Below are 56829 nucleotides of genomic sequence, written 5' to 3' on the forward strand. Positions count from 1 at the left end.
CCTGGTCCACCGCGCTCGCCGACCGCGCCGCCGACCCGCCCCTCGACCCGTCGGCCGACGAGGCCCGCCGGCTGCTCCAGACCGAGCTCGCCAAGCCCGACTACTACGACGACGACCTGCTCCAGCGGCTGCTCGACTGGATCGACCGCCGCATCAGCGGGGCCATCGACGGCGCCAGCAGCGTGCCGCCGCTGACCTGGTTCGCGATCACCGTGCTCGTCGTCGGCCTCGTCGGCGGGGTCGCGCTGCTGCTCTCGCGGGCCCGCACCACCGCCCGGCGCCGCCCCGACCGCGCGGGCGGCGTCCTCACCGACGAGGTCGCGACCGCCACCGAGCTGCGGGCGCGCGCCGAGCGGGCGCTCGCCGAGGGCCGCCACGCCGAGGCGGTCGTCGACGGCTTCCGCGCGCTCGCTCGGCGCCAGGTCGAGCGCGGGCGCCTCGACGACTCCCCCGGCATCACCGCCCACGAGGTCGCCGCCGCGCTGGCGCTCGCCTTCCCCGACCGCCGCGACCGCACCACCGCGGGCGCCGACCTGTTCGACGCCGTGAGGTACGGCGAGCGCCCGGCCACGCGCGAGCATGCCGTCGCCGTCCTCGACCTCGACCGCGAGCTGGCGGGCACGCGGTGAGCGCCACCGTCGCCGCGGCGCGCCCCGGGCTCGCCCGCCGGCACCGCAGCACCCTGGTCGTCGCGGCCGCGCTGGTCGTGGCGGTGGCCGTGGTGCTGGTGCTGGGCACCGGCGACGACGGGCGCACCGCCCGCCTCGACCCCGACGGCTCCGGCGGCGAGGGTGCCCAGGCCGTCGCCCGGGTGCTCGACGACGAGGGCGTCGAGGTCGACGTCGTCCGCTCCGCCGACGCCCTCGACGAGGCCGACGTCGACGCCGGCACGACGGTCGTCGTCACCTCGGCCGAGCAGCTCGGCGCCAGCACGGTGGAGCGCCTCCTCGACCGGGCGCGCGACGCCCGGGTCGTCGTCCTCGAGCCGGGACCCGAGCTGCTCGACCTGCTGGGCACCGACGGGTCCACCACCCCCTTCGACGCCGGCGGCGCCGTCCCGGCCGGCTGCGACGACCCCCGCTACGCCGGGCTCGAGATCGAGGTCGACCGGGGCCTCGGCGTGCCCGGGGCGACGTCCTGCTTCGGCGGCGCCCTCGCCACGACCGACGACCTCGTGCTCCTCGGCGCCGGTGACCTGGTCACCAACGACCAGGTCACCCGGGCCGACAACGCCGCCGTCGCCCTGCGGCTGCTCGGCCAGAACGACCGCCTCGTCTGGTACGTCGCGTCCTACGACGACCTCGGCGGCGAGGACGGCGTCGACGTCTGGTCGCTGGTGCCCGACTGGATCCGTCCCGGCCTCGCCGTCGTCGTCCTCGCCGTGGTCGCCCTGATCCTCTGGCGCGGACGTCGTCTCGGGGCGCTGGCCACCGAGCCGGTGCCCGTGACGGTCCGCGCCATCGAGACCACCCGCAGCCGCGGCCGGCTCTACCGCCGCGCCGGCGACCGGGCGCACGCCGCCGGGGCGCTGCGCGCCGCCACCCGCTCCCGGGCGCGCGACCGGCTCGGGCTCGGCGCCGGCACCGACGAGGCCGCCCTGGTGCGCGACCTCGCCCGTCACGTCGGGCGGCCCGAGGCCGACCTCGCCGCCCTGGTCGGCTCCCAGGGCCCCGCGCCCGGCACCGACCGGGACCTGATCACCCTCGCCCACGCCCTGACCGCCCTCGAGGAAGAGGTACGCCGTTCATGACCGAGATGTCGCTCGACAAGCCCGACGGTCGCCCGGACCGCCCGGACGCCGACGCCCGCGCCCGCCTGGTCGCGGTGCGCCAGGAGGTCGCCAAGGCCGTCGTCGGCCAGGACGCCGCCGTCTCGGGCCTGCTGGTGGCGATGCTCTGCGGGGGGCACGTGCTGATGGAGGGCGTGCCCGGCACCGCGAAGACGCTGCTCGTGCGCACCCTCGCGGCGTCGCTGTCGGTGGAGACCCGGCGGGTGCAGTTCACCCCCGACCTGATGCCCGGCGACATCACCGGCTCGATGGTCATCGACTCGCACGCCGGTGAGCTGTCGTTCCGCGGCGGCCCGGTCTTCACCAACCTGCTGCTGGCCGACGAGATCAACCGGACGCCGCCCAAGACGCAGTCTGCGCTGCTCGAGGCGATGGAGGAGGGCCAGGTCTCCGTCGACGGCGTGACCCACCCGCTGCCGAAGCCGTTCCTCGTGGCCGCCACCCAGAACCCCGTGGAGTACGAGGGCACCTACCCCCTCCCCGAGGCGCAGCTCGACCGGTTCCTGCTCAAGGTCGTGCTGCCGGTGCCGGCCCGCGAGGCCGAGATCGAGATCCTCAACCGGCACGCCGCCGGGTTCGACCCGCGCGACGTCGCCGCGGCCGGCGTCCGTGCCGTCGCGGGGGCCGCCGACATCGAGGCCGGCCAGCGCGCCGTCCGCACGGTGCAGGCCAGCCCCGAGATGGCCGCCTACATCGTCGACATCGCGCGGGCCACGCGCGAGTCGCCGTCGCTGTCGCTGGGCGTCAGCCCGCGCGGGGCCACCGCCCTGCTGCGCGCCGCCCGCGCCTGGGCGTGGCTGTCGGGGCGCGACTTCGTCACCCCCGACGACGTCAAGGCCCTCGCCCACGCCACGCTCGTGCACCGGCTCGGGCTGCGTCCCGAGGCCGAGCTCGAGGGTGTCGACGTGGCCCAGGTGCTGGCCTCCGCGCTGGCCTCCGTCCCGGTCCCGCGGTAGCCCGTGGCGATCACCGGCCGCGTGCCGCTGCTCCTGCTGCTGGGCGTCGTGCCCGTCGTGCTGCGCCCGGCCGGCAGCACGGTGTGGCTGTGGCTGCTGCTCGTGGCCCTCCTCGGGCTGGCCGACTGGCTGCTCGCGCCGCGGCCGGCCGTGCTGGGGTTCGCGCGGCGCCCGACGCCCGCGGTCCGGATGAACCACCCCGCCGAGACGCTGCTGCTCGTCACCAACACCTCGGCCCGCCCGGTGCGCGGCGTCGTCCGCGACGCCTGGCAGCCGACGGCGGGGGCGAGCGGCAACCGCCACCGCGTCCGGCTCCCCCCCGGCGACCGCGCCGCACTGGTGACGCCGCTGCTGCCGCGACGCCGTGGCGACCTCCGCGCGTTCGGGGTGACGGTGCGGCTGCCCGGCCCGCTGGGCCTGGTCGCCCGGCAGCGCACCCTCGACGTGCCCGGCACGGTGCGCTCGCTGCCGCCGTTCGACTCCCGCAAGCACCTGCCGTCGCGGCTGGCCCGGCTGCGCGACCTCGACGGCCGCAGCGCGGTGCGCGTGCGCGGGCAGGGCACGGAGTTCGACTCGCTGCGCGAGTACGTGCGCGGCGACGACGTCCGCTCGATCGACTGGCGTGCCTCGGCCCGCAGCTCGAACGTCGTCGTGCGCACCTGGCAGCCCGAGCGCGACCGCCGGGTGGTGCTGGTGCTCGACACCTCGCGCACCTCGGCCGGCCGCGTCGACGACGTCCCCCGCCTCGACTCGGCGATGGACGCCGCCCTGCTGCTGGCCGCGCTCGCGGCCCGCGCCGGTGACCGGGTCGACCTCGTCGCCGGCGACCGGCGGGTCCGGGCCCGGCTGCGCTCGGCCGGCGGGCGCGAGGTCGCGGCCCGCCTGCAGGACGTGATGGCCGACCTCGAGCCGGTGATCGCCGAGGCCGACTGGGACGCGCTCGCGGGCGCCGTCCAGGGGCTCGGCCGGCAGCGGGCGCTGGTCGTGCTGCTGACGCCGCTGGAGCCCTCGGCGGTCGAGGAGGGCCTGCTCACCGTGCTGCCGACGCTGACCCGCCACCACCGCGTCGTCCTGGCCTCGGTGCGCGACCCCGAGCTCGACCGGCTCACCGCGGCGCGCGACACCCTCGAGGAGGTCTACGCCGCCGCCGCGGCCGAGCAGGCGCAGGAGCGGCGACGGCGCACGGCCGCGCTGCTGACCCGGCTCGGCGTCGACGTCGTGGACGCCGACGCCGAGCGGCTGCCGCCGGCGCTGGCCGACCACTACCTCGGGCTGAAGGCGCGCGGGCTGCTCTGACGCCGCCGCCCGGGGAGGGCGGCACCTACCCCTGAGCGAGCGGGGGCTGTCCGCGACAGCGTGTCGCGACTAGGGTCGCCCCATGCGCCGCCCGCTGCTGCTCCTCGCCGTCCTCGTGCTCACCGCGACCGGGCTGGTCGCGCCCACCGCGGCGACCACCGCACCCCGCGCCCCGGCGGTCGCGACCAGCCCGGCGCCGCCGCTGCGGTACGTCGCGCTCGGCGACTCCTACAGCGCGGCCTCCGGCGTGCTGCCGCCCGACCCGGCGGCGCCGCTGGTCTGCCTGCGCTCGGCGCGCAGCTACCCGCACGTCCTCGCCGCCCGCACCGGCGCCCGGTTCACCGACGTGACGTGCGGGGCCGCCGAGACCGGCGACTTCTTCGAGAGCCAGCACCCCGGCGTCCCGCCCCAGCTCGACGCGCTCTCGCGGCGCACCGACCTGGTGACGATGACGATCGGGGGCAACGACAGCGGCGTCTTCATCGGCGCGATCCTGGCGTGCGGGGTCGCGGGGGTCTCGAGCCTGGGCCGGGGCAACCCGTGCGAGCAGCAGCACGGCGACTCCTTCGAGCAGACCGTGCGCGACACGACCTACCCGTCGCTGGTGCGGGCGCTGCGGGCGGTCCACCGTCGCGCGCCGAGCGCCCGGGTGGCGATCCTGGGCTACCCGTGGATCGTGCCGCGCCGCGACGGCTGCTTCGCGCAGATGCCGATCGCCCGCGGCGACGTCCCGTACCTGCGCAGCCTCCAGCGCACCCTCAACGACGCCGTGCGCCGCGCCGCCCGCGCCACCGGGTCGACCTACGTCGACCTGAACCGCGCCTCGGACGGGCACGACGCGTGCCAGCCGATCGGCACCCGCTGGGTCGAGCCGATCCTGCTGGGCACCAACCCGGTCGTCGTCCACCCCAACGCGCGCGGCGAGCGGGCGATGGCCCGCCAGGTCGTGCGGCGCCTGCGCCTGCGCTGATCCCCCCGCCGTCCCGCGCGGGCGTCCGCGCCGACGGGGACGCCGGGGGGACACCGGCGTCAGCCGCCGGGGCGGCGCACCACCAGGCAGGCCTGCGCGTAGGTCTCGAGCAGGTCGACGGCACGGCCGGCCTCCCGGGCCTCGGCCCAGCGGTCGAGCGAGACGCGGACCGCGACCCCGGCCGTCTCGACGACCAGGCGCGGCTCCAGGTCGTCGTCGGCGCCGACGAGTCGGACCAGGCGCACCACCAGGGCGTCGAGGCGCTCCTCGTCGACCGCGGCCGCCGCCAGCCGCAGCGCGGGCTCGGCACGCATCAGCCGGCGCACCCGGAGCAGCAGCCGGCCGGCCTCGCTGCGTCCGTCGTCGAGGGCGAGCAGCACCTCGCGCCACACCTCCTCGAGCTGGTCGAGCAGCGGGCGGTCGGCGCGCAGGTCGGCGAGCATCGCCTCGACGCGCTCGTCGAGCTCGACGTGCGGCACCAGCGCCGCGCGCTCCTTGGAGGGGAAGTAGCGGAAGAACGTGCGCGGCGAGATCCCGGCGGCGCGCGCGATGTCGTCGACGGTGGTGCCGTCGACCCCGCCGACCTCGAACAGGTCGAGGGCCGCGTCACCGATCTCCCGCTCGGTCTGGCGGCGACGCCGCTCGCGCAGCGCGATCTCGGTCATCGACCGAGCATAGGGGAACAACGCCGTCGGACGCCGTGTTGGCACTGACTGCCACGTTCACCCAGACTGACCGCACACCGACCCACCGCGTCCAGGAGCACCCCGTGACCACCACCACCACCGACGCCCCGCCCGCCGCGTCCGCCTCGATCCCCGGCGCGAACCGGCTGATCGCGCTGCTGGTCGGCTCGGCGTTCGTCGTCATCCTCAACGAGACCATCATGGGCGTCGCGCTGCCCGAGCTGATGCGCGAGTTCGACGTGCCCGCGACGACGGCGCAGTGGCTGACCACCGCGTTCCTGCTGACGATGGCGGTCGTCATCCCGATCACCGGGTTCCTGCTGACCCGCTTCCCGCTGCGCGCGGTGTTCGTGGCGGCGATGACGTCGTTCAGCCTCGGCACCCTGGTCGCGGCCACCGCGCCGGTCTTCCCGGTGCTGGTGGGCGGACGCGTCGTGCAGGCGGTCGGCACCGCGCTGATGATGCCGCTGCTCATCACCACGATCCTCAACCTGGTCGAGCCCGCGCGCCGCGGCCGGATGATGGGCACGGTCTCGATCGTCATCTCCGTCGCGCCCGCGATCGGGCCCACGGTCTCCGGGCTGGTGCTGAACTCGCTCTCCTGGCGCTGGATGTTCTGGATCGTGCTGCCCATCGCCCTGCTGTCGCTCGCCCTGGGCGCGACCTGGGTCCGCAACGTCACCGAGCCGCGGCGGGTGCGGGTCGACGCCGGCTCCGTCGTCCTCTCCGCGCTCGCCTTCAGCGGCCTGATCTACGGGCTGAGCAGCATCGGCGAGAGCGCCACCGGCCACACGCCGGTGCCGGTCTGGATCCCGCTCGTCGTCGGCGCGGTCGCGCTGGCGGCGTTCATCGCCCGGCAGCTCCAGCTCTCGGACCGGGCGCTGCTCGACCTGCGCGTCTTCGCGACCCGCTCCTTCACCGTCGCGGTCGCCCTCGTCGCGGTGAGCATGATGGCGCTCTTCGGCACCCTGATCCTGCTGCCGCTCTACCTCCAGGACGTGCTCGGCCTCTCCACCCTGCAGACCGGCCTGGTGCTCCTCCCCGGCGGCCTGACGATGGGCCTGCTCGCGCCGGTCGTCGGGCGGGTCTTCGACCGCGTCGGTCCGCGGCCGCTCGTCGCGCCCGGTGCCGCCCTCACCAGCGTCGCGCTCTGGGGCATGACGACCCTGGACGTCGACACCTCCCGCCCCACCGTCATCGCGCTGCACGTCGTCATGAGCATCGGCCTGGCGCTGATGTTCACGCCGCTGATGACCTCGGCCCTCGGGTCGCTGCCGCAGCAGCTCTACTCCCACGGCAGCGCGATCGTCTCCACGCTCCAGCAGGTCGCCGGGGCGGCCGGCACGGCGCTGTTCATCACCGTGATGACGCGGCGGACGACCTCGGCCACCGCCGACGGAACGCCCCTGGTCGACGCGACCGCCGAGGGCATCCACGCCGCCCTGATGTACGGCGGGGTGATCTCGGCCGCCGCCGTCGGGGTGGCGCTGCTGGTGCGGCGTCCGGTGCCGGTCGAGGTCTGAGCCCGGAGGCGGGTCAGGCCTGCGTCGCGACCGTGTCCTCGAGCAGGTCCGCCGACAGGTCCCCGGTCTCGCCCTCGGCGACGGCACGTCGTCCGAGGGTGAAGACGTAGAGCACGAACACGGCGAGCGCCAGCGCGCCGATGCCGATCCGCGCCCACGTCGGCAGCGGCGACGGCGTCACGAAGGCCTCGATGACGCCGCTCACCAGCAGGACGACGACCAGGCCGAGGGAGACGGTGATCGCCGTGCGGCCCTCGTGGGCCATCGACTGCGCCCGGGTCAGTGAGCCGGGCTCGACGAAGGACCAGAACAGCCGGAGCCCGAAGCCGGCCGCGACGAAGACCGCGGTCAGCTCGAGCAGCCCGTGCGGCAGGATCAGGCCGAAGAAGAGGTCGCCGCGGTCGTGGCGGATCATGATCGAGCCGATGACGGCGACGTTCAGCAGGTTGTTGAACAGCAGCACCACCACGGGGAACCCCAGCACGCCGAGGGCGATGCAGAGCGCGGCCACCCAGGCGTTGTTGATCCACACCCGGGCCGCGAAGCTCTGGGCCGGGTTCTCGCTGTAGTAGCTCTCGAAGTCGGTGTCGACGAGCTGGTCGACCTCGGCCGGGCTCAGCAGGTTCTGCTCGACGCTCGGGTGGTCGAGCAGCCACAGCAGCATGATCGCCATCACCACGACGTTCGCGACCCACGTGCCGATCCACCACCAGCGCAGCCGGTACAGCGCGGCCGGGAAGCGGTGGGTGAAGAACCGGCCGAGGCGCGCCCACGTGGACGTGCGGGTGCCGACCAGCTTGATCCGCGTGCGGGCGAGCAACGACGACAGGTAGGCGATGAGGTGGCTGTCGGGCGACGACGTGCGGACCACGGACAGGTGGGTCGCGACCTGCTGGTAGCGCTCGACGAGCTCGTCGCTCTCGGAGCCGGACAGCCGGCCGCGTCCCGCGAGCTCCTCGAGCCGGTGCCACTCGTGCGAGTGCGCGAGCACGTAGGCGTCGAGATCCACGGGGCCACCCTATATAGGGTCCGCAGCAGGGCCGCCGACGTCCCGACCGCCCCGCACCCGCACCTGGGAGAATGACGCCGATGCCCGCACGCGAGTTCAACATGCTCACCAGTGACGACCTCGTCACCGGCGAGGCGGTCGCGCTCGACCTGCCGCCGGCCGGGCTGGGCTCGCGGATCGCCTCGGGGATCATCGACGTCGTCGCGACGATCGGGACGCTCGTCGTGCTGGCGATCATCATCGGGGTGGCCGCCACCCACGCCGACCCGGCGCTGGCCGACGCGATGCTGATCCTCACCACGGTCCTGGTGTTCGTCGTGGTGCCGACCACCCTCGAGACCCTGACCCGGGGGCGGTCGCTGGGGAAGCTGGCGCTCGGCCTGCGCACCGTGCGCGACGACGCCGGCCCGATCTCCTTCCAGCACGCCCTGATCCGCTCGCTGGTCGGGTTCGTCGAGGTCTACGCCTTCTTCGGTGCCCCGGCGTTCCTCTCGGCGCTGGTGAGCGGTCGCGGCAAGCGGCTCGGCGACTACGCCGCGGGCACCTACGTCGTCCGCAGCCGGGTCGCCCTCTCGCTCCCCCACCCGCCGCCCATGCCGCCGCACCTCGCCGGCTGGGCCGCCCGGGCCGACATCACCTCGCTGCCCACCGGCCTCGCCCTGGCCGTGCGCCAGTACCTCGGCCGGCTCCCCACGCTCGACCCGGCCTCACGGGTGCGGGTCGGCACCCGGCTGGCCGAGCAGGTCTCCGAGCACGTGGCGCCCCTCCCCCCGCGCGGCACCGCGCCGGAGGACTTCCTCGCCGCGGTCGTCGCCGCCCGCCGCGACCGCGACCTGGCCCGGCTGCGACGCCAGGACGACGCCCGCCGCCGGCTCACGTCGCGGGCGTGACCCGCCTCGAGGAGGGTTCCCGCGGGATCGCCAGCACGGCGAACGCCGCCGCGAGGCACAGCACACCCGCGGTCAGCCACGCCGCGAGGTAGTCGCCGGTGCCCTGGCGCACCAGGCCCGCGAAGCTCGCCGCCACCCCCGCCCCGACCATGTGCGCGGCGAAGACCCAGCCGAAGACGACCCCGGCCCGCTCGGGGCCGAAGTGGGCGCGGCACAGCGCGACCGTCGGCGGCACGGTCGCCACCCAGTCGAGGCCGTAGAAGACGATGAAGACGAACAGGCTCGGGTGCACGACGTCGGCGAGCAGGTAGGGCACGGCGAGCAGCGAGAGCCCGCGGAGCAGGTAGTAGACGAGCAGCAGGTAGCGGCTGTCGACGCGGTCGGTGAGCCAGCCGCTGGCCACGGTGCCGACGATGTCGAAGATCCCGATCAGCGCGAGCAGCGACGCCGCCGTCGTCTCGGGCAACCCGTGGTCGTGCGAGGCGGCGATGAAGTGGGTCCCGATCAGCCCGTTCGTCGACCAGCCGCAGATCCAGAACGTGCCGAAGAGGATCCAGAACACCTTCGACCGCGAGCACTCCCGCAGCGTGTCGACCGCGGTCCGCGCGGCGCCGCGCGCCGGTGCTGCCGCCGGGACCGGCGCGGCCAGGGTCGGGTCGGCGCCGTAGGCCGTGGTCCCGACGCTCGCCGGTGAGTCGGCGAGCAGCAGCAGGACCAGCGGCACCAGCAGCAGGGCGAACGCCGCCACCAGCCCGGCCGCCCAGCGCCAGCCGGGGCCGTCGGCGAGGTGGGCGATCGCCGGCAGGAAGACCAGCTGGCCGGTGGAGCTGGCGGCCGAGAAGACCCCGACGACGACGCCGCGGTGCCGCACGAACCAGCGGTTGGCCACGATCGCGCCGAAGACCAGGGCGAGCGACCCGGTGCCGACGCCGATGGCGAAGCCCCACAGCAGCCACAGCTGCCACGCCGACGTCATCACCAGCGTCAGGCCGGAGCCGACGGCCACCAGGGTCAGCGAGGCCGCCACCACCCGGCGCAGCCCGAACCGCTCCATCAGCGCGGCCGCGAAGGGCGCGGTGAGCCCGTAGACGACCAGGTTGAGGCTGACCGCGCCGCTCGTCGTGCCGCGGGACCAGCCGAACTCGTCCTCGAGCGGTCCCAGCAGCGCGCCGGTCGAGGACCGGAAGCCGGCCGCCGCGACCAGCGCGCCCATCGTGATCGCGGCCACCCACCAGGCCCGGTGGAGGCGGCGGGCACCGCGGCGGGACTCGACGGTGACGCTCACCGGCCCAGCCTAGGAGTCGGCGGCGCTCGCCGCGCTCGTGTTCCTGCCACCGGACGACGATCGGGCGACACCCGGCACCCGGTCAGACCCGGCGGTACTCCAGGTCGGTGATGGTGCGGCCCACCGCCAGCCCCTTGCGCTCGAAGCGGGTGACCGGTCGCTCGGGCCACCGCTCGACGACGCCGCCGGTCAGGGCCGGCTCGGCGTCGAGGACCTCGACCATCTGCTCGGCGTAGGCCGCCCAGTCGGTGGCCAGCCGCCAGGCCGCACCCGGTGCGAGGCGGGCGGCGGCTACGGCGGCGAACCGGGGGGCCACCAGGCGCCGCTTGTGGTGCCGGGCCTTGTGCCAGGGGTCGGGGAAGAACGTCCACAGCTCGGCCAGCGACGCCGGCGCCACCCGGTGCTCGAGCAGCCACACCGCGTCGACCCCGCAGAACCGCACGTTGGTCAGGCCCGCCTCGGCGGTCCGGCCGAGGGCCTCGGCGACGCCGGGTCGCCAGACCTCCAGCGCCAGCACGTTGGTCCCCGGCCGGGACGCCGCCAGCGCCACGGTGGCCTCGCCGATGCCGGGCCCGATCTCGACGGCCAGGGGTGCCTCGCGCCCGAACACCTCGGCCCAGGAGAAGTCGGCGGCGTCCACGGCCTCGTCGGGCACGACCCAGGCCCGGTGGTGCGCCTCCCAGGCGGCGGCCTGGCGCGGGGTGAACCGGCTGCCCCGGCGCGAGTAGGAGAGCACCTCGCGGACCGTGCGGCCCTCGTCGGTGACCCTCTGGTGCGGGCGGGCCGGCGGCGGAGCGGGTCGTGCGTCGTTCACGGGGACGATTGTCCCAGGGCCGTCACCGCGGTGCTCAGCCGGCTCGGGTCGAGGTCGATCCCGCCGACAGGAGGGCGACCAGCACGAACAGCACGAGCGCGCCGACGGTGAGCAGGGTCGCCACCATCCCGCAGATTCGGCCGGCGTTCGCCGCCGACCGGGCGCCGTAGCGCCCGCCCGAGCTGTCGATCTCGGCGACGACCCGGTTGCCCTTGACCCAGGCGATGATCCCGAGGACCTGGCACAGCACGAGCCCGAGGATCCCGAGCACGAGCACGGTGGTCGCCTCGGGGTGGTCGACGACCGTGGGCGGCGGGCGCCACCGGCCCGACGTCGACCGCTCCGGGTCGGACCGGTCGCCGGGTGCTCCGTACTGGCTCATGACCACCACCCTGCCGCCGCACCGCCCCGCCCAAACCGCCCGGGACGCACGACAGCCCCGGACCGAGGTCCGGGGCTGTCGGGGTGGAGCGACGGGTCAGTCGACCCGGTGGATCACTTGGTGATCTTGACGACCCGGCCGGCGCCGACGGTGCGGCCACCCTCGCGGATCGCGAAACGCAGGCCCTCGTCCATGGCGATCGGCTGGATCAGCTCGACCGACATCTCCGTGTTGTCGCCGGGCATGACCATCTCGGTGCCCTCGGGGAGGGTCACCACGCCGGTCACGTCGGTGGTACGGAAGTAGAACTGCGGGCGGTAGTTGTTGAAGAACGGCGTGTGGCGGCCGCCCTCCTCCTTCGAGAGGATGTAGACCGAGGCCTCGAAGTTGGTGTGCGGGGTCGTGGTGCCCGGCTTGATGACGACCATGCCGCGCTCGATGTCCTCGCGCTTGGTGCCACGGAGGAGCAGTCCGACGTTCTCGCCGGCCTGGCCCTCGTCGAGGAGCTTGCGGAACATCTCGACACCGGTGACCGTCGACTTCTGGGCGGTCGTGCGGATGCCGATGATCTCGACCTCCTCGTTGACCTTCACGATGCCCCGCTCGATGCGACCGGTGATGACCGTGCCGCGACCGGTGATCGTGAAGACGTCCTCGACGGGCATGAGGAACGGCTTGTCGGTCTCCCGCTCGGGGGTCGGGATCGCCTCGTCGACGGCGTTCATCAGCTCGACGATCGACTCGCCCCACTTCTCGTCGCCCTGGAGCGCCGGGAAGGCAGCCACGCGCACGACGGGGATGTTGTCTCCGTCGAACTCGTAGTCGGAGAGGAGCTCGCGCACCTCCATCTCGACGAGCTCGATGAGCTCCTCGTCGTCGACCATGTCGCACTTGTTGAGCGCGACCACGATCGCCGGGACGCCGACCTGGCGGGCCAGGAGCACGTGCTCCTTGGTCTGCGGCATGGGACCGTCGGTGGCGGCGACCACGAGGATCGCACCATCCATCTGGGCCGCACCGGTGATCATGTTCTTGATGTAGTCCGCGTGACCCGGGCAGTCGACGTGCGCGTAGTGGCGCGCCTCGGTCTGGTACTCGACGTGCGCGATCGAGATCGTGATGCCGCGCTGACGCTCCTCGGGAGCCTTGTCGATGTCCTCGAACGCCGAAGCGGCGTTGAGGTCGGGGTGCTTGTCGTGCAGGACCTTGGTGATCGCCGCGGTCAAGGTCGTCTTGCCGTGGTCGATGTGACCGATCGTGCCGATGTTCACGTGCGGCTTGGTCCGCTCGAACTTCGCCTTAGCCACTGTGGGCTCCTCCTGGTGTGGTTGGTACTTGACTCGTACTGGTGGTGTTGCGACCGAGGGTCCCGGACGCGCAGGTCTCTCCGTGGGAGAGGTGGCTACTCGCCCCGCACCTTCTTGATGATCTCGTCGGCGATGTTCGTGGGAACCTCGGCGTACGAGTCGAACTCCATCGAGTACGAAGCCTGGCCGGAGGTCTTGGACCTCAGGTCGCCAACGTACCCGAACATCTCGGACAGGGGCACAAGGGCGTCGATGACCATGTCACCGTGACGCTCCTCCTGGGCCCTGATCTGGCCCCGGCGCGAGTTGATGTCGCCGATGACCGTGCCGAGGAAGCTCTCCGGCGTGGTCACCTCCACGGCGAACATCGGCTCGAGCAGGACCGGCTTCGCCTGGCGGGCGGCCTCCTTGAAGGCCTGGTTGCCGGCGATCTTGAAGGCCAGCTCGGAGGAGTCGACGTCGTGGTAGGCGCCGTCCTCGAGCGTGAACTTCACGTCGACCATCGGGTAGCCGGCGAGGACGCCGAACTCCATGGCCTCCTGGCCACCCTGGTCGACCGAGGGGATGTACTCCTTGGGCACGCGGCCACCCGACACGGCGTTGACGAACTCGTAGCCCGCACCGACACCGGTCTCGGGGTCGATGTTCGGGCCGATGCCGATGACGACCTTGGCGAACTGGCCGGAGCCACCCGTCTGCTTCTTGTGGGTGTAGGAGTGCTTGGTGATGTCCTTGCGCAGGGTCTCGCGGTAGGCGACCTGCGGCTTGCCGACGGTCGCCTCGACGCGGAACTCGCGCTTCATGCGGTCGACGAGGATCTCGAGGTGGAGCTCGCCCATGCCGGCGATGATCGTCTGACCGGTCTCCTCGTCCGCCTTGACGGTGAATGTGGGGTCCTCGTCGGACAGCCGCTGGATGGCGGTACCGAGCTTCTCCTGGTCACTCTTGGTCTTGGGCTCGATCGCGACCTCGATCACCGGGGCCGGGAAGGTCATCGACTCGAGGATCACCTGGTTCTGCGGGTCGGACAGGGTGTGTCCGGTCTTGGTGTCCTTGAGGCCCATGACGGCCACGATCTGGCCGGCGCCGACCGACGCGATCTCCTCACGCTTGTTGGCGTGCATCTGGTAGACCTTGCCGATCCGCTCCTTGCGGCCGTTGACCGAGTTGACCACGGTCGCGCCGGCCTCGAGCTTGCCGGAGTAGACGCGGACGTAGATCAGCTTGCCCAGGTGCGGGTCGGTGGCGATCTTGTAGGCCAGGCCCGAGAACGGCTCGTCGTCGGAGGGAAGGCGGCGGATCTCCTTCTCCTCGTCGCGCGGGTCGTGGCCGATGATCGCGTCGATGTCGAGCGGGCTCGGCAGGAACTTCACGACGGCGTCGAGCAGGGGCTGGACGCCCTTGTTCTTGAACGCGGTGCCGCACAGGACCGGGTTGAGCTTGTCGGCCAGGGTGGCGCGACGGATCGCGGCCTCGAGCTCCTCCACCGAGAAGACGTCGCCCTCGTCGAGGTAGCGCTCCATGATGTCGTCGTCGGTCTCGGCGACGGTCTCGACGAGCTTCTCGCGGTACTCCGCGGCCTGCTCGGCGAGCTCGGCCGGGATCTCCTCGACCTCGTAGTCCTCACCGATCTTGGTCTCGCCGCGCCACACGAGGGCGCGCATCCCGACCAGGTCGACGACACCGAGGAAGTCGGACTCGGCACCGATGGGCAGCTGCAGCACCAGCGGGGTGGAGTTGAGGCGCTCGACCATCATGTCGACGCAGCGGAAGAAGTCGGCGCCGGTGCGGTCGAGCTTGTTGACGAAGCACATCCGCGGCACGGAGTACTTGTTGGCCTGGCGCCAGACCGTCATGGTCTGCGGCTCCACGCCGGCGACACCGTCGAAGACCGCGACGGCGCCGTCGAGGACGCGCAGCGAGCGCTCGACCTCGGCGGTGAAGTCGACGTGCCCGGGGGTGTCGATGATGTTGATCTGGTGGTCCTTCCACCAGCAGGTCGTCGCGGCGGACGTGATCGTGATGCCGCGCTCCTGCTCCTGCTCCATCCAGTCCATCGTCGCCGCGCCCTCGTGGACTTCACCGATCTTGTAGCTGATGCCGGTGTAGAAGAGGATGCGCTCGGTCGTCGTGGTCTTGCCCGCGTCGATGTGGGCCATGATGCCGATGTTGCGAACGACGTTCAGGTCGGTCGTGATGTTGACAGCCACTTGCGTCAGCGTTCCTTAGAGGTCGAGAGGGACTGGTGGGGCAGGGACGCCGCGTGCGGCGTCCCTGCCACGCATCACCAGCGGTAGTGGGCGAAGGCCTTGTTGGACTCGGCCATCTTGTGGGTGTCCTCGCGCTTCTTCACCGCGGCACCGAGGCCGTTGGAGGCGTCGAGGATCTCGTTCATGAGCCGCTCGTGCATGGTCTTCTCACGACGGTCGGCGGCGTAGCCGACGAGCCAGCGCAGCGCGAGCGTGGTGCCGCGCGTGCCCTTGACCTCGATCGGGACCTGGTAGGTCGCGCCACCGACGCGGCGGGACTTGACCTCGATGGCCGGCTTCACGTTCTCCAGCGCACGCTTGAGCGTGACGACCGGGTCGGTGCCGTTCTTCTCGCGGCAGCCCTCGAGGGCGGTGTAGACGATGCGCTGGGCGACCTGCTTCTTGCCGTCCTGCAGGACCTTGGAGACCAGCTGGGAGACGAGCTGCGACCCGTAGACCGGGTCGATGTCGATCGGCCGCTTCGGGGCGGGACCCTTGCGGGGCATTAGCTCTTCTCCTTCTTGGCGCCGTACTTGCTGCGGCCCTGCTTGCGGTTCTTGACACCCTGGGTGTCGAGCGAGCCGCGGATGATCTTGTAGCGGACACCGGGGAGGTCCTTCACCCGGCCACCGCGCACGAGCACGATGGAGTGCTCCTGGAGGTTGTGGCCCACGCCCGGGATGTAGGCCGTGACCTCGACGCCGCTGGACAGGCGCACACGGGCGACCTTGCGCAGGGCGGAGTTCGGCTTCTTCGGGGTGGTGGTGTAGACGCGGGTGCACACACCGCGTCGCTGGGGCGATTCCTTCAGGGCAGGCGTCTTGTTCTTGGACACCTTGTCCTGGCGGCCCTTGCGGACCAACTGCTGAATGGTGGGCACCTGGTGGTTCCCTTTCGGTCTACTCTCGGTGCCCGGCGACCTGCCGGGCACGGTGATGTTGCGGTGGAGATCGTGCCGTGGAGAACGGCCCTGGTCCGCATCGAGCATCGGGTGGGCGCGCGGGGTGCCGGAGACTCCGAGCACCAAGGGTCAAGGCTACCGGCCGTGCCCAGGCAGGACAAATCAACCCGACGGCGCCGCTCAGGTCGCCTGGACGGCCTCGGGGACGGCGTCCTGCACCGCGGGCTCCTCGCGCCGGCGCACCTCGGCGAGCAGCCCGCGCCAGCCGCCGGTCAGGCGGGCGTACACCGCGACGGCCACGACGACGCCGACCAGGGTCAGCAGGCCGCCGGCCGCGAAGGTCCAGCGCGCCCCGAACCGCTCCCCCACGTAGCCGATGATCGGCGAGCCGATCGGCGTGCCCCCCATGACGATGGTCATGTAGAGCGCCATCACCCGTCCGCGCAGCTCGGGGGCCGCGGTCAGCTGCATCATCGCGTTGGCCGAGTTTAGCATCGTGAGGGTGGCCAGGCCGATCAGCGGCACGAACAGCGCGAACGACAGGTACGTCGGCAGCGTCGAGGCCACCACCAGCGCCACACCGAAGCCGACGGCCGAGCCGAGGAGCAGCCGCAGCCGGATCCGGGTGCGCCGCGCGGACAGCAGCGCCCCGGTCAGCGAGCCGACAGCGACGGCCGAGCCGAGGACGCCGAACTCCCCCGCCCCCTTGCCGAACGTCTCGGTGGCCATCAGCGCCGAGGTGACCTGGAAGTTCATGCCGAAGGTGCCGGCGAAGAAGACCACGATGAGGATCAGCACCATCCGCGGCTGGCTGCGGACGTAGCGCACGCCCTCCAGCAGCGCTCCCGGCCGGCGTCCGGTCGGCTTCGGCGAGTGCAGCTGGGCCAGGTCCATCCGCTCGAGCTGGGCGATGATCGCCAGGTAGGACACCGCGTTGACCAGGATCACCCAGCCGGTGGCCCGCGAGCCGTCACCGAGCGCGTGGATCAGGAGCCCGGCCAGCGCCGGGCCGAGGATGCGCGCGAGGTTGAACGAGGCGGAGTTGAGGCCGACGGCGTTGGTCAGCTCGTCGGGCTCGACCATCTCGGAGACGAACGACTGGCGCGCCGGGGCGTCGAAGGCCGAGCCGATGCCGAAGGCGAACGCGATCGCGTAGACGTGCCACGTCTGCGCCGCACCGGTGACCGCGAGGACGCCGAGCAGCAGGCTGGCCAGCGCCATCGTGCCCTGGGTGACCTGCAGCAGCCGTCGCTTCGGGAACCGGTCGGCGATGACGCCGGCGTACGGCGAGAGGAGCAGCACCGGCAGGAACTGCAGCCCGGTCGTGATGCCGAGCGCCGTGCCGCCGCCGCCGAGGGTCAGGACCAGCCAGTCCTGGGCGATGCGCTGCATCCAGGTGCCGGTGTTGGAGACCAGCGTGCCGGCGACGTAGAGCCGGTAGTTGTGGTTGCGGAGGGCGCGGAAGGTGGGGCTCATGCAGTGGTGCTCATTCAGTCGTGGCCAGTCTTTCCAAGATCGGGGCGGCGGCGCGGAGGACGGCGCGCTCGTCGGGGGTCAGGTCGCGCAGCCGGCGGGCCAGCCACTCGTCGCGGCGGCGCCGGTCGGCCAGCAGCGTGGTGCGCCCGCTGTCGGTCAGGGCGACGACGACCTGGCGCCCGTCGGTCTCGTGGGCGCGACGGCTCACGTAGCCGTCGCGCTCGAGGCAGTTCACGGTGCGGGTCATGCTCGGCGGCTGCACCCGCTCGTGGGCCGCGAGCTCGCCCACGGCCAGGTCGCCGGTGCGGTACAGCGCGCCGAGCACCGCCATGGCGTTCATGCTCAGCTCGTTGTCGGGGTGCCGCTCGTTGGCGAGACGCCGGCGCAGCCGCATGACCGAGATGCGGAGCTCGGACGCGAGCCCGGCATCGGTGCGGGCGGCCTTCTGGACGGTGGGCATGTCGTTAGCATAACTCATTACCCTTGCTAAGCATTCCGCCACACGCGCCCCGTCGGAGGTTGAGCAAGCGAGCGCCAGCGAGCGCCGACGAAACCGCCCGAGCCGCCCAGCCACCGGAGGTTGAGCAAGCGAGCGCCAGCGAGCGCCGACGAAACCGCCCGAGCCGCCCAGCCACCGGAGGTTGAGCAAGCGAGCGCCAGCGAGCGCCGACGAAACCGCCCGAGCCTCCTCGCCAGCCCCGCCGAGCTCGCCCGACCACCGACGAGAAGGTCTCCTGGTCGCTGCGCGACGAGGACCCTCGTCAGGTCAGCAGGTCGGTGAGCGGGTTGATCGCGAAGTACAGGACGAACAGCCCGGCGACGACCCAGAGGATCGGGCCGACCTGGGAGGCCTTGCCGAGCACGAGCTTGAGCAGCACGTAGGTCAGGAAGCCGGCGCCGATGCCGACCGAGATCGAGTACGTGAAGGGCATCAGGACGATGGTGAGGAACGCCGGGAGGGCGATCTCGAGGTCGGTCCAGTCGATGTCGGTGACCTGCTGCATCATCAGGAAGCCGACCAGGACCAGCGCCGGGACGGCGGCCTCGGAGGGGATCACGGCCACGACGGGGGCGATGAAGATCGTGAGCAGGAAGCACAGCCCGGTGACGACCGAGGCCAGCCCGGTGCGCGCACCCTCGCCGACGCCGGAGGCCGACTCGATGTAGGACGTGTTCGACGAGACGCCGCCCAGCCCGCCGGCGGCCGCGGCGATCGAGTCGACGACGAGGATCTTCTGGGTGTTCGGCGGCATCGAGTCCTCGTCGAGCAGCCCGGCCTCGGCGCCGACGGCGGTCATCGTGCCGAGGGTGTCGAAGAAGTCGGCGAGCAGCAGCGTGAAGACGAAGAGCAGCGCCACCACGACGCCGGCGCGGTCGAAGCCGCCGAGCAGGTTGAACTCGCCCAGGGTGCCGAAGTCGGGCCCGCTCCACTCGTCCGGGAACGACGGCACGGTGAGCATCCAGCCGGTCGGGCTGTCGGCGCCGAACTCCCCGATCGCCTCGACCACGATGGCCAGCACCGTGGTCACCACGATCGTGATGAGGATGGCACCGGGCACCTTGCGCACCCACAGCGCGACGAGCAGGAGCAGGCCGAGCGCGAAGACCAGCACGGGCCAGCCGTCGAGCTGGCCGGTCTGGCCGAGCTGCACGGGCACGGAGGTGTTGGCGACGTCGGGGATGCGCTGCACGAAGCCGGCGTCCACGAAGCCGATCAGGGCGATGAACAGGCCGATGCCGACCGAGATGGCCACCTTCAGCTGCTTCGGGACGGCGTGGAAGACCGCCTCCCGGAACCCGGTGAGCACCAGCACGAGGATCACCACGCCCTCGATCACGACCAGGCCCATCGCGTCGGCCCAGGTCATCTGGGTGGCGACCGAGAAGGCCAGGAACGCGTTGAGCCCGAGGCCGGAGGCGATGGCGAGCGGGAAGTTCGCGACCGCACCCATCAGGATCGACATCACCCCGGCGACCAGCGCCGTGCCGGCGGCGATGGCCGCGATGTTGGGCTCCGCGCCGCCGCCGAGGAACTTGCCGTCGGCGTCGACGGCGTAGCCCAGGATCAGCGGGTTGAGCACGACGATGTAGGCCATCGTGAAGAACGTGACCACGCCGCCGCGGACCTCGCGCCCCACCGTGGAGCCCCGGTCGGAGATCTTGAAGTAGCCGTCGAGGCCCGCCGCGGAGGTGAGGTTCTTCTCGCTCATGGCGGCAGGATGCCAGCACCCCGGCCGTCCCCGTGCACGGTGTCCGGCCCCGGGTCGAGACCGGCGCCGTCCCGGGGCGCCGGCGACCGCCGCGGCACCGGTCCGCGGGGGTACGGTGACGGCGTGGAGTTCCGCGACGACCAGCCGATGAAGCACGAGATCGGCAACCGCACCTACCTCCTCGCCGACGTCGAGCCGCTCGACCCCGACGGCGTGCGCAGCGTCGAGGTCGGCACCGCGGTGTTCTTCCTCGGCTTCCTGGCGCTGCTGCCGTTCTACGGCCGGCTCGAGGAGAACGGCGAGCAGTGGTGGCTGTGGACCTGCCTGGTCGGCATGGGCCTGGGCCTGCTCGGCCTCGAGGTGTGCCGGCGCCGGCGCCGGGCCCGCCAGGAGCGCGCGGCGGCGGAGCCGAGCGCCGGGTAGCGACCGGGCGGCGGCGAGGGGCGCCGACCCGGGGGTCGGGCGCTGCGGCTAGAAGCTCTCGAACTCGTCGCGGCTGAGGGTGTCGAAGACGTGGTCGGGCATCGGAAGCGGCTCGAACTTCTTGGCCAGGCGCACCTCGGAGTGCGCGCCGCAGCCGTGCTGGAAGGCGACCACGCGGCCGTCGTCGTTGGCGTCGCCGTTGGCGCAGACGCCGAACGTCTGTGACAGGGGGCCGGCCAGGCGGAGCAGGAAGCCACAGCTCGAGCACGGCTCGGGCGCGGCCTGCGCGACTGGGGAGTCGGGGCCGGGCTCGCCCTCGTACCAGCGCTGGACGGCGAGGTCGCGGCCCTCCGGGGAGAGCGTGCGCACCCGGCCGAGGCCGAGCTCCTGCGCGACCTGGCGGACCTGGGCCTTGTCGTCGGCGTCGAGCGGGTCGTCGCCGAAGGAGTACGTCGGCACCAGCCGCGGGTCGTCGTCGTCGACCGGGAGGAGGTCGCCCGGCGACATGTCACCGGGCTGGATCCGTTCGCGGTAGGGCACCCAGGCGGGGGCGGTGATCGCGCTCGACCCGGGGAGCAGCACCACCTCGGCGACGGTGATCTGCTTCTGGCGGTAGGCCCGGACCACGGTGACGGCCCAGCGCCAGCCGACGTACCCGGGACGGCGGCACTCGAAGAGGTGGGTGACGGTCCGCTCGGCCTCGACCTCGGCCTCGACGCCGAGGTGGTCGCCGACCTCGGAGGCGGGCACCTCCTCGACCAGGGCCGACCGCGCGACGTCGACGGCCTTGGCCGCGACGCTGTCGGGCTGCAGGGTCACCAGGGTCGTGGACGGGGTCACGGTCGCAAGCATGACTGATCGGGGCCGCCGATGTCAGGTCGGGGCGGGTCTGCCGCGTGCCGCCACCCGGAACGGGCAGGATGTGCCGCATGACCTCCGGCCCCCCCGATCACGGGAGCGACCACCCGAACGCCGACCGGGCGCGGGCGGTCGGCCAGGGGCTGGGCACCGGCGCCAAGGTGACCGCGCGCGGGGTGCGGGCCACCGCCCGCGTCGGCGGTCGCTTCGGCAAGTACGCGGTCGGACAGGCCAGGCGGGCCGCGAACGCCCAGGGTGCCGAGAAGTCCGGGCTGAACCGCCTCATCTACCTGCACGCCGCCAACGCGGCCGGCGACGCCGCCGTCGCGATCTCGCTCGCGACCACCGTGTTCTTCGCCGGCGCCACCAGCGAGGCCCGCGGCCAGGTCGCGCTCTTCCTCGGCCTGACGATGCTGCCGTTCGCGGTCGTGGCGCCGCTGATCGGGCCCTTCCTCGACCGGTTCAGCCACGGGCGCCGGTGGGCCATCGGGTCGACGTTCGCGATCCGGGCTTTCCTGTGCTGGGTGCTCGCCGGGGCGGTGGCGGCCGAGTCGGCGCTGCTCTACCCCGCGGCGCTCGGGGTCCTGGTCTCCTCCAAGGCCTACGGCGTCACGCGCGCCGCCGCCATCCCGCGGCTGCTGCCGGAGGACTTCACCCTCGTCAAGGCCAACGGCCGCGTCTCCCTCGCCGGCCTGGTGGGCGGGGCGATCTCGGCACCGCTGGCCGGCGGCGCCGCCTACCTCGGCGCCCAGTGGTCGCTGCGCTACGCGTTCCTGGTCTTCGTGGTCGGCACCGTGGCGGCGATCCTGCTGCCCGCCAAGGTCGACTCCAGCGAGGGCGAGCAGTCGGTGTCGCTGCGCAAGCCCGAGCCGGGCGAGCCGCGCCGCGGCACCCAGATCCCCTCCCAGGTCGCCTACGCGCTGCGGGCCAACTGCGGCCCGCGCTGGCTCTCGGGCTTCCTCACCATGTACATGGCCTTCCTGCTGCGCGACAAACCGCTCGACGGGTGGGAGGACCGCCAGACGATCCTGCTCGGGATCGTCATCGGCGGGGCGGCCGCCGGCAACGCGATCGGGATCTTCCTGGCCTCCGTCCTCAAACGGATCAACCCGGCGGTCACCGTCACCTTCGCGCTGCTGGCCGACGCCGCGATGGTGCTCACCGGCGCCCTGTTCTACGGCGTGGTCGTGCTCGCCGGCCTCGGCCTGGTCGCCGGGCTGGCGCAGTCGCTGGCCAAGGTCTCGCTCGACTCCACCATCCAGAGCGGGGTGCCGGTGCACGTGCAGGCGAGCGCCTTCGCCCGCAGCGACACCACGTTGCAGCTGGCGTGGGTGATCGGCGGCTTCGTGGGCATCGCCCTGCCGCAGATCCCCCGCCTGGGGCTCGGCGTCGCGCTCGTCGTCCTCGTCGCGTGGACGCTGTTCGTGCTCTCGTCGACGCCACGCACCGGACGTCGTCCGGCCGGGCCTCCCCCGCCGCCCGCCGCCCCCCGCCCCGGCGGGTCCGACACCGCGCCGGTGTCGTTGGAGAAGGACTGAGGGCCTGACGTGCGGGAGTTTCACCGCTGGAGCGGTGAAACTCTCGCTCCCGTCACGAAACTTCACGACAGAAGCGTGAGTTTCACCGCCTCAGCGGTGAAACTCCTGTACCGCGGTCGCCTACAGCTCGAGCTCGTCGGCGAGCACGCGCAACAGCTGTGCGACGGGGGCGGCGGCCTTGTTGTCGGGGTGCCGGCCGTGCCGGTAGGCCTCACCCATGCCGTCGAGCAGCCGGATCAGGTCCTCGACGATCGGGACCATCTCCTCGGGGCGCTTGCGGCGGGCCTGCGACTGGTTGCGCGCGACCGAGGCGGGCTTCTCGAGCAGCCGCACCTGGAGCGCCTGGTCGCCCTTGCGTCCCTGGGCGATGCCGAACTCGACGCGCGCGCCGGGCTTGAGGGCCGTCGTGCCGGCCGGGAGCGCGTCGGCGTGCACGTAGACGTCGGGACCGCTCTCCTGGGACAGGAAGCCGAAGCCCTTGTCGACGTCGTACCACTTCACCTTGCCGTTCGGCACTGCTCTCCCCTGCTCCCTCTGCCCGGACGGACCGATCGTGCCCGAGGTCCCTCGAGCGAGCGTCACCCTATGCCACGTGCGCGTCGAGCCACGACGGGAAATCCCGCAGGTCGTCGAGGACGACGTGGGTGCCGGCCGCGAGCAGCTCCTCGCGGCTGCATCCGCCGGTCAGCACCGACACGCTGAGCGCGTCGGCGGCCAGCGCACCCTCGACGTCGTGCACGTGGTCGCCGACGTAGATCGAGGCCCCCTCGCGGCGCAGCGCGGCCGCCTTGCCGACGCCCCACACCCAGCCCTCGAGGACGTCGACCTCGACGCCGAGGTGGTCCAGGTGCAGCCGGGCGTTGGGCTCGTACTTGCCGGTGACGACGACGACCTTGCCGCCGTGGCGCCGCACGGCGGCCAGGGCCTCGGCCGCGCCGGCCAGCAGCGGCACCGACGCCACGGCGTGGTCGGGGTAGAGCGCACGGAAGCGGTCGCCGGCCGAGGCGAGGTCGGCGGCGGGCAGGTAGGGCCCGAGGACGACGTCCAGCGGCGGGCCGAGGACGGCGGTCATCGCCTCGACGGGGAAGGTCACGCCGAGCTCGTCGCCCAGCGCGGTGAGCACCGAGGTGAACCCCGGAACGGTGTCGATGAGGGTCATGTCGAGGTCGAACCCGACGACGAGCGGGCCCTGCGGAGCAGTCACCGGGCCAGGGTAGGAGACGGGCGAAGGGACCGGACCCGTGCGCCGGGCGTTCCGGTGGGTCACAATGGACGGCTCGACCACCAGGAGACGACGAGGGCAGGGGGACGACGTGACGCACCGACGACGGCGCCGGCACACCGCGGGGCGCACCGCCGCCCTGTGCGGCGCCCTCCTGGCGACGCTGCTCGTCCGGCCCGACGGCGCCGCGACCGCCGCCGAGGCACCCGCGGGACCCGCGCCCGAGGCAGTGCTGCACCTGGTCACGCTCCAGCCGGACGCCGACCAGGACGACGTCCTCGCCAGCCTCGACCTGCCCGACCCTGTCTACCGCTGGCACACCGCGTTGAACGGCTTCGCGGTCCGGCTCGACGCCGCGGGCGCCGCCGAGCTCGACGCCCTGCCCGACGTCGTCTCGGTCGAGGCCGACGAGGTGCGCGCGATGACGTCGGCGCCGGCGCTGCCCCCCTCGGGCCGGTTCGGCGACGGCCCGGCCACCGGCGGGTCGGGCGTCGTGATCGGCCTGGTCGACAGCGGCCTGGAACCCGACAGCCCGCTCTTCGCCCAGCGCAGCTCCGCGCGACGCCCCGCCGACTTCGACGGCGACTGCGCGGTGGCCGGCGACTGGGTCGCCGCCGAGTGCAACGGCAAGGTGGTCGCCGCGCGCTGGTACGTCGACGGGTTCGGCACCGACCGGCTCCGCGCCGCGAGCACCCTGTCGCCGCGCGACTCCGACGGCCACGGCACCCAGATGGCCTCGGTCGCCGCCGGCAACCCCGGCGTCCCGGTCGAGGTCGGGGGCGAGCGGCTCGGTGAGTTCGGCGGCATGGCCCCCGACGCGAGCCTGGCCGTCTACAAGGCCTGCTGGAGCGCGCCCGACCCCGCCGACGACGGCTGCTCGACCGCCGACGTGGTCACCGCCGTCGACGACGCCACCCGCGACGGCGTCGACGTCCTCAGCCTCGCCGTCGGCGGGACCGGGGTCCTCGACACCGTCGAGCGCGCCCTGCTCGGCGCCACCGAGGCCGGCGTCGTGGTGGTCGCCGCCGCCGGCAACGACGGCGCGGGCGCGACCGCCCACGCCTCCCCCTGGGTCACCACCGTCGGCGGCACCACCGGCGAGGCCCGGCGCGGCCGGGTGCTGCTCCCCGGCGTCGGGGCCGTCGGCGGTGCGATGCTCGCGCGGACGACGGTCGGCCCGGCCCGCGTCGTGCGCGCCGTCGACGTCGCCGCGCCCGGCGCCCGGCGCTCCGAGGCCCGCTACTGCACCCCCGGCAGCCTCGACGCCGCCCGCGTCGGCGGCGCCGTCGTGGTCTGCGACCGCGGCCGGGTCGGACGCGTCGACAAGTCCCGCGCTGTCGCGCTCGCCGACGGCGTCGCGATGGTGCTGCTCAACCGTCGCGCCGGGTCCGTCGACGCCGACGTCCACAGCGTGCCGACCGTGCACCTGCCGGTGCGCCACGCCGGCACCCTGCTGCGGTGGCTGCGCACCCACCCGGCCGGCCGCGTCACCCTGACGTCGGGCGGGGTCGTCGAGCGTCGGGTCAGGGTGGCCGAGTTCTCTGCCTCCGGCGCCGGCAGCGGCGTCCTCAAGCCGGACGTCGTGGCGCCCGGCACCGGCGTGCTCACCGCGGTCCCCGGCGGCGAGGGCTGGACCTTCACCACCGGCACCTCCGTCGCCACCGCCCACACCGCCGGCGTGGCCGCCACCCTGCTGGGCGACGGCCTGCGTCCCGCCGTGGTCCGCTCGGCCCTGGTCACCTCGGCCCGGCCCGTGCCCGGCACCCCGGTGCTGCGCAGCGGCGCCGGCCTCGTGCAGCCCGACCGGGCCCGCCGGCCCGGCCTGGCCTACCTCGTACCGCCGCAGGCCTACCGGTCCTGGCTCGACGGCCGGCGCACCGACCTGAACACCCCGACCCTCGTCCTCGCCGACGGCGACCGCGCCGCGCGCCGCACGATCACCAACGTCACCGGACGCCGGCTGTACTTCTCCTCCTCGGCGCGCGGGTTCCGACGCGACGTCAGCGTGCGCCCGGCCGCCGTCCGCCTCGGCCCGGGCGAGAGCGTCACCTTCCGGGTGCGCGTCTCCGGACCGGGCCGCAGCCGCCTCGACGACGGCGTCGTCGTCTGGCGCGGCGCGTCCGGCACGGTCACCCGCCTGCCCGTGGTGATCACCCGGTGACCGCCCGGCCCACGGCGCCGTCGCTCCCGCTGCGCACCGAGCGGCTCGTCCTGCGGCCCGCGCTGGAGTCCGACGTCGAGGCGCTGGTGGCCTACCGCGGTGACCCCGAGGTGTGTCGCTGGCTGCCCTTCGAACCGCAGGACGCAGGCGACGTCCGCGAGCGGGTGGCGGCCTGGCACCGGCACCTGGCCGCCGACCCCGCCGCCGACCAGGACGCCGACTGGGCCCTCACGCTGGTCGCCGACCACGAGGGCGTCGTCGTCGGCGACGTGATGCTCCGGCTCAAGGGCGGCACGCAGCGCTCGATCGCCGAGGTCGGCTACGTCTTCCACCCCGGCCACGGCGGCAGGGGCCTGGCCACCGAGGCCGCCCGCGCCGTCACCGGCCTGGCCTTCGACCACTTCGGCTGCCACCGCGTCCACGCCAACCTCGACCCCCGCAACGCCGCCTCGGCCCGCCTGTGCGAGCGGCTCGGCATGCGCCACGAGGCGCACCTGCGCCGCGACTGGTGGGACGACGGCGTCGGCGAGTGGACCGACTCAGCGATCTACGGCCTGCTCCGCGAGGAGTGGGACGCCGCGCGCTGACGCAGTCCTCCGGGGACCCGCGCCCACCTCAGCCCAGCCCGAGCTCGGCGGTGGACCGCTCGCGCATCTCGACCTTGCGGACCTTGCCGGTCACGGTCATCGGGAACTCGTCGACGACCAGGACGTAGCGCGGGATCTTGTAGTGCGCCAGGCGGTCGGTGGCGAAGGCGCGGACGGCGTCCGCGTCGAGGGGTTCGGCCCCCGGGCGCATCCGGATCCAGGCACAGAGCTCCTCGCCGTACCTCGCGTCGGGGACGCCGACGACCTGGACGTCCTCGATGTCGTCGTGCTGGTAGAGGAACTCCTCGATCTCGCGGGGGTAGATGTTCTCGCCGCCGCGGATGACCATGTCCTTGATCCGCCCGACGACCACGCAGTAGCCGTCCTCGCGCATCACCGCGAGGTCGCCGGTGTGCATCCAGCCGTCGGCGTCGACCGCCTCGGCGGTCTTGTCGGGGTCGTCCCAGTAGCCGGTCATCACCGAGTAGCCGCGGGTGCAGAGCTCACCGGTGGTGTCGCGCTCGACGGTCTCGCCGCTCACCGGGTCGACCACCTTGATCTCGACGTGGGGGTGGACCCGCCCGATGGTCGTCGTGCGCCGGTCGAGGTCGTCGTCGACCCGGGTCTGGCACGACACCGGCGAGGTCTCGGTCATGCCGTAGGCGATCGAGACCTCCGCCATGTGCATGTCGTCGATGCAGCGCCGCATCACCTCGACCGGGCAGATCGAGCCGGCCATGATCCCGCTGCGCAGCGACGACAGGTCGCGCTCGCCGAACGACGCGGCGCCCTGCATCGCGATGAACATCGTCGGGACGCCGTAGAGCACCGTGCACCGCTCCTCCTCCACGGCGCGCAGGGTCACCTCGGGGTCGAAGGCCGGCCCGGGGATCACCATCGTCGCGCCGTGGCTGGTGCAGCCGAGGTTCGCCATCACCATCCCGAAGCAGTGGTAGAACGGCACCGGGATGCAGAGCCGGTCGGCGTGGGTCAGCCCGATCGTCTCGGTCGTGAAGTAGCCGTTGTTGAGGATGTTGCGGTGGCTCAGCGTCGCGCCCTTGGGGTAGCCGGTCGTGCCCGAGGTGTACTGGATGTTGATCGGGTCGGACGGCGCCAGCCCGGCCCGCCGCGCGGCCATCGTGTCCTCGGCGACGTCCGCGCCGGCCGCGACCAGCGCGGCCCAGTCGTCGGTGTCGACGAAGACCGTGCGCTCCAGCCGGGGGCAGTCGCCGCGGACGGCCTCGACCATCGAGCGGTAGTCGCTGGTCTTGAACGCCGAGGCGGCCAGCAGCAGCCGCAGCCCGCTCTGGTTGACGGCGTAGGCGAGCTCGTGGGTGCGGTAGGCGGGGTTGACGTTGACCAGCACGATCCCGACGTCGGCGCAGGCGTACTGGGCGATCGTCCACTCGGCGCAGTTGGGCGACCAGATCCCGACCCGGTCGCCGGCGGCCAGCCCGGCCGCGACGAGGCCGCGGGCGACGGCGTCGACGTCGCGGGCCAGCTCGGTCCAGGTCCAGCGCCGGCCGCTGGCCACCTCGACCAGCGCCTCGCCGTCCGGCCAGGACGCGACGGTGCGCGCCAGGTTGGCGCCGATGGTCTCGTCGAGCAGCGGCTGGTCGGTCTCCCCGCGGGCGTAGGACTCCATGGGCAGAACGTAACCTGCGTCACGCCGCGCGGTCAGTGCCCCGCGACGAGCAGGCAGAACGGGTGCCCGGCCGGGTCGGCCAGCACGTAGAGCGGCTCGTCGTCGTCGGTGCGGTCGAGCCGCAGCGTCGCGCCGAGCTCCTCGGCGCGGCGGCGGTGCCGCTCGAGCGCGTCGACGTCGGGGACCCGGAAGTCGTGGTGCATCTGCTTCGGGACGTCGTCGCTGGGCCAGGTGGCCGGCTCGAGCCGGTCGACGCGCTGCACGGCGAGCACCCGGCGTCCGGCCGCGTCGAGCAGCACGAGCCAGTCGGCGTCGTCCTCGGGCGCGTCGGCGACCGGCTCGTCGCCCGGGCGGTAGTGCAGGCCGAGCAGGCGCCGGTAGAACTCCGCGAGCCCGCGGGCGTCGACCGCGTCGATCGCGGTGTGCATCAGGACGGGGTGGTCGGCCACGCCCTCACCGTACGTCGGCGACGACGGGGCCTGGCGTACATTCCCTGTCGTGCCAGATGACGACGAGCCGCGCCGACCCGACCTCGGGAAGACCGAACCCGCCGAGCCCGTCGCGACGCCCGCGCCCGAGCCGACCGCCGCGGCCGACCCCGACGACGGCGGCGCCACCGCCGCCGAGCGCGACACCCCCAAGCGGCGCGCGCCGCTGTGGCTGGAGACGGTCGTGCTGCTCGTCGTCGCGCTCGTGATGGCGCTGGTCATCAAGACCTTCCTCGTGCAGGCCTTCTACATCCCCTCGGCCTCGATGGAGCCGGGCCTGGTGAAGAACGACCGGATCCTGGTGCAGAAGGTGTCGTACTGGTTCGGCGGCTCGCCCTCGCGGGGCGACGTCATCGTCTTCGAGGACCCGGGCGGGTGGCTGACGGGCCCCGAGATCGGCCCGACGACGCTGCTGTCGAAGGGGCTGGCCAAGGTCGGGCTCTACCCGACCGGCGGCCACCTGGTGAAGCGGGTCATCGGCGTGCCCGGTGACACGGTCGTGTGCTGCGACGCCGACGGCCTGCTCGAGGTCAACGGCGTCGCGCTCGACGAGGACGAGTTCATCGCGCCGCAGCAGGACTGCGACGGCCCGATGCCCTACGGCCAGCGCGGCTGCCAGCGGGGCTGGGAGGTCACGGTGCCCGACGACCGGCTGTTCGTGATGGGCGACAACCGGGCCGCCTCGGCGGACTCCTCGGCGCGGCTGTGCGGGCCGAAGGAGCAGGGCTGCGCCCCCGACCGGCCGTTCGTGCCGCTCGACAACGTCGTGGGCAAGGTGTTCTCGCTGGTCTGGCCGATGGACCACGTGCGCTTCGTCGGGCGTCCCGACGTCTTCGACTCGGTGCCCGACGCCCCGTAGGCGCCCTCAGGCGTCCTTGGCGACCGTCATGGTGCGGTCGCCGAAGCGGACCGTGTCACCGTCGACCAGCGTCGAGGGGCGCCCGGCCGTGAGCGACTTCGACACGCCCTGACGCACCACGACCGACCCGTTGGTCGACCCGCGGTCCATCACGACCAGCGCACCGTCGGGGACGACCTGGAACTGCGCGTGGGTCTTCGACAGCGACATGTCGGAGGAGCGCAGCGGCACCAGGTGGGTCACCGGCTCGCCGGCGCGAGCCTCCGGACGGCGTCCGACCAGCGCGAGACCGTCGACGACGAACGTCTCCCCCGTGTCGAAGGTGACCCGCCAGCGCGGCGCCGGTGGCGTCGCCGAGGTGGCGCGGTGCGAGCGCGGCGGCGCGGCCGGCGGGCCCGGCACCGGGACCGGCGCGGGCGGCGGGGCGGCGGGGCGCGCGGCCGGCGTCGGGACGACGGCCGGCGCGGGCGCGGGCGTGGGCGCAGCAGCCGGGGTGCGCACCGGTGCCGGCGCGGGCGCGGGCGCCGGGGGCGGTGCGGGGGCCGGCTCGGGCCGGCCGGACGGGGCGGGGCGACCGCTCGGCGCCGGCACGGGCACCGGCGGGGCCACCGGTGGCGCGGGCCGCAGCCGCATCGCGGTGAGGTTCACGATCGCGTGCGGACGGTCGTCCTCGGCCTCGACGACCGGCGCCGGCCGGACGTCGACCACGACGGCGCCGCTCATCCGGTCGTGGCCGCCGCGACGGCGTCCGCCGGGGTCCATGACGGCGGTCCAGGCCAGGGTGGCCAGCCCGAGCCCGAGGGTCGGGAGGGTGAACATGCCGAGGACGGCGGTGCGCACCAGCGCCTTGGAGACGCCGATCGGGCGTCCGTCGCCGTCGCGGACCACGCGCAGACCGACCAGGGCCTTGCCCGGCGAGGTGCCGGCGACGCCGAGGAGCACGGCGAAGACCAGCGAGACGAGGAGCACCGTGCCGACCACCGCGCCGATGCCGGCGCCGACCTTGTCGTCGTCGAAGAGGTAGCGCCACGCGAGGTAGCCGGCACCGACGAACAGTCCCCACGCCACGACACGGTCGATGGCGAAGGCGTAGAACCGTCGGTCGAGCTCGGCAGCGGGGTAGCTGACCGCCTCCGGAGGAGGAGCGGGGTGGTTCATCGGGCCCTCTCCAGGGATCAGGGGTGTGCGACCTGGATGGTGACGCCGTCACCGAGGTTGACCGTCGCGCCGGGAAGGACCTGCACGGCGATGCCGGGCTTGAGCTCCTCGGGGCCGAGGCCGGGCTGCACCAGCACGGTGCCGTTGGTCGAGCCCATGTCGGTCACGACGGCGCTGCCGTGGTCGGCGCCCGACCCGGGCCGGAACTCGACGTGGGTCGAGGAGATCTCGTGCAGCGGGCTCGGGACGGTGACCAGCGTCGGCTGGTCGGTGGTGGTGAAGCGCCGCGCCTCGGGGGCCCGGCCGACCAGGACCACGCGGTCGACGTCGACGACGTCGCCGTTGGAGATCATCAGCCGGGCCACCGAGCGACCGATGCTCGGCGCCATCGGCTGCCCGGCGATCCCGGGCTGCGAGCGCGCGAACTCGCCGCCGTCGACGCCGGCCTGGGTGAGCCCGTCGTGGTCGACGGGCACCACGGGTCCGGGGTCGGACAGGGCGTCGTGGGCGGGGGCCTCGTCGGCGGTCGGCGGCGCCGGCGGCACGAACGCCGGCGGCGGGGGCGGCGGGGTCGACCCGGGCCAGGCCGGCGGGGCCGGCGGCGAGGGCGGCGCCGGCGGCCAGGACGGCGCGGCGTCGGCCGGGTCCACCGGCTCGACCGGGTCGGCGTCGGCGGCGGGCTCCGGGCTGCCCATGTTGGTGGTGTCGCCGTCGTCGTCGAGCGGGGACGACTCGGCCTCGGCGAGGTCGAGCAGCTCGGTCGCCGGGGGCTCCTCGGGCTCGGGCTCGGGCTCGGGCTCCGGCTCCGGCTCCGGCTCCGGCTCGGGCTCGGGCTCCGGCTCGGCGGGCTTCTCGAGGGGCGGGCCCACGGGCGGGATGATCGTGTCGGGGTCGCCGGCGTACGGCGCCGGCACGGCGGCGGCCTCGACGACGGGCTCCGGCTCCGGCTCCGGCTCGGGCTCCGGCTCCGGCTCGGGCTCCGCGGCGACCGGCGCCAGCTCCTCCGGCTCCGCGGCGGGCGACGCCACCGACGTGGTGTGCGGCGGCAGGTCGACGCGGCCGACGCGGACCAGGCCGCCGTGGATCGGGAGGTCGTCGGCGTCGGGGTCGCCGCCGTCGACGACGACGCTCAGCGCGGTCACCTCGGCGAGCGTGCGCTCGACCCACGTGGAGACCGTGGAGCCGTCGAGCTCGAAGGTCTCACCGCCGGCGGTCACGCTCGCGTGCACCGAGGCGCCGCGGACCAGGATCTTGGTCGGGCCGTCGCCGCTGCCCACCAGCACGAAGCCCGAGAGCGCACCGAGCCCGGACTGCAGGAGGGCGTCGAGGACGTCGTCGAAGCCGGCGCCGTCGTCGATGCGCGACCACAGCTCGGCGACCCGTGCCTTCTCGGTCGCCGGCAGCACCAGGGTCGTCGCGGCCCCGAAGACGCCGAACCACGATCCGGGTCGGTAGGACCAGGTGCCCGGGTGCTCGCTCATGGCAGCGCTCCCAACTTCTGCTCGAGACTCTCGCGCTGCGCGTCGGAGTCGTACGGTCGATCGTCGGCCAATCCCACCACATCGACGACGACGGCCGTCGCGTTGTCACGTCCACCGGCCGCCACGGCGGCCGCGACGACCCGGTCGGCGGCGTCACGCGGATCGGAGGTGCTGAGCAGGATCTCGGCGATCGCGGCGTCGTCGATCATGCCGCTGACGCCGTCGGAGCACAGCATCAGCCGCTCCGCCCCCGACAGCGGCAGCACGAAGTAGTCGGCCTCGGCACTGCCCCCGCCCCCGAGCGCGCGGGTGATGATGTGCCGCTCCGGGTGCACGGCGGCGTCGTCGGCGGTGATCACCCCGGCCTCGACGAGCTCCTGGACGACGCTGTGGTCGACGCTGACCTGGTCGAGGACGCCGTCGTTGATGCGGTAGATGCGGGAGTCGCCGAGGTTGGCCAGCAGCCACTTCGGCTCGGTCGACTGCTCGATGAGCAGCGCCACGACGGCCGTGGTGCCGGCGGCGAAGTCGTGGGCACCGGCGGCGCGCTGCCCGGCGTCGTACTCGCCGATACGGGCCTGGGCGGTGCGCAGGGTCTCGGCGATGATGTCGGGGCCCCGGTTCGGGTCGTAGCCGGCGTCGGCCAGCCGGCCGAACTCCTCCACCACGAGGCGGCTCGCGACGTCGCCGCGGTCGTGGCCGCCCATGCCGTCGGCGACGACGAAGACCGGTGGGGCGACGAGGAAGGAGTCCTCGTTGACCTGGCGCACCAGTCCGACGTCGGTGGCCGCGCCGTGGTGCAGCTCGACGCCGGTCACGAGACGTCCCCGGACGCCGCGAGGCGCCCTTGTAGCGTTGAGCAGATGGCCACCAGGGACGACGCGGGGTTCCGCACGCTCGCCGACCAGCTGCGCAGCTGGAGCGACGAGCGCGTCGCACGACTGCTCACCGCCCGACCCGACCTGACCACACCCGCCCCTCACGACTTCGGACAACTGGCGTCTCGTGCCGCGGTCCGTGCGTCGCTCTCGCGCGCACTCGACACCCTGACCCGACTCGAGCTCTCCGTGCTTGATGCCCTCGTGGTCGCCGGTCAAACCACGGCCGCCGACGTGCGCTCCATCATCCTCGCCGAGCCGGCCGCTGTCGACGCGACGCTCGGGCGACTGGTCGACCTGGCGCTGGTGTGGCACACGCGCGACGGCGGGCTCCGCGTGCTCTCCGGCGTGGCCGACGCCCTGGCGTCGGGTCCCGGCGCCAGCGGGCTGCGGCCGCGCTCGGCCGACGCCCCCGCTCCCGAGGTCGTCGCGGCCCGGCTGGCGGAGGTCTCCCCCGCCGCCCGGGCGATGCTCGAGCACGTCGTGGACGCCGGCGGCGAGGCCACCGGCGGCTCGGCCCGGCTCACCGTCCTCCCCGAGGACGCCGCCACCCCGGCCGAGGAGCTCATCGCCCGCCGTCTCCTCCTCCCCCGCACCGGCGGCGGCCTGCTGGTCGCACCCGGCGAGGTCGGGCTGGCCCTGCGCGGGGGCCGCACGACGACCGAGCCGGTCGACGTCGTCCCGCCGATCGCGGTGGCCGAGCGGTCGGCGGCGCTGGTCGACCGCACCGCGGCCGGCGCGGCGTTCGAGATCGTCCGGCAGGTCGAGCTGCTGCTCGACCAGTGGGGCGCGCACCCACCGCACGTGCTGCGCAGCGGCGGGCTGGGCGTCCGCGACCTCAAGGCGGCGACCTCCCTCCTGGCCGTCGACGAGCAGCGCGCGGCGCTGGTCGTCGAGACGGCGTCGGTCGCCGGGCTGCTGGGCCACCGTGCCGACGCCGACGGCAACTCGGTCTGGGTCCCCACCGACGCCTTCGACGCCTGGATCGCCGAGGCCCCGGCCGCGCGCTGGGCGACCCTGGTGCGGGCGTGGCTCGAGAGCCCACGCCTGCCGGGGATGGTCGGCACCCGCGACCCGGCCGGCAAGACGTGGAACGCCCTCGCGCCCGAGCTGGCGTCGTACGCGATGGCCGAGGCGCGCGCCGGGACGCTCGAGGCCCTCGCCTCGCTGCCCCCGGGCCAGGTCCTGGCCGCCGGCACCGGGTTGCCGTCGCTGGTCGAGCAGGTGGCGTGGCACCGGCCGCGCCGGCCGCGCTCGCGCGCCCAGCAGGTCGCGTGGGCGATGTCGGAGGCGGCGGCGTTCGGCGTGGTCGGGCTCGACGCGCTGGCGTCCTACGCCCGGGTGCTCGTGGCCGGCGACGACCCCGTGCCGGCGCTCGCCGGGCTGCTGCCCGAGCCGGTCGACCACGTGCTGATCCAGGCCGACCTGACCGCCGTCGCGCCCGGCCCGCTCGAGGCGGCGCTGGCGCGGCAGCTCCAGCTCGTCGCCGACGTCGAGTCCCGCGGCGGCGCGACGGTCTACCGCTTCACGCCCGGCTCGGTGCGCCGCGCGCTCGACGTCGGCTGGACCGCCGTCGAGGTGCACGCCTTCCTCGACGAGGTCTCCCGCACGCCGGTCCCGCAACCGCTGACCTACCTCGTCGACGACACCGTGCGCACCTTCGGCACGGTGCGCGTCGGGCACGCCGAGGCGTTCCTGCGCGCCGACGACGAGTCGGCGCTGAGCGAGCTGCTCCACCACCCGCAGTCGCGCGGGCTCGGGCTGCGGCGGATCGCCCCGACCGTGCTCATCAGCACCATCCCGGTCGAGGTGCTGCTCCCCCGCCTCCGCGACCTCGGGGTCGCTCCCGTCGTCGAGTCGCCCGACGGCACGGTCCAGGTGCTGCGGCCCGACGTGCTCCGGGCCCGCACCCCCAAGGACCGCGGCCCGTCGCTGCGGTCGGTGCGCGGCTCGGCCCGGGTCGCCTCGGTGGTCGCCGCGATCCGCTCCGGCGACCGGGTCGCCGCGGTCCGGCCGACCACCCCGACGACGCCGCTGACGCCGTCCGGAGCGCTGGCGGCGCTGCGCGAGGCGATCGAGGCCCGCGTCACCGTCCTGATCGGCTACGTCGACAACCAGGGCGTCTCCTCCGAGCGGGTCGTCGACCCCCGCACGATCGAGGGCGGGTCGCTGCAGGCCTACGACCACCGCGCCGACGACGTCCGCGCGTTCGCGGTGCACCGGATCACGACCGTGCGCCCGCTGTCGCCGTCGGCCTGAGCGCCCCGGGGCCTAGAACCCGGTCGTGCACCAGGGCTCGGGGCCGACGTCGGCCATCCGGGCCCACCGCTGCACCGCGGACGACTCGCCGAGCAGGCGCCCGGCCGCGGCCAGCACGTCGGTGGTGACGCCGCCGAGGTAGAGCGCACCGAGGGTGTCGGCGGACAGCCGGAGGTCGGCGGCGTCCTCGGTGGCCCCGACCCGGGCGACGCCGTCCACGACCTCGACCCGCCACCGCCCGGCGGCGTGGCCGAGCGCGTCGTCGACGTCGAGCACGACCGAGCCGTCGGCACCCCACGCGCGGGCGCCGAGGGCCGCGGGGACGTCGAGCACCCGCACCCAGAGCAGGTCCGCGACCTTCGTCGTGGTCACGACGCGCGGGTCGGTGAGCGCCCAGTCGAGGACGCCGGACAGCGGGGCGCGCCGCCAGCGCGCCTGCTCGACCAGGTCGATGTCGGCCAGCTGCCGCCACAGCGCCAGCTGCACCTCCGGGGTCAGCCCGACCAGGTCGACCACGTCGATGGTCTCGCGGCCCTCGACCTGGCCGGCCAGGCTCCACAGCGCGTAGCCGTCGGCGGCGCCGCCGGCGTCGAGGTGGAGGACGGCGCGCAGCTTGCGGTTCTCGCTGCCGGACTCCCAGTCGAAGGCGCCGGTGAGGATGGACTCGTAGAACTGCGGGCGGCCCACCGCCCCGCGCGTGGCCGCGGCGTGGGCGGCGAAGACCCGCCGCACGTGCGGCCAGGCCGTCGCGGGGTCGACGAGCGTGAAGGTGCCCGGCGGCGCGGGCTCACGGCGCAGGGCGAAGCGGGCGCCGAGGTCGACGACGACGTGGCGCAGCCGGGTGCCGAGGCCGAAGCCGAAGCGGCCGTAGATGCTGCCCTCGGACACGGTGAGCGCGGCCAGCGGTCGCCCCTGGGCCACCGCGTGGGCCAGGTCGTCGGTCATCAGCCGGCGGGCCAGGCCGCGGCGCCGGTGGGTGGGCGCGACGGTCACGTCGGTGATCATGTGCAGCGGCAGCGACCGGCCCGGCGCCACCGTGATCTCCCCCTGCCAGCTCGCCAGGGTCCCGACCGGCACCTCGGCGCCGGGCAGCGTGGTCTCGGGACGCCAGGCCCCGGCGACGCGGGCGGACTGGGCGACGGCGTTGTCGACCAGGCGCCGGGTGCGGCCGTCGTCGGGGCGGGCCTCGAGGAAGCTGCGGTGCACGGCCTCGCTCCAGGCCTCCACCCGCGCGCGACCGGCCTCGGACTCGTCACCGACGTCGAGGACGCCGTGCAGCAGCTCGGACATGCCGTCGACCCTACGGCCGCCCGCCGCCTCCGTAGACTCGTGCGGTGAACACCGGCCCGCTCATCGTCCAGTCGGACAAGACCCTCCTGCTCGAGATCGACCACGAGCAGGCGGCCGACTGCCGCAAGGCGATCGCGCCGTTCGCCGAGCTCGAGCGCTCCCCCGAGCACGTCCACACCTACCGGCTGACGCCGCTGGGGCTGTGGAACGCCCGCGCGGCCGGGCACGACGCCGAGCAGGTCGTCGACATCCTGCTCACCTACAGCCGCTACGCCGTCCCGCACTCGCTGCTCGTCGACGTCGCCGAGACGATGGCGCGCTACGGCCGGCTGCGCCTGGAGAAGCACCCGGTGCACGGCCTGGTGCTCGCCAGCAACGACCGGCCGGTGCTCGAGGAGGTGCTGCGCGCCAAGAAGATCGCCGGGATGCTCGGCAACCGGATCGACGACGACACCGTCGCCGTCCACGCCTCCGAGCGCGGCAACCTCAAGCAGGCGCTGCTCAAGCTGGGGTGGCCGGCGGAGGACTTCGCCGGCTACGTCGACGGCGAGGCCCACGCGATCGCGCTCGACGAGACCGAGTGGCACCTGCGCGACTACCAGCGCCAGGCGGCCGACTCGTTCTGGCACGGGGGCTCGGGCGTCGTCGTCCTGCCCTGTGGCGCCGGCAAGACCCTGGTCGGCGCCGCGGCCATGGCCCACGCCCAGGCGACCACGCTGATCCTGGTCACCAACACCGTGAGCGCGCGGCAGTGGAAGGACGAGCTGATCAAGCGCACCTCGTTGACCGAGGACGAGATCGGCGAGTACTCCGGCACCGTCAAGGAGATCCGGCCGGTCACCATCGCGACCTACCAGGTGATGACGACCAAGCGCGGCGGCGCCTACCGCCACCTCGAGCTGCTCGACGCCCGCGACTGGGGCCTCATCGTCTACGACGAGGTGCACCTGCTGCCCGCGCCGATCTTCCGGATGACGGCCAACCTCCAGGCGCGGCGCCGGATCGGGCTGACCGCGACCCTGGTGCGCGAGGACGGCCGCGAGGGCGACGTGTTCTCGCTGATCGGGCCGAAGCGGTTCGACGCCCCGTGGAAGGACATCGAGGCGCAGGGCTGGATCGCCCCGGCCGACTGCGTCGAGGTCCGGGTGACCCTGCCGACGTCGGAGCGGCTGGTCTACGCCGTCGCCGAGCCCGAGGAGCGCTACCGCCTCGCCTCCTGCACCCACGAGAAGATCCAGGTGGTCCGCGACCTCGTCGCCGCCCACGGTGACCAGCCGACGCTGGTCATCGGGCAGTACATCGACCAGCTCGACGAGCTCGCCGAGAAGCTCGACGCCCCGGTCATCAAGGGCGAGACCCCGGTCAAGGAGCGCCAGCGCCTCTTCGAGGCGTTCCGCTCCGGCGAGATCGGCCTGCTCGTGGTGTCGAAGGTCGCGAACTTCTCCATCGACCTGCCCTCGGCCGAGGTCGCGATCCAGGTGTCCGGCTCGTTCGGCTCGCGCCAGGAGGAGGCCCAGCGTCTGGGCCGGCTGCTGCGTCCCAAGGACGACGGCAAGACCGCGCACTTCTACACGATCGTCTCCCGCGACACCGTCGACGCCGACTTCGCCCAGAACCGGCAGCGCTTCCTCGCCGAGCAGGGCTACGCCTACCGGATCGTCGACGCCGAGGACCTGCCGGCCTGACCGGGCCGGGATTTCCCCGGTCGACCGGGGAAGTCTGAACTTGTCGGCCGGGATCCCGGCCGACAAGTTCAGGTTTGAGCCGTCCAGTCGGGCCTCAGCGGTCGCGGACGACGACGGTGGCCCGGCGCGAGCGGCCCACCCCGCTGGCGTACCGGATCGTCAGCCGCTCGACGCCCTCGCGTCGGGCGTCGGCGCGGACCGGGATCACGATCCGTGCCGTCGTCCCGCCGGCCCGGATCCGGGTGCCGAGGGTGATCTGGCACCGGTGGAGCGCCTGCGTGCAGCTCCCGTCGGGCGTCACCCGGCGCAGCCACGCGGCCGGCACGTCGGCTCCGCTCAGCAGCGGGCCCGGCCCCCGCACGACCGTGAGGTTCGGGTACAGGTCGTCCCCGAGCGGCGCGGAGAGCCGGACGGTCAGCACGACCGAGGCCCCCTCCCGCACCGAGCGGGTCAGGCGGACCCGGACCTTCGGCAGCGGGTCGTCATCACGGACGGTGAGGCTGCCCTGGTAGACGTCGGTGGCGAGGTTGCGCGCGGGCCAGGCGGTGATCTGCACCGGGCCACCCCCACCGTGGACGTCGTCGACGAGGTACGGGACCGGGATCGTGCCCGAGGTCTGCCCCGGGGCGACGTCGACGGAGAACCGCTGGCGGCTCTCGAGCGTCTGGCCGGTGGTGACGACGGTCATCCGGGCCGGCGCGGTGACGTCGCCGGTGATCGTGAACGGGACCCGGGCGATCCGGCGGACGGTCCGGCGCCCCGGCGGGTCGCCCTCGTCGATCCTCAGCCGGCCGAGGCTCACCTGCGGAGCCCGGGTCGCGGGGACGGCGGCCAGGACGGCGGGCGCGGCCGCGACGTCGGCGACCCAGACCCGGCCCCGGGTGGAGCGTCCGACGAGCTCGACGGAGCGGACGTCGGTGAGGTCGATCCCGGTGGCGCCGGCGGCGTCCACGAGCACGGCCTGGGCCCACAGCTTGGTCGCCTCGCCGGCGTCCAGCAGCGGCGCGAGGCGCCGGCCGCCGTCCGGGTCGAGGGTGACGGTGCCGCCCGCGCCGTCGGTGAGCCGGACCTGCAGGTCCACCGTCCCGCGCCGCGGGTCGACGATCGTGCGGAGCGCGAGCCGGTCGGTGCTCAGGTCGAGCGGCCGGTCGAAGCGCAGGCCGCCGACCGCACCGGCGCGGGACCAGTCGAGCTCGAGGAAGGCACGGGTCGGGATGGGCTCGTAGGACGAGGACCAGTGCGGCGCGACGAACCTGCGGATGCCGGAGCCGCAGTCGGCGACCGGGCCGGTGGCCTCCGAGACGCGCCCGGTGCAGATCCGGGTCCGCGCGCCGCCGCCGGCCAGCGTCGGGGTGGCCTCAATCCCCGGACGACGCACGTCGCGGCCGCCGCCGAGGGCGTGGCTGCGGACGACGGCGTCCCCGGTCGACGGCACCGACACCGCCGAGCCGTCGAAGAGGGGCAGGTAGGCGTCGTCGCCGGTGAACAACCGGACGGCGGCCGCGACGTAGGCCTTGCCGACGTCGCGCTGCCCGCGGGCCGAGAGCCGGTCGGGCGCGCGTCGTCCGCAGGCCGCGTCGGGGTCGGCACCCCAGTCGTCGTTGGCCGGGGCCACCGCGGTGCCCGGCGTCCACTCGGTGTTGAAGAAGTTGTGGTTGGCGCCCATCACCAGCAGCGAGCTCTTCAGGGAGGTGTCGTCGGTGGCGAGGTCGCGGGCGGTGTCGGTGAACTTCTGGCCCTGGATGTCGAACACGTCGCCGTCGCAGTAGGGCAGCACCGTCGCGGTCGGCACGTAGGGCGCGGTGTGCGAGGCGAAGTCGGTCGGCGCGATGAGCACCTGCCCGGCAACCCGGTACGGCGCGGAGAGCGGGATCTCGATCGAGGCGCGGTCGACGCCCTCCCCGCCACGGCTGTGACCGACCAGGACGACCTGGTCGAGGTCGACCTGGTGCGCGGCCGCGAGCGTCGTCCAGTGGTCGAGGTGCTCGCGGACGATCCGGGCGCGGGCGTCGGCGCCGCCGTCGTCGAGCCCGCCGTCCTGGGCGTTGATGCCGTTGACCCGGACCGAGACCGTGGCGTAGCCCTGCGAGGCGAGCAGCTGCTGCACGTAGACGTAGCCCAGGTGGCTCGGGATCTCCTCGAACCGGCCGCGGCACGGCCAGCGCCGGGCATAGGCGTCGTCGTCGTCGGGGTCGTAGCAGACCTCGTGCCGCCCGTGCAGGAACACGACGAGCGGACGCGGTCCGGTCGCGGCCGAGGCGGCCGGCTCGACGACGTGGCCGACCATCTCGATCGGCTGGGGCATGCCGGGCACCCGCACGCCGGGCAGCCGGTAGTCGCTGCTGACCGTGGGGAACGGACCGGCGGCGCCGGGGTCGGGCGCGTCGAGCGGGGTGGCGCGCGGTGCGGCCAGCGGTCTGCCGGACGCCGGGCCGGCCGGGTCGGAGCCGGCCTCGTCGAGCCGGTCGCCGGACAGGACGACGTCCAGGTCGGCGGGGTCGGGCGCGGCCTCGGCGGTGACGACCGCCCGCACCGTGCGGCCGTCGGCCGCCGTCGTCGTCGGGCCGAACGTGAGTCCGGCGCCGCTGATCGTGGGGCGGTCGGAGTTCAGCGGCAGGACGTCGGGCGCGGTCCACGACACCGTGAACCGGCCGTCGCCGAGCGCGGTGACCCCCCACTCGCCCACCTCCCCCGCGTCCGGCTCGGCGGCCGAGGACGCGGGGGCCGGGGCCGCGGACGTCGGGGCCGCGAGAGTCGGAGACGCGGACGCCGGGCTCGCGGACGCCGGGGCGAGGGTCACGCCGAGCGCTGCGGCGGCGACGACGGCGAGCAGGCGGCGGGTGGTGGTCATGCCGGGACCATAGGTCTTCACGACCGGGAGACGCGCTGGCCGGCCGAAAGGTTGCGCGCCCGCGGCGCCCGTCCGCCCGCGGCCCGTCGGCCGGCCGCCGTCTCGCCGACGCCACGGCCGGTGCGGGGCCGTCCCGCGCCGCCGTAGGCTGGTGGCACGTGAAGGCCCTCCTGCTCGAGAACATCCACCCGGTCGCCGTCGAGACCCTCGAACGACGTGGCTTCGAGGTCGAGCTCCGCTCGGCAGCGATGAGCCAGGACGAGCTGGTGGCGACCCTGCCCGGCGTCCACCTCCTCGGCATCCGCTCGAACACCACGATCACCCCGCGGGTCCTGGACGCCGCGACCGACCTGGTCGCCGTCGGGTGCTTCTGCATCGGCACCAACCAGGTCGACCTCGCCGCCGCCGCCGACCGCGGCGTGGCGGTCTTCAACGCGCCGTACTCCAACACCCGCAGCGTCGTCGAGCTCGTGATCGGCGAGATCATCGCGCTGGGCCGCCGGCTCTCGGAGAAGACCCAGCGCATGCACGAGGGCATCTGGGACAAGTCGGCCAAGGGCAGCCACGAGGTGCGCGGGCGCACGCTCGGCATCGTGGGCTACGGCAACATCGGCACCCAGCTGTCCAACCTCGCCGAGGCGCTCGGCATGCGGGTCGTCTTCTTCGACACCGCCGACCGCCTCGCGCACGGCAACGCCCGCCGGATGGCGACGCTCGACGACCTGCTCGCCGAGGCCGACGTCGTGTCGCTGCACGTCGACGGCCGCCCCGGCAACGCCGGCTTCTTCGGCGACGAGCAGTTCAAGAAGATGAAGCCCCGCTCGCTGTTCATCAACGCCGCGCGCGGCATGGTCGTCGACGACGTCTCGCTGCGCGAGCACATCCTGTCCGGCCACATCGCCGGCGCCGCGCTCGACGTCTTCCCGGTCGAACCGAAGGCCCAGGGCGACGAGTTCATGTCGGTGCTGCGCGGCCTCGACAACGTCATCCTGACCCCGCACGTCGGCGGCTCCACCCAGGAGGCGCAGGAGGAGATCGGCTGGTTCGTCTCGGGCAAGCTCGCGGCGTTCGCCCTCGAGGGCCGCACCGAGCTGTCGGTCAACCTGCCCGCCGTCCTGGCTCCGCGCCTCGGCCTGGGGTCGCGCGTCGGCTTCCTGCACGTCAACGTCCCCGGCGTCCTGGCCGACCTCAACGCGCGCCTGGCCGAGCAGGGGCTCAACGTCACCGCCCAGTACCTCGCCACCCGTGGCGAGCAGGGCTACGTCGCCACCGACGTCGCCGGCCCGGTCACCGACACCGTCCTGGCCGCCCTCGGCCACTCCGAGCAGACCATCTGGGTCCGTTCCTGGGACTCCTGACCCGCCGAGTCGGCGTTCGTGCTCAACGCGAACGCCGACTCGGCCCGTCTGCACTTGAACTTCACGCCGACTCGCCACCCTTCTGGGTCGTGGGGTGCTGCGTAGGGTCGACCTCGTGATGGGGACATGATCAACGACGTCCGGGGACGCCTCGGCGAGGCGCTGTTCCTGCGCGTCGCGGGGCCGGAGGGGCCGGCCCAGCGGGACCGGATCCACGGCGCCGAGGGGCCGCGCTGGTTCGAGCCGGGCAGCCCGATCACCGAGGTGCACGGCGACGCCTCGATGTTCGTCGGCGGGATCCGGGCCCTGCTGCTGCAGACCCTGCACCCGGCCGCGATGCGCGCCGTCGCGGAGCACTCCGGCTACCGCGGCGACATGTGGGGACGACTGCACCGCACCAGCACCTTCCTCGCGACCACCACCTTCGGCGCGGCCGACGACGCCCAGCGCTCGGTCGACATCGTCCGGGCGATCCACCGCCGGGTCGTCGGCACGATGCCCGACGGCAGCGCCTACGCCGCCTCCGACCCGCACCTGCTGCGCTGGGTGCACGTCGCGGAGGTCGACAGCTTCCTGCGCGCCCACACCGTCTACGGCCAGCGCGCGCTCGACCAGGACGAGCGCGACGAGTACGTCGCCCAGGCCGGGCTGGTGGCCCGGCGGCTGGGCGCGAGCGACGTCCCCGCGAACGAGGCCGAGCTCGTCGACGCGCTGGCGTCCTACCGACCCGAGCTGCGCGGCACGCCCGAGGCCCGCGAGGCGGTGCGCCACGTGCTGGTCCACCCGCCGCTGCCGCTGCTCGCCCGGGCTCCGTACGGCGTGCTGGTGGCCGCCGCGGTGGGCCTGATGCCGGCCTGGACCCGCCCCCAGCTGCGGCTGCCCTGGCTCCCGGTCACCGAGCGGACCGTCGTGCGCGGGCTCGGCTCGGCGGCGACCGGCACCATTCGCTGGGCGATGCGCCCGCCCGCCTGAGGAGGTCCTGGGTTTGAATGGGACGGTGCCCCCACCTGCCGATCCCGCAGACCCCAGCCACCCCTGGCCGCTGGCCGACGGCGTCGACGTCCGCGACGAGCTCCTCGCGGCCTACGCCGACCCGACCCGCGGCTACCACGACACCACCCACCTGGCCGAGGTGCTGGCCCGCGTCGAGGAGCTGGCCGCGGCCGGGGTCGGCTTCGACCGGACGCCGGTGCGGCTCGCCGCCTGGTTCCACGACAGCGTCTACGACGGCGAGCGGGACGCCGAGGAGCGCTCCGCCGCGTGGGCCGAGGACGCCCTGCCCGGCCTGGTCGACGACGCCACCGTCGCCGAGGTGGCCCGGCTGATCCGGCTCACCGAGACCCACCGGCCCGACGACGGCGACCTCAACGGCTGCGTGCTCTCCGACGCCGACCTCGGCATCCTGGCCGCCCCCGACGCCCGCTACGCCTCCTACGTCGCCGCCGTGCGTGCCGAGTACGGCCACCTCGACGACGCGACGTTCGACGCCGGGCGGCGCCGCGTCCTGGAGGACCTGCTCGCCAAGCCGCGGCTCTTCCACACCGCCTACGCGCACGACCGGTGGGAGCAGCGCGCCCGCGCCAACGTGACCGCCGAGCTCGGCGCCGGTCCGGCCTAGCGGCCCTTGCGGCGCCGCAGGCCCGAGGCGACCAGGCGGCGGACCAGCTCGCGCGAGCTGACCGGCAGCGCGCCGGCGGCCACCACGTCGTCGTACCACTCCGACGGGACGTCGTAGTGGTCGCGGTCGAAGCCGCGCCCGGGGATGCCGAGCGTGCGGGCGAAGGCGTGCAGCTCGTCGTAGGAGGTGTCGCTCACCAGGTGCGACCACAGCCGGCCGTGGCCCTCGACGGTCGGCGGGTCGATCAGCACGCTCACCCGCTGCGCTCCCGCCCGGCGACCGGCGCGCTGTCGAGCAGCAGCCGCCACGAGCGGACCAGGCCGGCGTCGACGTAGGCGCGGTCGGAGCCGCCCGGCCGGACCTGCGGGCCCACGTGGAACTGCCGGACGCCGGCGCGCACGAACCACGGCACCTGCTCGGCCGCGAGTCCCCCGGCCGGCATCAGCAGCCGGGCGACCGCGGGGTCGGCGGCGGCCAGGGCCAGCAGGTCGTCGTAGCCGTGGTCGAGGCCCTGCGGCGAGCCGCCGCTGGCGACGGCGGTCAACCCGGGCAGCGTCAGCAGCCGGCGCCAGGACCGGCGCAGGTCGAGGGTGGCGTCGACGGCGCGGTGGAAGGTCCACCCGACACCGGGCAGGGCCTCCACGAGCGCCCGGGTGGTCGCGACGTCGACCTCGAGGTCGGCGTCGAGGAAGCCCAGGCAGACGCCCTCGGCGCCGACGGCGACGTACTCGCGACCCAGGGCGACCAGCCGCGCCAGGTCGTCCGCACGGGCGGTGAAGGTCTCGTCGAGGCGGAGCAGCACCCGGACCGGCAGGTCGCCGGCGCGCACGACGGCCGCGGCCGTCGCGACGTCGGGCGAGCGGCCGTCGACGTCGAGCGCGAGCCGGTCGGCGCCGCCCTCGACGCAGCCGGGCACGTCGCGGGCCTGCCGTACCGCGACCTCCAGCACCGTCGTCATGGACCCGACGTTAGGCGATCGCGCGCAGCATCTCCGGGAGGTCGGGGTAGCGCCGCCCGGCGCCCGCGAACGCGCCGGCGACGAGGTCCATCACCTCGGCCAGCGGCTGCAGCACGCAGGACCGGGCTGGTGGCGAGGCCGTCGCGGTCGAGGTCGACCCCGTCCTCGACCGTGATCTCGGGCGTGATCTCGGGCGTGATCTCGGGGGTCTCATGAGGTGCTCCTCCGGGTCGTGGGTGGGCCCGGGACGTGCCCCGGGAGGCCGTCGCTTGAAACGCCCGCACAATGGACCTGTGGACGACCGCCTGCTGATCGACGCCCGAGCCCGCGTGCTGGCCGACCTCTCCGCACGGCACCAGGCGACGGCGAGTGCCGTGTCGGCCCTCGAGGACGCCTGCTCGGCCCGGCACTGGTGGGCCGAGCAGTGGCCCGAGGGCACCGTGTACGTCGCCGGGCTGGTCGCCCAGGACGTCCAGGACGCCCTCTTCGAGAACGCCGGGCGGTGGCCGCTGTGCCTGCACTGCACCGACGGCCCGGTGCACTCGCTCTACATCCAGCCCGACCTCGGCGGGCCGGACCCGGTGTGGGTCTGCGAGGAGACCGGCGAGGTCGCGGCCGCCCTCGGGTTCCTCGGCGCCGAGCGCTGAGCAACCGGACCGGCGCTGAGCAGCCGGACCGGCCGGACGTGGACGGAGCGGCTAGGAGTCCGAGCCGAGCTGGATCCACATCGTGAAGCGGTCGGCACGGTAGACCGAGCGCGACACGTTCACGATCTTCTCGCCCACCATGCCGCGGCGCGAGTGCCGCAGCACGACGGTGCCCGGTTCGATCTCGAGCAGGGCGGCCTCCTCGTCGCCGGCGGTGTCGGCGGAGATGGAGTCCTCGGCCCACGTCGGACGCAGCCCGCGCCGCGCGAGGGCGTCGTACAGGCTGGTCGGCATGCCGGTCTGCAGGAAGCCCGGCAGCAGGATCTCGTTGAGGTAGTTGTCCTCGATGCACACCGGTGTGCCGTCGCCGCGGCGCAGCCGCCGCCAGTGGATCACGGCGTCGCCCTCGGTCAGCGACAGCGCACGGGCCACGCCGGGGCCGGCCTGCTCGCGCCGCGCCAGCAGCGTCTGGGACTCGGCGAGGAGCCCGCGACGGGTCATCTCCTCGGTGTAGCCGTTGATCCGGGTGGCCTCGCGGCGCGGCCGCGCGACGAAGGTGCCGCGCCCGGGGATCCGCTCGAGCAGCCCCTCGGTGACCAGCGCGTCGAGGGCCTGGCGCACCGTCATCCGGGCGACGCCGAAGCGGTGCACGAGCTCGCGCTCCGAGGGCGCCGGCGACCCGGGCGCGTTGTCGCCGACCAGGGCGCGGACGTACTCGCGCACGACGACGTGCTTGAGCGCACGACCATCCCTGAGCAGCACGTCCTCCACGCGAGCCACAGTAGGGAAAGCCGGCCGCCCCGTCAGGCGAATGGCCGACTTGGCGGGCCTCACTCGGTCGAGATCGCCTCCAGGACGTCGAGGCGCGCGGCGCGCCGCGCGGGCAGGACCGCGGACAGCACCCCCACGACGACGGCCAGCAGCAGGAACACGCCGAGCTGCCCGAACGGGACGCTGATCACCTCCAGCCCCTCGTCGCGGACCGCCCGCATCAGCGCGACACCGAACCCGGTGCCGAGCACCAGTCCGAGCACCGCGCCCAGGACCGCGATCACCACCGACTCCAGCGTGATCATCAGCCGCAGCTGCGCCCGGGTGACGCCGATGGCCCGCAGCAGCCCGACCTCGCGGGTCCGCTCGATCACCGACAGGGCCAGCGTGTTGACGATGCCCAGGACGGCGATCAGCAGCGCCAGCCCGAGCAGCGCGTAGATGATGAGCACGAACTGGTCGATCGGCTCGCGCTGCTCGGCCGCGAAGGCCGCCTGGTCCTTGGCGGTCACGATGGGCTGGTCGGCCAGCACCTCGTCGAGGCGCTCCTGCAGGCCGGACGCCGCGTCGTCGGCGTAGACCACCAGCAGCGAGTCCTCCGCCGGGTAGCCCGCGGCCTCGTAGGTCGGGATCGACACGATGGCGCCGCCGGCCAGCAGGGCCCCGGTCTCCACCGTGCCGGCGACGGTCCACGTCACCGGGCCGCCGGCGGCGTCGAGCTCGTAGTCGTCGCCGACTGCGAGGCCGCGCTCGGCGGCGTAGGAGTCGCCGAGCAGGACCGTGCCGGTCGTCAGGTCGGCCGGGCCGCCCTCGACGAAGCTGACACCGAGCCGCTCGAGGGAGTCGGGGTCGGTGGCGACCACGACGGTGAAGTCCCCGTCGGCCTCGGCGAAGCCGGAGCGCTGGCGCACGACGGCGTCGACGCCCTCGACGCCGTCGACCCGCTCGGCGACCGTGGCGGAGAAGGAGCCGCCGAAGATGCTGCTCACCACGAAGTCGCCGGTGAAGCTCTCCTCGATGGTCTGGTCGACCGAGGCCTTGGCGGAGTCGCCGACGATCGCCATCGTGCAGGCGAGCGTGAGGCCGATCATGAGCGCCGAGGCCGTCGCGGCGGTGCGCCGCGGGTTGCGCAGCGAGTTCTGGCCGGCGAGGTTGCCGATCGACCCGAACAGCCGCGCGAAGAGGGCGCGGGCCGCCCGCAGGAACGGCCCCGCGAGCACCGGGGCCATCGCGGTGACACCGAGCAGCACGGCGAGCACGCCGCCGCCGACGAGCCAGCCGGTGTACCCGATCCCGAGGACGTCGGTGAGCCCCGCGGCCAGCAGCGCGCCGCCGGCCAGCGCCAGCAGGAGCCCGTAGCGGAACCGGTTGCGCAGCGACGCCTCCGGCAGCGCGACGTCGTCGCGCATCGCCTGGACCGGCGCGATCCGCGACGTCCGCCGGGCCGGGAGGTAGGCCGCCGCCATCGTGACGAGGATGCCGACCACGTAGGCCGCGAGGAACGAGCGCGGCCGGTAGACCAGCGGCTGGCCGGACAGGTCGAGCCCGAAGGTCGCGAACAGCGCCCGCAGCCCGATCGCGAGCACGATGCCGAGCAGCACGCCGAGGGTGGCGCCCAGGAAGCCGAGCACGAACGCCTCGAGCTGCACCGAGCGCACCACCTGCCGCTTCGAGGCGCCGAGCGCCCGCAGCAGGGCCAGCTCGCGGCTGCGCTGGGCGACCAGGATGGAGAAGGTGTTGACGATGATGAAGGAGCCCACGACCAGCGCGATCCCGGCGAAGATCAGCAGGAAGGTGGTGAGGAACGAGATCGCCTCGAGCAGGTCGCTCGCCGACTCGTCGGCGGCCTCGTCGCCGGTCACCGCCTCGTAGCCGTCGGGCAGTGCGGCCTCGACGTCGGCGAGCAGCTGCTCCTGGGTGACGCCGTCGGCGGCGGTGACCCAGATCGACTCGTACTCGTCCGCGCCCCCGTGGAAGAGCCGCTGCGCCTCGCTGGTCTCGAACGCGGCGTAGGTGGCGCCGTTGAGGGAGCCGCCCTCGGCGAAGTCGGCGATCCCGACCAGCGTCGGCGCGAGGTTGGCGGTCTCGTCGGTGGTGATCAGCGGGACGGTGTCGCCGACGTCGTAGCCGGACTTCTCCGCCGTGGCGGCGTCGAGCACGACCTCGTCGGGTCCCTCGGGCGCACGCCCCTCGGCGATCTGCAGGCCCTCGAGCCCGTTGCCGGCGGGGGCGTCGGACCAGCTGGCGCCCAGCGACGGCGGCCCGAACCCGCCGATCGGCTTGCCCTCGTCGTCGACGACGTAGACGCCGAGGGCGTTGACCATCCCGTCGGCGCGCGCGGCTCCCGGGACCTCGGCCAGCGTGTCGGCGAGGTCACCGGGGACGGTGCGGGTCGACAGCGCCCCGCCGGGGGCGTCGCCGCCGCCCTCGGGCCGCACGACGACGTCGCCCACGGTCGAGGCGAACAGCGAGGTGAAGCTGCGGTTCAGGGTGTCGGAGAAGATCAGCGTGCCGACCACGAACGCCACGCCGAGCACGATCGCGAAGGTGCTCATCACCAGGCGCAGCTTGCGCCCGAGCAGGCTCTTGAGGGCCGCGCGGATCATCCCGGGCCGCCGGGCCCGGCGTCGGACATCCGCGCCATGATCGCGAGCACCTGGTCGCGGTCGGGCCGGCGCAGCTCGTCGACGACCTTGCCGTCGGCGAGGAAGACGACGCGGTCGGTGTAGGCCGCCGCGACCGGGTCGTGGGTCACCATCACCACGGTCTGGCCGTGGGTGTCGACACTGGCGCGCAGCAGCTCGAGCACCTCGGCCCCCGAGCGCGAGTCGAGGTTGCCGGTGGGCTCGTCGGCGAAGACGATCCGCGGGCGGCTCACGAGCGCCCGGGCGACCGCGACCCGCTGCTGCTGGCCGCCGGAGAGCTGGTTGGGCTTGTGGTCGAGCCGGTCGCCGAGGCCGACGGTGCCGATGACCGAGTCGAACCAGGCGCGGTCGGGCTTGCGGCCGGCGATGGCCAGCGGCAGCACGATGTTCTCCTCCGCGGTCAGCGTCGGGACCAGGTTGAACGACTGGAACACGAAGCCGATCTCCTCGCGGCGCAGGAGGGTCAGGGCCTTGTCGTGGAGCCGGCCGATCTCGCGGTCGCCGATCAGCACCTGGCCGGACGTCGCGCTGTCGAGCGCCGCGCAGACGTGCATCAGCGTCGACTTGCCCGACCCGCTCGGGCCCATCACGGCGGTGAACTCCCCGGCGTACAGGTCGAGGGTGACGTCGTCGAGGGCGCGGACGACCGCCTCGCCCTGGCCGTAGGTCTTGGAGAGGCCGACCACGCGGGCGGCCACCTCGCGGCCGGCCGTCGCGCTGGTGCTGGGGGTCGTCATGGCCCCAGCCTGACCGGTCGGGCAACCCCGGCGCCACCGGGATGCCCCCGACCCGACCCCGAGCCCGGCGAGGGGTGGCCGACGCGCCGCGAGGTCGTCGAACACCTGTTCGACCACGGGTCTATGATCGGGGGATGGACTTCCAGGGAACCCTCTTCCAGGCGCCCGCGTCCGGGGTGGGCGACCTCGGCCGCACCGAGCGCCGTCCCCTCGCCGGGGGCGCGTGGCTCGACGTCCTGCGGTCGTGGCTGCCGGCGCCCGACGAGGTGTTCGAGACGCTGGTGCGCGACGTGCCGTGGCGCGCCGAGCGCCGTCAGATGTACGACCGGGTCGTCGACGTCCCGCGCCTGCTGCACACCTACATGATCGGCGAGCCGCTCCCCCACCCGCTGCTCGCGGAGGCCCGCGACGCGCTGTCGGCGCACTACGCCGACGAGCTGGGCGAGCCGTTCCGCACCGCGGGCTGCTGCTACTACCGCGACGGCCGCGACTCGGTCGCGTGGCACGGCGACACCATCGGCCGGGGCTCCAGCCACGACACGATGGTCGCGATCGTCTCCCTCGGCGACCCCCGCCGGCTCCACCTGCGGCCCCGGGCCGGCACCGCCGCCGCCGACGGCGGCGAGCCGCTGGCCGTCGAGATGGGCCACGGCGACCTGGTCGTGATGGGCGGCTCGTGCCAGCGCACGTGGGAGCACGCCGTCCCGAAGGTCGCGCACGCCGGCCCGCGCATCTCGGTCCAGTACCGCCCGTTCAACGTCTTCTGAGCCGCCGCGCCGCCCGGCGTCCGGGTCGGTCCGCGGGGGTGGACCGCCCCGGCGCCGACGGGGCTAGGTTCGCGCCATGACCGACACCCCGGCGCCGTACGACCCCACCCGACCTGCCGGACCGAGCACCCCTCCGTCCGGGGGGCCGACCCCCGACCGCGCCCCCGACCGGGCCCCCGAGCCGACCCCGCCGGCGCGCGAGCACCAGGACCCGCTGCGCGGCTCCCGCACCAGCGGCGCGTGGGCCGGGGTGATCGCGGCGGCGGTGCTGCTGATCCTGCTGGTCATCTTCATCGCCCAGAACACCGAGTCGACCGACATCCAGTTCCTCGGCTTCGACGGCTCCCTGCCGCTCGCGGTCGCCCTGCTGGTCGCCACCGTCGTGGGCATGGTGGTCGCCGGCGCGGTCGGGTCGCTGAGGATCCTGCAGCTGCGCCGGCGCATCAAGCGCGAGCGCAAGGGCTGAGACCCCCCGGCGCGGTTTGGTCCGACGGGGTTGGGTGGGGCCATGGAGTCGAACCCGCCTGCCCCGTCCGCCACGATCGGCCTGACCGGCCTGGCGGTGATGGGGCGCAACCTGGCCCGCAACATCGCCCGCCACGGCCACGCCATCGCCGTCCACAACCGGACGACCGCCCGCACCACCAGCTTGCTCGAGGAGCACGGTGACGAGGGCGCCGACAGCGGCGGCCGGCTGATCGGCACCGAGAGCCTCGAGGAGTTCGTGGCCGCCATCGAGAAGCCGCGCGTCGTGCTGGTGATGGTCAAGGCCGGCGAGGGCACCGACGCGGTCATCGACGACCTCGTGCCGCTGCTGGAGGAGGGCGACATCGTCGTCGACTGCGGCAACGCCCACTTCACCGACACCATCCGCCGCACCGAGCAGCTCGAGGCCCACGGCCTGCACTTCGTCGGCACCGGCGTCTCCGGCGGCGAGGAGGGCGCCCTCAACGGCCCCTCGATCATGGTCGGCGGCAGCGACCGGGCCTACGAGCGGCTGGGGCCGATCATGGAGTCGATCGCGGCCCACGTCGACGGCGAGCCGTGCTGCGCCCACGTCGGCGAGGGCGGCGCCGGCCACTTCGTGAAGATGGTGCACAACGGCATCGAGTACGCCGACATGCAGCTGATCGCCGAGTCCTACGACCTGCTGCGCTCGGTCGCGGGCCTCGAGCCGGCCGCCATCGCCGACGTCTTCGAGGAGTGGAACAAGGGCGAGCTGGAGTCGTTCCTCATCCAGATGACCGCCGACGTCCTGCGCCACACCGACGCCGGCGGCCACCCGTTCGTCGACGTCGTCCAGGACGCCGCCGAGCAGAAGGGCACCGGCCGCTGGACCGTCCAGTCGGCCCTCGACCTCGGCGTCCCGATCACCGGGATCGCGGAGGCGACGTTCGCCCGCAGCCTGTCGGGCCACACCGCCCAGCGGGCCGCGGCCCGCACGATGTTCTCCACCAGCCCCGACGAGCAGCGCGTCGAGGTCGACCGCGACACCTTCGTCGACCAGGTGCGCGCGGCGCTGTACGCCTCCAAGGTGGTCGCCTACGCCCAGGGCTTCGACCAGGTCGCCGCGGGCGCCGAGGAGCACGGCTGGGACGTCGACCTCGGCCAGGTCGCCAAGATCTGGCGCGACGGCTGCATCATCCGGGCCCGGTTCCTCGGCCGGATCACCGAGGCCTACACCGACGAGCCCGACCTCACCACGCTGCTGACCACGCCGTTCTTCGCCGAGGCCGTCCAGGACGGCGTGGACGCCTGGCGCGAGGTCGTGGCCACCGCCGCCCGGGCGGGTGTGCCGGTGCCGGCGTTCGGGTCGTCACTGTCGTACTTCGACGGGTTGCGCCGCGAGCGCCTGCCCGCCGCCCTCATCCAGGCCCTGCGCGACAACTTCGGGGCCCACACCTACCAGCGCGTCGACCGGCCGGGCACGTTCCACACCGCCTGGGCCGGCGACCTCAGCGAGAGCGAGCAGTGACCCCATGAGCACCCACCCCACGACGACCGGCGACACCACCGCGGCACCGTCCGGCACCTACGCGATCGGCGGCGACCTGCCCGTCGTCCGACTCGGCTACGGCACCATGCAGCTCACCGGCGAGGGGGTCTGGGGTCCCCCGCGGGACCACGACACCGCCGTCGCGGTGCTCCGGCGCGCGGTCGAGCTGGGCGTCACGTTCTTCGACACCGCCGACTCCTACGGCCCGGTCGTCGCCGAGCAGCTCCTCAAGGAGGCGCTGCACCCCTACGCCGACGACGTGGTGATCGCGACCAAGGCGGGGCTGACGCGCCAGGGCCCGGGCGTCTGGACGCCGGTCGGCCGGCCCGCCTACCTGCGCCAGCAGTGCGAGATGTCGCTGCGCAACCTCGGCGTCGAGCGGATCGACCTGTTCCAGCTGCACCGGATCGACCCGGCCGTCGACCTCGAGGACCAGGTCGGCGAGCTGGTGGCGCTGCGCGACGAGGGCAAGATCCGCCACATCGGGCTGTCGGAGGTCTCGGTGGAGCAGCTGGAGATGGCCCAGGCGATGGCGCCGATCGCCACCGTGCAGAACCTCTACAACCTCGCCCACCGCGACGCCCAGGAGCTGCTCGACTTCTGCGAGCAGCACGACATCGGGTTCATCCCGTGGTTCCCGCTCGCGACCGGCGAGCTGTCGGCCGAGGACGGCGTCCTCGGCGCCGCCGCGAAGGACCACGACGCGACGCCGTCCCAGCTCGCGCTGGCCTGGCTGCTGCGCCGCTCGCCGGTGATGCTTCCGATCCCGGGCACCTCGTCGCTGGACCACCTCGAGTCCAACACGGCCGCGGCCGGGATCGAGCTGACCGACGAGGAGTACGCCGCGCTGACCGCGCTCGGCGACTGACCACGCACCGCGACCGACCCCGCACCGCCGCCCACGCCGCCGCGCCCACCCGGGCGCGGCGGCGTCTGCGTCAGGGGGTGAGCAGCGCGGGCTCGGTCTTCTCCCGGACCTCGTCCTCGGTGACGCCGGGGGCGACCTCCACGAGCAGCAGCCCGTCGGGCGTGACGTCGACGACGGCCAGGTCGGTGATGATGCGCTGCACGACCCGCTTGCCGGTGTAGGGCAGCGAGCACTCCTCGACGATCTTGTAGGAGCCGTCCCGGGCCACGTGCTCCATCAGCACGATCACCCGCTTCGCGCCGTGGACGAGGTCCATCGCCCCGCCCATGCCCTTGACCATCTTGCCGGGGATCATCCAGTTGGCGATGTCGCCGGCCGCGCTGACCTGCATCGCGCCGAGGATCGCGGCGTCGATCTTGCCGCCGCGGATCATCCCGAAGCTGGTCGCGGAGTCGAAGAACGACGCGCCCGCGCGCAGGGTGACGGTCTCCTTGCCGGCGTTGATGAGGTCGGCGTCCTCCTCGCCCTCCCACGGGTAGGCACCGGTGCCGAGGACGCCGTTCTCGGACTGCAGCACCAGCTCGACGTCGTCGGCGACGTAGTTGGGCACCAGCGTCGGCAGCCCGATCCCGAGGTTCACGTAGGACCCGTCGGTCAGCTCGGCCGCCGCCCGGGCGGCCATCTCCTCGCGTGTCCAGCTCATGTCAGGCACCTTCCCGCGTGCGCACGGTGCGCTTCTCGATCGGCTTGTCGGCCGCCTGCTCCGGGGTCAGCACGACGACGCGCTGCACGAACACGCCGGGCGTGTGGATGGTGTCGGGGTCGAGCTCGCCGGGCTCGACGAGGTGCTCGACCTCGGCGAGGGTGACCCGGCCGCACATGGCGGCGAGCGGGTTGAAGTTGCGCGCCGACCGGCGGTAGACGAGGTTGCCGTGCCGGTCGCCCTTCCAGGCGCGCACCAGGCCGAAGTCGGCGGTGATGCCCTCCTCCAGCACGAACTCGCGCGGCTCGCCGTCGACGTCGAAGACCCGGGTCTCCTTGGGGGGCGAGGCGAGCGTCACGTTGCCCTCGGAGTCGTAGCGCCACGGCAGCCCGCCCTCGGCGACCTGCGTGCCGCCGCCGGTGGCGGTGAAGAACGCCGCGATCCCGCTGCCGCCGGCGCGCATCCGCTCGGCGAGCGTGCCCTGCGGGGTCAGCTCGACCTCGAGCTCGCCGGAGAGGTACTGCCGGGCGAACTCCTTGTTCTCCCCCACGTAGGAGGCCACCATCCGCCGCAGCCGTCCGGCCGCGAGCAGCCGCCCGAGCCCCTTGTCGTCGACGCCGGCGTTGTTGGAGAACGCCTCGAGGTCGCCGACGCCGGCCGCGAGCAGCGCGTCGATGAGGGTCGACGGCACGCCGCACAACCCGAAGCCGCCGACCGCGATGGTCGATCCCGATCCGATGTCGGCGACCGCGTCGGCCGCCGAGCCCACCACCTTGTCCATGCCCCGACCTCACCCGAGCCGGACGCCGTCGTCAACCGCGCACGGCCGCGGGAGCGGGATCAGTCACCCAGCGAACCGCGGTGGACGCTAGCGTTCACCAGGTGGACACCCCCGTCAGCGTCGTCGGGCGCGTCGGCGCGACCCTGCGCGAGGTCGCCGCCCACGAGCCGGACGGCGCGACGACGTCCGAGCTGGCCCGCGGCACCGGGCTGGCCCGCCCGACGGTGCACCGGCTGCTGACGTCGCTGCTGGCCGAGGGGCTGCTCGACCGCGACGGCGACACCGGGCGCTGGCTGCTCGGCCCCGAGCTGTACCTGCTCGGCGGCGCGGCGCGGGCCCGCTACGACGTCACCGCGCTCGCCCGGCCCGTCGTCCGGCGGCTGTCGGTGGCGACCGGTGAGAGTGCCTTCCTCTCCGCCCGGCGCGGCGACGAGACGATCTGCCTGGTCCGCGAGGACGGCAGCTTCCCGATCCGGTCGCACGTGCTGCACGAGGGCATCCGGTTCCCGCTCGGCGTCGCCTCGGCCGGGCTGGTGATCCTGGCCCACCTCCCGGACGCCGAGGCCCGCGACTACCTCGCCCGCACCGACCTGACGGTGGAGCACGGCCCGGGACACTCCGCGCGGGCGCTGCGCGCGCGAGTCAGCGCCACCCGCGAGACCGGGTACGCCGTCAACCCGGGCCTCCTCGTCGAGGGCAGCTGGGGCATGGGCGCGGCCGTCTTCGACCGCGACGGGCGCCCGCAGTGGGCGCTGAGCCTGACCGGCATCGAGCAGCGCTTCGGCGAGGTCCGCCGCCGCGAGCTCGGCGAGCTGCTGCTGCGCGCCGCCCACGACCTGTCACGGGCGCTGCGCGACCGGTCGTGACCGGCCGGTCTCGACTCGCGGTGACTCCGTCCCCGCGGCTCGACCACCGGACGCCGCCGCAGCTCGGCGAGCTGCTGCTGCGCGCCGCCCACGACCTGTCACGGGCGCTGCGCGACCGGTCGTGACCGGCCGGTCTCGACTCGCGGTGACTCCGTCCCCGCGGCTCGACCACCGGACGCCCCCGCGAGCTCGGCGAGCTGCTGCTGCGCGCCGCCCACGACCTGTCGCGGGCGCTGCGCGACCGGTCGTGACCGGCCGGTCTCGACTCGCGGTGACTCCGTCCCCGCGGCTCGACCACCGGACGCCCCCGCGAGCTCGGCGAGCTGTGCTGCGCGCCGCCCACGACCTGTCGCGGGCGCTGCGCGACCGGTCGTGACCGGCCGGTCTCGACTCGCGGTGACTCCGTCCCCGCGGCTCGACCACCGGCCGCCCCCGCGAGCTCGGCGAGCTGCTGCTGCGCGCCGCCCACGACCTGTCGCGGGCGCTGCGCGACCGGTCGTGACCGGCCGGTCTCGACTCGCGGTGACTCCCTCCCCGCGGCTCGACCACCGGACGCCCCCGCAACTCGGCGAGCTGCTGCTGCGCGCCGCCCACGACCTGTCGCGGTCGCTCCGCGACCGGTCGTGACCGGCCGGTCTCGACTCGCGGCGACTCCGTCCCCGCGGCTCGACCACCGGACGCCCCCGCTGGTCGAGCCGGCGAGCGTCAGCGAGCCGAGTCGAGACCACCGGGCCACCCCCGTAGGTCGAGCCGGCGGGTGCTAGACGTCGACGCCGAACTCGAGGGCGATGCCGTGCAGGCCGGAGGCGTAGCCCTGGCCGACCGCGCGGAACTTCCACTCGCCGTCGCGGCGGTAGACCTCGCCGAAGATCATCGCGGTCTCGACCGAGGCGTCCTCGGAGAGGTCGTAGCGGGCGATCTCGCGGTGCTCGGCGGCGTCGACCAGGCGGATGAAGGCGTTGTGGACCTGGCCGAAGCTCTGCCGGCG

General features: G+C 74.1%; 53 protein-coding genes (2 of these 53 running past the window's edge). 23 read left to right on the forward strand and 30 right to left on the reverse strand.

The window, feature by feature from the left end; genetic code table 11:
* The 5 genes from FE634_RS16850 to FE634_RS16870 all read left to right on the forward strand — a co-directional run.
* A protein-coding gene (locus FE634_RS16850; RefSeq protein WP_138876548.1) for a DUF4129 domain-containing protein crosses the window boundary here: on the forward strand, nt 1–629 show its 3' portion. Its footprint begins 4 nt before the window's first position; the window shows 629 of its 633 coding nt (coding positions 5–633); its start codon lies beyond the left edge, outside the window; it ends in the stop codon at nt 627–629.
* Nucleotides 626–1750 carry a DUF4350 domain-containing protein gene (locus FE634_RS16855; protein ID WP_148240794.1) on the forward strand — a complete coding sequence of 375 codons (1125 nt, stop codon included), beginning with the start codon at nt 626–628 and terminating at the stop codon, nt 1748–1750. Before FE634_RS16850 ends, FE634_RS16855 begins: the two co-directional genes overlap by 4 nt.
* Nucleotides 1747–2745, forward strand: coding sequence for an AAA family ATPase (locus FE634_RS16860; RefSeq protein ID WP_138876551.1), 999 nt, complete (start codon nt 1747–1749; stop codon nt 2743–2745). Before FE634_RS16855 ends, FE634_RS16860 begins: the two co-directional genes overlap by 4 nt.
* A 3-nt stretch (nt 2746–2748) precedes the next feature.
* Nucleotides 2749–4041: a DUF58 domain-containing protein gene (locus tag FE634_RS16865; RefSeq protein ID WP_138876552.1), complete on the forward strand. Its 1293-nt coding sequence runs from the start codon at nt 2749–2751 to the stop codon at nt 4039–4041.
* Nucleotides 4042–4123: 82 nt separating this feature from the next.
* Nucleotides 4124–5011, forward strand: coding sequence for an SGNH/GDSL hydrolase family protein (locus tag FE634_RS16870; RefSeq protein WP_138876553.1), 888 nt, complete (start codon nt 4124–4126; stop codon nt 5009–5011).
* A 59-nt stretch (nt 5012–5070) separates the two neighbouring features.
* On the opposite strand, the gene FE634_RS16875 is transcribed toward FE634_RS16870, so the two are convergent.
* Nucleotides 5071–5676, reverse strand: a complete 606-nt coding sequence (locus tag FE634_RS16875; RefSeq protein WP_138876554.1) for a TetR family transcriptional regulator — start codon at nt 5674–5676, stop codon at nt 5071–5073.
* 104 nt (nt 5677–5780) lie between these two features.
* Here FE634_RS16875 and FE634_RS16880 point away from each other — a divergent pair, with 104 nt between their 5' ends.
* Complete coding sequence (locus tag FE634_RS16880) at nt 5781–7220, forward strand: DHA2 family efflux MFS transporter permease subunit (protein WP_137295449.1); 1440 nt, start codon at nt 5781–5783, stop codon at nt 7218–7220.
* Nucleotides 7221–7233: 13 nt separating this feature from the next.
* On the opposite strand, the gene FE634_RS16885 is transcribed toward FE634_RS16880, so the two are convergent.
* Entirely contained in the window at nt 7234–8229 is a 996-nt protein-coding gene (locus tag FE634_RS16885) for a stage II sporulation protein M (RefSeq protein ID WP_137295450.1), read from the reverse strand.
* Between the two features lie 80 nt (nt 8230–8309).
* On the opposite strand from FE634_RS16885, the gene FE634_RS16890 reads away from it, so the two are divergent.
* Nucleotides 8310–9119, forward strand: a complete 810-nt coding sequence (locus FE634_RS16890) for an RDD family protein (protein ID WP_138876555.1) — start codon at nt 8310–8312, stop codon at nt 9117–9119.
* On the opposite strand, the gene FE634_RS16895 is transcribed toward FE634_RS16890, so the two are convergent.
* The 10 genes from FE634_RS16895 to FE634_RS16940 all read right to left on the reverse strand — a co-directional run bounded on the left by FE634_RS16895 (nt 9103) and on the right by FE634_RS16940 (nt 19743).
* Nucleotides 9103–10404 (reverse strand): MFS transporter, encoded by a 1302-nt coding sequence (locus tag FE634_RS16895; protein WP_262347463.1) that lies wholly within the window; start codon nt 10402–10404, stop codon nt 9103–9105. The genes FE634_RS16890 and FE634_RS16895 overlap by 17 nt on opposite strands.
* An 82-nt stretch (nt 10405–10486) precedes the next feature.
* A complete protein-coding gene (gene trmB, locus FE634_RS16900; protein WP_137295452.1) occupies nt 10487–11218 on the reverse strand; it encodes a tRNA (guanosine(46)-N7)-methyltransferase TrmB in 732 nt (243 codons plus the stop codon).
* A 34-nt stretch (nt 11219–11252) separates the two neighbouring features.
* Complete coding sequence (locus FE634_RS16905) at nt 11253–11600, reverse strand: DUF4190 domain-containing protein (RefSeq protein WP_137295453.1); 348 nt, start codon at nt 11598–11600, stop codon at nt 11253–11255.
* Between the two features lie 113 nt (nt 11601–11713).
* On the reverse strand, nt 11714–12907 hold the full coding sequence (gene tuf / locus FE634_RS16910; protein ID WP_137295454.1) for an elongation factor Tu: 1194 nt from the start codon (nt 12905–12907) through the stop codon (nt 11714–11716).
* 95 nt (nt 12908–13002) lie between these two features.
* Nucleotides 13003–15066 carry an elongation factor G gene (fusA, locus tag FE634_RS16915; protein WP_246060945.1) on the reverse strand — a complete coding sequence of 688 codons (2064 nt, stop codon included), beginning with the start codon at nt 15064–15066 and terminating at the stop codon, nt 13003–13005.
* A 125-nt stretch (nt 15067–15191) separates the two neighbouring features.
* Nucleotides 15192–15662, reverse strand: coding sequence for a 30S ribosomal protein S7 (rpsG, locus tag FE634_RS16920; RefSeq protein WP_134766929.1), 471 nt, complete (start codon nt 15660–15662; stop codon nt 15192–15194).
* Nucleotides 15662–16036 (reverse strand): 30S ribosomal protein S12, encoded by a 375-nt coding sequence (gene rpsL / locus FE634_RS16925; protein ID WP_134766928.1) that lies wholly within the window; start codon nt 16034–16036, stop codon nt 15662–15664. Before rpsL ends, rpsG begins: the two co-directional genes overlap by 1 nt.
* Before the next feature lie 201 nt (nt 16037–16237).
* Entirely contained in the window at nt 16238–17533 is a 1296-nt protein-coding gene (locus tag FE634_RS16930; RefSeq protein ID WP_137295456.1) for an MFS transporter, read from the reverse strand.
* Nucleotides 17534–17543: 10 nt separating this feature from the next.
* Nucleotides 17544–17993: a MarR family winged helix-turn-helix transcriptional regulator gene (locus FE634_RS16935; RefSeq protein WP_246060941.1), complete on the reverse strand. Its 450-nt coding sequence runs from the start codon at nt 17991–17993 to the stop codon at nt 17544–17546.
* Nucleotides 17994–18294: 301 nt separating this feature from the next.
* Nucleotides 18295–19743, reverse strand: coding sequence for an NCS2 family permease (locus FE634_RS16940; RefSeq protein ID WP_148240795.1), 1449 nt, complete (start codon nt 19741–19743; stop codon nt 18295–18297).
* Between the two features lie 123 nt (nt 19744–19866).
* Between FE634_RS16940 and FE634_RS16945 the strand changes: the two genes are divergently transcribed.
* Nucleotides 19867–20166 carry a DUF2530 domain-containing protein gene (locus tag FE634_RS16945; protein WP_246060942.1) on the forward strand — a complete coding sequence of 100 codons (300 nt, stop codon included), beginning with the start codon at nt 19867–19869 and terminating at the stop codon, nt 20164–20166.
* Between the two features lie 48 nt (nt 20167–20214).
* Here FE634_RS16945 and FE634_RS16950 read toward each other — a convergent pair whose 3' ends face one another.
* The gene (locus FE634_RS16950; protein WP_246060943.1) at nt 20215–21006 is read right to left on the reverse strand and encodes a DUF3027 domain-containing protein; all 792 of its coding nucleotides are present in this window, start codon (nt 21004–21006) and stop codon (nt 20215–20217) included.
* 89 nt (nt 21007–21095) lie between these two features.
* Here FE634_RS16950 and FE634_RS16955 point away from each other — a divergent pair, with 89 nt between their 5' ends.
* Nucleotides 21096–22562: an MFS transporter gene (locus tag FE634_RS16955; RefSeq protein WP_148240796.1), complete on the forward strand. Its 1467-nt coding sequence runs from the start codon at nt 21096–21098 to the stop codon at nt 22560–22562.
* 120 nt (nt 22563–22682) lie between these two features.
* On the opposite strand, the gene FE634_RS16960 is transcribed toward FE634_RS16955, so the two are convergent.
* Both FE634_RS16960 and FE634_RS16965 read right to left on the reverse strand, forming a co-directional pair.
* Nucleotides 22683–23078 (reverse strand): cold-shock protein, encoded by a 396-nt coding sequence (locus FE634_RS16960; RefSeq protein WP_137295461.1) that lies wholly within the window; start codon nt 23076–23078, stop codon nt 22683–22685.
* A gap of 67 nt (nt 23079–23145) precedes the next feature.
* Complete coding sequence (locus tag FE634_RS16965) at nt 23146–23766, reverse strand: HAD family hydrolase (protein WP_246060944.1); 621 nt, start codon at nt 23764–23766, stop codon at nt 23146–23148.
* Between the two features lie 109 nt (nt 23767–23875).
* On the opposite strand from FE634_RS16965, the gene FE634_RS16970 reads away from it, so the two are divergent.
* Together FE634_RS16970 and FE634_RS16975 are read left to right on the forward strand one after the other, a co-directional pair.
* A complete protein-coding gene (locus FE634_RS16970) occupies nt 23876–25945 on the forward strand; it encodes a S8 family serine peptidase (protein ID WP_187366736.1) in 2070 nt (689 codons plus the stop codon).
* Nucleotides 25942–26532 carry a GNAT family N-acetyltransferase gene (locus FE634_RS16975; protein WP_138876557.1) on the forward strand — a complete coding sequence of 197 codons (591 nt, stop codon included), beginning with the start codon at nt 25942–25944 and terminating at the stop codon, nt 26530–26532. The genes FE634_RS16970 and FE634_RS16975 overlap by 4 nt, the downstream gene beginning before the upstream one ends.
* A 28-nt stretch (nt 26533–26560) precedes the next feature.
* Here FE634_RS16975 and FE634_RS16980 read toward each other — a convergent pair whose 3' ends face one another.
* Both FE634_RS16980 and FE634_RS16985 read right to left on the reverse strand, forming a co-directional pair.
* Nucleotides 26561–28177 carry an AMP-binding protein gene (locus FE634_RS16980; protein WP_138876558.1) on the reverse strand — a complete coding sequence of 539 codons (1617 nt, stop codon included), beginning with the start codon at nt 28175–28177 and terminating at the stop codon, nt 26561–26563.
* Nucleotides 28178–28209: 32 nt separating this feature from the next.
* On the reverse strand, nt 28210–28626 hold the full coding sequence (locus tag FE634_RS16985) for a VOC family protein (protein WP_187366737.1): 417 nt from the start codon (nt 28624–28626) through the stop codon (nt 28210–28212).
* A gap of 49 nt (nt 28627–28675) precedes the next feature.
* Here FE634_RS16985 and lepB point away from each other — a divergent pair, with 49 nt between their 5' ends.
* On the forward strand, nt 28676–29524 hold the full coding sequence (gene lepB, locus FE634_RS16990) for a signal peptidase I (RefSeq protein ID WP_138876559.1): 849 nt from the start codon (nt 28676–28678) through the stop codon (nt 29522–29524).
* Between the two features lie 6 nt (nt 29525–29530).
* Here the strand turns inward: lepB and FE634_RS16995 are convergent, their stop codons facing one another.
* The 3 genes from FE634_RS16995 to FE634_RS17005 are packed head-to-tail and all read right to left on the reverse strand — an operon-like array spanning nt 29531 to nt 32981.
* Nucleotides 29531–30682, reverse strand: a complete 1152-nt coding sequence (locus FE634_RS16995; RefSeq protein WP_138876560.1) for an RDD family protein — start codon at nt 30680–30682, stop codon at nt 29531–29533.
* A 17-nt stretch (nt 30683–30699) separates the two neighbouring features.
* Nucleotides 30700–32163 carry an FHA domain-containing protein gene (locus tag FE634_RS21175; RefSeq protein ID WP_187366738.1) on the reverse strand — a complete coding sequence of 488 codons (1464 nt, stop codon included), beginning with the start codon at nt 32161–32163 and terminating at the stop codon, nt 30700–30702.
* The gene (locus FE634_RS17005) at nt 32160–32981 is read right to left on the reverse strand and encodes a PP2C family protein-serine/threonine phosphatase (RefSeq protein ID WP_137295517.1); all 822 of its coding nucleotides are present in this window, start codon (nt 32979–32981) and stop codon (nt 32160–32162) included. Before FE634_RS17005 ends, FE634_RS21175 begins: the two co-directional genes overlap by 4 nt.
* Nucleotides 32982–33026: 45 nt before the next feature.
* Between FE634_RS17005 and FE634_RS17010 the strand changes: the two genes are divergently transcribed.
* The gene (locus tag FE634_RS17010) at nt 33027–35300 is read left to right on the forward strand and encodes a helicase C-terminal domain-containing protein (protein ID WP_148240797.1); all 2274 of its coding nucleotides are present in this window, start codon (nt 33027–33029) and stop codon (nt 35298–35300) included.
* Nucleotides 35301–35312: 12 nt separating this feature from the next.
* Here FE634_RS17010 and FE634_RS17015 read toward each other — a convergent pair whose 3' ends face one another.
* The gene (locus FE634_RS17015; RefSeq protein WP_138876561.1) at nt 35313–36590 is read right to left on the reverse strand and encodes a GNAT family N-acetyltransferase; all 1278 of its coding nucleotides are present in this window, start codon (nt 36588–36590) and stop codon (nt 35313–35315) included.
* A gap of 44 nt (nt 36591–36634) precedes the next feature.
* Here FE634_RS17015 and FE634_RS17020 point away from each other — a divergent pair, with 44 nt between their 5' ends.
* Nucleotides 36635–38275 (forward strand): DNA repair helicase XPB, encoded by a 1641-nt coding sequence (locus FE634_RS17020; protein WP_148240798.1) that lies wholly within the window; start codon nt 36635–36637, stop codon nt 38273–38275.
* 94 nt (nt 38276–38369) lie between these two features.
* Here FE634_RS17020 and FE634_RS17025 read toward each other — a convergent pair whose 3' ends face one another.
* Complete coding sequence (locus tag FE634_RS17025) at nt 38370–41126, reverse strand: alpha/beta hydrolase (RefSeq protein WP_148240799.1); 2757 nt, start codon at nt 41124–41126, stop codon at nt 38370–38372.
* 158 nt (nt 41127–41284) lie between these two features.
* Between FE634_RS17025 and serA the strand changes: the two genes are divergently transcribed.
* The 3 genes from serA to FE634_RS17040 all read left to right on the forward strand — a co-directional run bounded on the left by serA (nt 41285) and on the right by FE634_RS17040 (nt 44102).
* The gene (serA, locus tag FE634_RS17030; protein WP_138876565.1) at nt 41285–42484 is read left to right on the forward strand and encodes a phosphoglycerate dehydrogenase; all 1200 of its coding nucleotides are present in this window, start codon (nt 41285–41287) and stop codon (nt 42482–42484) included.
* Nucleotides 42485–42610: 126 nt separating this feature from the next.
* The gene (locus FE634_RS17035) at nt 42611–43456 is read left to right on the forward strand and encodes an oxygenase MpaB family protein (RefSeq protein ID WP_148240800.1); all 846 of its coding nucleotides are present in this window, start codon (nt 42611–42613) and stop codon (nt 43454–43456) included.
* Between the two features lie 25 nt (nt 43457–43481).
* Nucleotides 43482–44102 carry an HD domain-containing protein gene (locus tag FE634_RS17040; RefSeq protein ID WP_138876567.1) on the forward strand — a complete coding sequence of 207 codons (621 nt, stop codon included), beginning with the start codon at nt 43482–43484 and terminating at the stop codon, nt 44100–44102.
* Here FE634_RS17040 and FE634_RS17045 read toward each other — a convergent pair.
* Nucleotides 44099–44359: a DUF4031 domain-containing protein gene (locus FE634_RS17045; protein WP_138876568.1), complete on the reverse strand. Its 261-nt coding sequence runs from the start codon at nt 44357–44359 to the stop codon at nt 44099–44101. The genes FE634_RS17040 and FE634_RS17045 overlap by 4 nt on opposite strands.
* Complete coding sequence (locus tag FE634_RS17050) at nt 44356–45060, reverse strand: copper homeostasis protein CutC (RefSeq protein WP_138876569.1); 705 nt, start codon at nt 45058–45060, stop codon at nt 44356–44358. The genes FE634_RS17045 and FE634_RS17050 overlap by 4 nt, the downstream gene beginning before the upstream one ends.
* 293 nt (nt 45061–45353) lie before the next feature.
* On the opposite strand from FE634_RS17050, the gene FE634_RS17055 reads away from it, so the two are divergent.
* Nucleotides 45354–45707, forward strand: a complete 354-nt coding sequence (locus FE634_RS17055) for a hypothetical protein (protein WP_137295507.1) — start codon at nt 45354–45356, stop codon at nt 45705–45707.
* A gap of 51 nt (nt 45708–45758) precedes the next feature.
* On the opposite strand, the gene FE634_RS17060 is transcribed toward FE634_RS17055, so the two are convergent.
* The 3 genes from FE634_RS17060 to FE634_RS17070 are packed head-to-tail and all read right to left on the reverse strand — an operon-like array spanning nt 45759 to nt 49860.
* Nucleotides 45759–46478, reverse strand: a complete 720-nt coding sequence (locus FE634_RS17060) for a GntR family transcriptional regulator (RefSeq protein WP_137295506.1) — start codon at nt 46476–46478, stop codon at nt 45759–45761.
* 59 nt (nt 46479–46537) lie between these two features.
* On the reverse strand, nt 46538–49084 hold the full coding sequence (locus tag FE634_RS17065; protein ID WP_138876570.1) for an ABC transporter permease: 2547 nt from the start codon (nt 49082–49084) through the stop codon (nt 46538–46540).
* Nucleotides 49081–49860 carry an ABC transporter ATP-binding protein gene (locus tag FE634_RS17070; RefSeq protein ID WP_137295504.1) on the reverse strand — a complete coding sequence of 260 codons (780 nt, stop codon included), beginning with the start codon at nt 49858–49860 and terminating at the stop codon, nt 49081–49083. Before FE634_RS17070 ends, FE634_RS17065 begins: the two co-directional genes overlap by 4 nt.
* 134 nt (nt 49861–49994) lie before the next feature.
* Here FE634_RS17070 and FE634_RS17075 point away from each other — a divergent pair, with 134 nt between their 5' ends.
* The 4 genes from FE634_RS17075 (at nt 49995) to FE634_RS17090 (ending at nt 53491) form a co-directional block, all read left to right on the forward strand.
* Nucleotides 49995–50627, forward strand: coding sequence for an alpha-ketoglutarate-dependent dioxygenase AlkB (locus tag FE634_RS17075; RefSeq protein ID WP_138876571.1), 633 nt, complete (start codon nt 49995–49997; stop codon nt 50625–50627).
* 76 nt (nt 50628–50703) lie between these two features.
* Complete coding sequence (locus FE634_RS17080; protein ID WP_138876572.1) at nt 50704–51093, forward strand: LapA family protein; 390 nt, start codon at nt 50704–50706, stop codon at nt 51091–51093.
* A 42-nt stretch (nt 51094–51135) separates the two neighbouring features.
* Nucleotides 51136–52602 carry an NADP-dependent phosphogluconate dehydrogenase gene (gene gndA / locus FE634_RS17085; RefSeq protein WP_137295501.1) on the forward strand — a complete coding sequence of 489 codons (1467 nt, stop codon included), beginning with the start codon at nt 51136–51138 and terminating at the stop codon, nt 52600–52602.
* Between the two features lie 4 nt (nt 52603–52606).
* Nucleotides 52607–53491 carry an aldo/keto reductase gene (locus FE634_RS17090; protein ID WP_138876573.1) on the forward strand — a complete coding sequence of 295 codons (885 nt, stop codon included), beginning with the start codon at nt 52607–52609 and terminating at the stop codon, nt 53489–53491.
* Between the two features lie 70 nt (nt 53492–53561).
* Here the strand turns inward: FE634_RS17090 and FE634_RS17095 are convergent, their stop codons facing one another.
* Together FE634_RS17095 and FE634_RS17100 are read right to left on the reverse strand one after the other, a co-directional pair.
* Entirely contained in the window at nt 53562–54194 is a 633-nt protein-coding gene (locus FE634_RS17095) for a 3-oxoacid CoA-transferase subunit B (RefSeq protein ID WP_138876574.1), read from the reverse strand.
* A 1-nt stretch (nt 54195) separates the two neighbouring features.
* Nucleotides 54196–54975 (reverse strand): CoA transferase subunit A, encoded by a 780-nt coding sequence (locus FE634_RS17100; RefSeq protein ID WP_138876575.1) that lies wholly within the window; start codon nt 54973–54975, stop codon nt 54196–54198.
* A 101-nt stretch (nt 54976–55076) separates the two neighbouring features.
* Here FE634_RS17100 and FE634_RS17105 point away from each other — a divergent pair, with 101 nt between their 5' ends.
* Nucleotides 55077–55841 carry an IclR family transcriptional regulator gene (locus tag FE634_RS17105; RefSeq protein WP_138876576.1) on the forward strand — a complete coding sequence of 255 codons (765 nt, stop codon included), beginning with the start codon at nt 55077–55079 and terminating at the stop codon, nt 55839–55841.
* Nucleotides 55842–56601: 760 nt separating this feature from the next.
* Here the strand turns inward: FE634_RS17105 and FE634_RS21810 are convergent.
* A protein-coding gene (locus tag FE634_RS21810) for a TerD family protein (RefSeq protein WP_316043819.1) crosses the window boundary here: on the reverse strand, nt 56602–56829 show its 3' portion. 861 nt of this gene lie beyond the right edge of the window; the window shows 228 of its 1089 coding nt (coding positions 862–1089); its start codon lies off the right edge, out of view — the gene reads right to left on this strand; the stop codon is at nt 56602–56604.

The sequence above is a fragment of the Nocardioides sp. S-1144 genome (assembly GCF_005954645.2).
GTDB classification, from domain to species: Bacteria; Actinomycetota; Actinomycetes; order Propionibacteriales; family Nocardioidaceae; genus Nocardioides; species Nocardioides dongxiaopingii.

Excerpts from the sequence above, each read along its gene's own strand:
- FE634_RS17080 (WP_138876572.1), top strand. The coding sequence starts at position 50,704 with ATGACCGACACCCCGGCGCCGTACGACCCCACCCGACCTGCCGGACCG.
- FE634_RS16860 (WP_138876551.1), top strand. The coding sequence starts at position 1,747 with ATGACCGAGATGTCGCTCGACAAGCCCGACGGTCGCCCGGACCGCCCG.
- FE634_RS16875 (WP_138876554.1), bottom strand. The coding sequence starts at position 5,676 with ATGACCGAGATCGCGCTGCGCGAGCGGCGTCGCCGCCAGACCGAGCGG.
- FE634_RS17035 (WP_148240800.1), top strand. The coding sequence starts at position 42,611 with ATGATCAACGACGTCCGGGGACGCCTCGGCGAGGCGCTGTTCCTGCGC.
- FE634_RS17070 (WP_137295504.1), bottom strand. The coding sequence starts at position 49,860 with ATGACGACCCCCAGCACCAGCGCGACGGCCGGCCGCGAGGTGGCCGCC.
- FE634_RS16905 (WP_137295453.1), bottom strand. The coding sequence starts at position 11,600 with ATGAGCCAGTACGGAGCACCCGGCGACCGGTCCGACCCGGAGCGGTCG.
- FE634_RS16870 (WP_138876553.1), top strand. The coding sequence starts at position 4,124 with ATGCGCCGCCCGCTGCTGCTCCTCGCCGTCCTCGTGCTCACCGCGACC.
- fusA (WP_246060945.1), bottom strand. The coding sequence starts at position 15,066 with ATGGCCCACATCGACGCGGGCAAGACCACGACGACCGAGCGCATCCTC.
- FE634_RS17095 (WP_138876574.1), bottom strand. The coding sequence starts at position 54,194 with ATGAGCTGGACACGCGAGGAGATGGCCGCCCGGGCGGCGGCCGAGCTG.
- rpsG (WP_134766929.1), bottom strand. The coding sequence starts at position 15,662 with ATGCCCCGCAAGGGTCCCGCCCCGAAGCGGCCGATCGACATCGACCCG.
- FE634_RS17075 (WP_138876571.1), top strand. The coding sequence starts at position 49,995 with ATGGACTTCCAGGGAACCCTCTTCCAGGCGCCCGCGTCCGGGGTGGGC.
- FE634_RS17025 (WP_148240799.1), bottom strand. The coding sequence starts at position 41,126 with ATGACCACCACCCGCCGCCTGCTCGCCGTCGTCGCCGCCGCAGCGCTC.
- FE634_RS16930 (WP_137295456.1), bottom strand. The coding sequence starts at position 17,533 with ATGAGCCCCACCTTCCGCGCCCTCCGCAACCACAACTACCGGCTCTAC.
- FE634_RS17100 (WP_138876575.1), bottom strand. The coding sequence starts at position 54,975 with ATGGACAAGGTGGTGGGCTCGGCGGCCGACGCGGTCGCCGACATCGGA.
- FE634_RS17090 (WP_138876573.1), top strand. The coding sequence starts at position 52,607 with ATGAGCACCCACCCCACGACGACCGGCGACACCACCGCGGCACCGTCC.
- FE634_RS17015 (WP_138876561.1), bottom strand. The coding sequence starts at position 36,590 with ATGTCCGAGCTGCTGCACGGCGTCCTCGACGTCGGTGACGAGTCCGAG.
- FE634_RS16995 (WP_138876560.1), bottom strand. The coding sequence starts at position 30,682 with ATGAACCACCCCGCTCCTCCTCCGGAGGCGGTCAGCTACCCCGCTGCC.
- FE634_RS16890 (WP_138876555.1), top strand. The coding sequence starts at position 8,310 with ATGCCCGCACGCGAGTTCAACATGCTCACCAGTGACGACCTCGTCACC.
- FE634_RS17050 (WP_138876569.1), bottom strand. The coding sequence starts at position 45,060 with ATGACGACGGTGCTGGAGGTCGCGGTACGGCAGGCCCGCGACGTGCCC.
- FE634_RS17065 (WP_138876570.1), bottom strand. The coding sequence starts at position 49,084 with ATGATCCGCGCGGCCCTCAAGAGCCTGCTCGGGCGCAAGCTGCGCCTG.
- FE634_RS16955 (WP_148240796.1), top strand. The coding sequence starts at position 21,096 with ATGACCTCCGGCCCCCCCGATCACGGGAGCGACCACCCGAACGCCGAC.
- FE634_RS17010 (WP_148240797.1), top strand. The coding sequence starts at position 33,027 with ATGGCCACCAGGGACGACGCGGGGTTCCGCACGCTCGCCGACCAGCTG.
- FE634_RS21175 (WP_187366738.1), bottom strand. The coding sequence starts at position 32,163 with ATGAGCGAGCACCCGGGCACCTGGTCCTACCGACCCGGATCGTGGTTC.
- FE634_RS16980 (WP_138876558.1), bottom strand. The coding sequence starts at position 28,177 with ATGGAGTCCTACGCCCGCGGGGAGACCGACCAGCCGCTGCTCGACGAG.
- gndA (WP_137295501.1), top strand. The coding sequence starts at position 51,136 with ATGGAGTCGAACCCGCCTGCCCCGTCCGCCACGATCGGCCTGACCGGC.
- FE634_RS16940 (WP_148240795.1), bottom strand. The coding sequence starts at position 19,743 with ATGAGCGAGAAGAACCTCACCTCCGCGGCGGGCCTCGACGGCTACTTC.
- FE634_RS16935 (WP_246060941.1), bottom strand. The coding sequence starts at position 17,993 with ATGCCCACCGTCCAGAAGGCCGCCCGCACCGATGCCGGGCTCGCGTCC.